Source organism: Flavimobilis sp. BM9, assembly GCF_058313055.1.
In genome coordinates this window covers 338,775-395,446 of record NZ_JBZEMO010000002.1, presented here as the reverse complement: position 1 = coordinate 395,446, position 56,672 = coordinate 338,775, and the positions used below count along the sequence as shown (strand labels likewise).

Here is a 56,672-nt window from a genome sequence, read left to right as displayed (position 1 = left end):
TCCTCGAGCGACGCGATCTCACGGGCCTTGCGGGCCTTGCGGATCGCGTTGACCTCGGACTCGGCACCCTTGGACCAGGCCGTGGCCAGGCCGCGGGGGACCAGGTAGTTGCGCGCGTAACCGTCCTTGACGGTGACGACGTCGCCAGGCTCACCGAGACCGGTGACCTCGTGGGTGAGGATCAGCTTTGCCATGTTCTTCTGCCTTTCTGTCTCAGCGCGCTCAGCGAGCCGAGGAGGAGTAGGGCAGCAGGGCCATCTCGCGCGCGTTCTTGACGGCACGGGCGATCTGACGCTGCTCCTGGACGGAGACGCCGGTGACGCGACGCGCACGGATCTTTCCGCGGTCGGAGATGAACTTGCGCAGCAGCGCGGTGTCCTTGTAGTCGACGACCTCGATCTTCGCGGTCTTCAGCGGGTTGGACTTCTTCTTGGGCTTGCGAACAACGGCCTTGGCCATCGTGTGCTCCTTGTCAGGTGCTCTGCCCCGCTCGCCTCCCGCGGGGGAGGACGGGGCTCGTCTTGTCTAGTTTCCGGTGCGGATCAGAACGGGGGCTCGTCGGCAAAGCCGCCGGAGCCGGCCGCCGGGCCGGACGAGGCCCAGGGGTCGTTCTGCTGGTATCCGCCACCGGAGGGGGCACCGCCGCCGCTGAAGCCGCCGCCACCGCCACCCGAGCGCTGGGCTCGGGTGACCTTGGCGGAGGCGTAGCGCAGGGAAGGACCGATCTCGTCCACCTGCAGCTCGACGACGGTGCGCTTCTCACCCTCGCGGGTCTCGTACGAACGCTGCACGAGGCGGCCCTGGACGATCACGCGGGTGCCCTTGGTGAGGGACTCGGCGACGTTCTCGGCGGCCTCTCGCCAGATCGAGCAGCGCATGAACAGCGTGTCGCCGTCCACGAACTCGTTCTTCTGGCGGTCGAAGGTGCGGGGGGTCGACGCGACCGTGAAGTTGGCCACCGCCGCTCCGGAGGGCGTGAAACGCAGCTCCGGGTCAGCCGTGAGGTTGCCGATCACGGTGATGATGGTCTCGCCAGCCATGCCTGCTCCTTCAAGTTTCGTATCTGTCCGTCAAGCGATCGCCCGACGGCGCGGGGTGAGGTGTCGACGTCAGGAAGCGTCGGCAGCAACCTCGGCCGGAGCCTCGTCGGCAGCGGCGACAGCCGCGACCTTGGACTCCTCGCGGCGCATGACCTTCGTGCGCAGGACGACCTCGTTGAGGCCGAGCTGGCGGTCAAGCTCCTTGGCGGTGGCCGGGGTAGCGGTGAAGTCGATCACCGCGTAGATGCCCTCGGACTTCTTGTTGATGTCGTAGGCAAGACGACGGCGGCCCCAGATGTCGACCTTGTCGACGGACCCACCCTCGGTCGTGACGACCTTCAGGTACTTGTCGAGCGACGGGGCGACGGTGCGCTCCTCGATCTCGGGGTCAAGGATGATCATCAGCTCGTACAGACGCATGCTCATACCCACCTCCTATGGACTCAGTGCGGCCACGGGACTTCCGTGACAGGAGGGTTGTGCGTCGCTGCGTTGGTCCCGGGTCTCGTCTCGATGGCGAGCGTCGCCAGGGCACAGCAAGATGCCAGCGTACCGGCTCGGGGGGCCGGGGACCAAGCCTGTGGACGGAGGTCACAACCGGCGCACGACGACGGCGGCGCACCTGCGTCCTGCAGGTGCGCCGCCGTCGTGGTCTCAGTCCTCGCGAGCGGTCTCCTGGGCCGGCGAGGCCGGGGGCGTCGCGGGCGGTTCGGGTTCGCTCGGGGGCGGGGTCGTCGGGTCGGGTGCCGGCGGGGGGCCGCTCGAGACGACCAGCACGATGCTCGACTTCGTCGGCACCTGGGTGCCTTCGCCCGGTTGGACCGCGATGACGGACCCCTTGGGCTTGTCGCTCTCCTGGTAGCTGACGACGGGCTCGAGCCCGGCGGCGCGCAGGGCGTCGCGCGCGGACTTCTCGTCGGTGCCGATGAGCCCGCCGGGCACGGTCGCGCTGTCCGGCTCCTGCGTGGGCTCCTCGGTCGGCTTCTCCGTCGGCTCCTCGGTCGGCTTCTCCGACTTGGTCTCGGTGGGCGTCGGCGGGGTCTTGACGACCGGCTTGGTCCGCTCCGGGAACTCGAGCACCGGCTCGCCCTCGAGCGCGGCAGTCATGTAGCTGGTCCACACGTCGAGCGGGGCGGAGCCACCGGTGATCTCGTCGTAGCCGCGGAACGGCGAGATCGGGTCTGCCTTGATGCCGTCCTTGCCGATCTGGTACATCGAGACCGCGGTGACGAGCTGCGGCGTGTAGCCGACGAACCACGCGGACTTGTTGGAGTTCGACGTCCCGGTCTTGCCTGCGACGGGTCGGTTGAGCGCCTTAGCCGTCTGGCCGGAGCCCTTCTCGACGACCTGCGTGAGCGCGTACGTCGTGTCCGCCATGATCTCCGCCTCGAAGGCCCGCTTCGGGACGCTGCCGCCCTCGTAGACAGCGTTGCCGTTCAGCTCGGCGATCGACTGGACCAGGTACGGCTCGGTGCGCATGCCCTCGTTGGCGAAGGTCGAGTAGGCGGCGGCCATGTCGAGCGCCCGCACGGACGAGACGCCGAGGACGTTGGCGGCGACGTCGAGGCTGTCGGTGTCCTCGGGGATGCCTGCGCGGACAGCGACGTCGCGGGTCGCTGCGGGCGTGACCTCGAGGTTGAGGTCGACGAACGCGGTGTTGACCGACTGCTCGGTCGCCTTGAGGAGCGAGACCCAGCCCCAGTTGCCGTTCGCGAAGTTGCGGACCGGGTCCTTGATGCCGTCGAACTTGCGGAGGTTCGAGCCGTTGAGGCGGTCGTCGAGCGTCTTGCCGGCCTCGAGGGCGGCGACGAGCGTGAAGGGCTTGAAGGTCGAGCCTGCCTGCGCCTTGTCCTGCGTGACGCGGTTGCGCTGGATCTTGACGTAGTCCTTGCCGCCGTACATCGCGCGGATCGCGCCCGTCGACGGATCGATCGAGACGACGGCGGTCTGCATGTTCTTCGAGGAACCCTCGAAGAGCGCCTTGTCCTTCATCGTCGCCTGGACGGCCTTCTGGTCGTCGACGTCGATCGTCGTGACGACCTTGAACCCGGCGGTGTCGAGTTCCTCCGTGGTGAAGGGGGTCTTCTTGACGATCTCCTTGCGGACCTCGTCGAGGATGTAGCCCTTAGGCCCCGACAGCGTGTTGCTCTGCTTGAACTCCTTGGTCTCGGGGAACTCGAGCGTCGTGCGCTCGGTCGGGTCGAGGGTCCCGAGGAGGACCATCCCGTCGAGGACGTAGTTCCAGCGCTCCTTCGCCTTGTCAGGGTCGAAGCGCGGGTCCCACTTGGTGGGGCTCGGGATGATGCCGGCGATGAGCGCGGCCTGCGAGAGCGTCAGGTCCTTCGCGTCGACGCCGAAGTAGGCGCGTGCGGCGGTCTGGATGCCGTTCGTGCCTCGGCCGAAGTAGATGGTGTTGATGTAGTTCGCGAGGATCTCGTCCTTGTCCTCCTCCTGCGCGAGCTTGACGGCGAGCAGCGCCTCCTTGAACTTGCCCACGTAGTCGGAGGTCGTCCCGGACGTGTAGTAGCGCTCGGCGTACTGCTGGGTGATCGTGGAGCCACCCTGGCGCGTGCCGTGCCGCAGGTTGGTCCAGAATGCGCGGGCCATGCCGGGCACGGAGATACCGGCGTTCTCGTAGAAGGAGCGGTCCTCGGCGGCGACGATCGCGTCGCGCACGACCTGCGGGATCTCCTCGGCCGGGATGAGCTCACGGTTCGCCTCGTCGACGAAGCGGCCCATGACGGTCTTGCCGTCGGAGTAGTAGACGGTCGTCGTCTGGCTGATCGCGATGCTCGCGGGCTCCGGGATGGTCGTCGTCGCGTAGGCGGTCACGACGACCCCGACGACGACGGCGACGGCGAAGAGGAAGCCGCCGAGGAGGAAGCGCCAGGACGGCAGCCAGCGGCGCACGGGCCCCTTGCCCGCACGCGGATAGTTGACGAACTTGCGCTTGCCCGGACGGGCCGTGGTGCGGCCCTTCGCGGTGCTGCGCTTCGTGGCTGAACCCACGACACACCCTTCTGCTGACTGAACGACGACTTGAACCCTATGCCGCTCATCGGCGTCATCCGAGGACCCAGCATGGTTCAGCCCAGTGTTTTCGCTCCCCGGACCCGAGGCCTGTGCGGAAACTTCACAGTTGCCCGGTGTGGTCGGCGTGCGTGGTGCTTGCATGTCTGGGTCTACGGACCTAGCCTGTCGATGTATCGATCCGATACATCGACATCAGACATGAGCGGGATGGGGGCAGGTCGTGCGCGCACGTTCCGAGGTCCTCGAGACCGCCATCCTCGGCATCCTCAACGAGGCACCGATGCACGGGTACGAGCTGCGCAAGCGGCTCAACGTCCTGCTCGGCTCCTTCCGGGCGCTGTCGTACGGGTCCCTGTACCCGTGCCTGAAGTCGATGCAGGCACGTGGTCTGATCGCAGGCACGGAGGGTTCGGGCGCACCGCCGCACGCACTCTCCGGCAAGCGGGCACGTATCGCGTACGAGCTCACGGCGGAGGGCAAGGAACGCCTCCAGACCGTCCTCTCGTCGTCCGGGCCCTCGGCCTGGGAGGACGAGAGCTTCGACGTGCGGTTCGCCTTCTTCGGGCAGACCGACGCCGAGACTCGCCTGCGCATCCTCGAGGGGCGGCGTACCCGCCTCGCCGAGAGGCTCGAGAACGTCCGGGAGGGTGCGGCTCGCACCCGCGAGAGGCTCGACGAGTACACGCTCGAGCTTCAGCGGCACGGTCTCGAGCAGGTCGAGCACGAGGTTCGCTGGCTCGACGAGCTCATCGACACCGAGCGTGGCCGTGGCCGCGCCCGTGCCGGTTCGACGGCCCCGGGGCGCGCACCGCGCACCGTCGCCGCCACCAACGAAACAACCGCCGAGGACGAGAAGCGTCCCGGCACTGACTACAAGGAGCGAGGATGACCTCCATCCGCGTCGGGATCGTCGGCGTCGGCAACTGTGCCGCGTCGCTGGTCCAGGGTGTGCACTACTACCGCAACACCCCCGCTGACTCGACCGTGCCCGGCCTCATGCACGTTCAGCTGGGTGACTACCACATCTCGGACATCGAGTTCGTGGCGGCGTTCGACGTCGACGCGAAGAAGGTTGGCTTCGACCTGTCCGAGGCGATCCTCGCGTCCGAGAACAACACCATCAAGATCGCTGACGTCCCGCCGCTCGGCGTGACCGTCCAGCGTGGTGTCACGAACGACGGCCTCGGCAAGTACTACTCCGAGACGATCGAGGAGTCGACGGCCGAGCCCGTCGACGTCGTCCAGGCGCTCAAGGACGCGAAGGTCGACGTCCTCATCTGCTACCTGCCCGTCGGCTCTGAGGTCGCGGCCAAGTACTACGCGCAGTGCGCGATCGACGCGAACGTCGCGTTCGTCAACGCTCTCCCCGTCTTCATCGCGTCCGACCCCGAGTGGGCGAAGAAGTTCGAGGACGCTGGCGTCCCGATCGTCGGCGACGACATCAAGTCGCAGGTCGGCGCGACGATCACGCACCGCGTGCTCGCCCGTCTCTTCGAGGACCGCGGCGTCATCCTGGACCGCACGTACCAGCTGAACGTCGGCGGCAACATGGACTTCAAGAACATGCTCGAGCGTGAGCGCCTGGAGTCCAAGAAGCTGTCGAAGACGCAGGCCGTGACGTCGAACCTCCACGACGGCCCCCTCGCGGGCAAGAAGGAGGACCGCAACGTCCACATCGGTCCGTCGGACTACGTCGCCTGGCTCGACGACCGCAAGTGGGCCTATGTCCGCCTCGAGGGTCGCGCGTTCGGTGAGGTTCCCCTGAACCTCGAGTACAAGCTCGAGGTCTGGGACTCGCCCAACTCGGCCGGCATCATCATCGACGCGCTCCGCGCGGCGAAGATCGCCAAGGACCGTGGCGTCGGTGGCCCGATCCTCTCGGCCGCGACCTACTTCATGAAGTCGCCGCCCGTGCAGATGGAGGACCAGGAGGGCCGCGCGGCTCTCGAGGCCTTCATCGCGGGCACCAACGAGCGCTGATCCCCGCCCATACCTGACGAGAAAGTGCGCTATCTGTTGCTCGAAGCGACAGATAGCGCACTTTCTTGTCTTCGTGGTGGCCAGAGGACCGGGAGAGGGGTGGCGTGGTGAGCGTCTCGGCTGAGCTCCGTGTCCTCCTGCGGCGCCCGGGGTTCCGGCGGCTGTTCACGGTGCGCCTGCTAAGCCAGTGCGCGGACGGCATGTTCCAGATCGGCCTGGCCACTCTCTTCTTCTTCTCCCCCGAACGGGCGAGCTCTGCCGGTCAGGTCGCGGTCGCGTTCGCTGTCCTCCTGGCGCCGTTCACGATCGTCGGCCCGTGGGCGGGCGTGTTCCTGGACCGGTGGCGGCGGCGCCAGGTGCTGCTCGTGGGCAACGTCCTGCGGGCAGCGGTCGCACTCGTCATCGTCGCGCTCATGGTCACGACCCCGCCCGATGACGACCTCGGCGTCGCGATCTACCTCCTCGCACTGGTCAACCTGTCGATCAACCGGTTCCTCCTCGCAGCACTGTCGGCGGGACTGCCGCACGTCGTCGACGGGCCGCTGCTGCTCACGGCCAACTCCCTGCTCCCCACGCTCGGTGCGCTCTCTGCCGGGGTGGGGGCCGGTGTCGGGCTGGGGCTGGGGCTCGTGGTCCCGACGGGCCGTACGCAGGACGCGGCCGCGGTGGTCGTGTCCGCAGCGCTCATGACCAGCGCGGCCTGGGCTGCGTCGCGCCTCGGCCGAGGGCAGCTCGGGCCCGACGACGCGGCGTCTGCTCCCCCGCTGCGTCGGGCCGTGGCCCGGCTCGCCTGGGCGCTGGCCGACGGCGCACGCTACCTCGTCGCACGCGGGACCCCCGGTCAGGCGCTCGCCGTCATGGCGGTGCACCGGTTCCTGTTCGGCACGACGCTCGTCGCAGCGATCCTGATCAGCCGGAACCTGCTCGCCGACCCGGCCGACGCCGAAGCAGGCCTTGCCGCGTTCGCGGCGGCCTCGGCCGCGACGGCCGCAGGGTTCGGCCTCGCTGTCGTGCTCACGCCCGTGCTGTCGCCCCGTTCCGGGACCCACTCGTGGATCACGGGCTGTCTCGTGCTCGGCGCCGCCGCGCAAGGTCTGCTCGTGCTCGAGGTGACCACCTGGACGATGCTCGTGGCGGGCGCAGCACTGGGACTGTCGTCGCAGGGCGCCAAGATCGCGGTCGACACGGTCGTGCAGCGGGACACCGCGGACGCGTTCCTGGGCCGGGCTTTCGCGCTCTACGACGTGCTGTACAACTCGGCGCTCCTCGGCGCCGCAGCCCTGGCTGCCGTCGCACTGCCTGACTCGGGCGCGTCCCGAGCGCTCTTCGTCGTCCTCACGGGCGGGTACGTAGGCGCCGCCGTCGTGTTCCACGCCTGGGGTGCACGCGCCCCGCGCGCGGCTGCGACTGCATCCCACCGGTAGACCGCGCGCAGCTCACTCCTGCGCGGCCCACCAGGCGAGGAGGTCCGCCTTCGCCGTCTCCTCGTCGACAGGGCCGCGCTCCATGCGCAGCTCGAGCAGGTGCTTGTACGCGCGCCCGACGACCGGGCCCGGCGAGATACCGAGGATCGCCATGATCTGCTGACCGTCGAGGTCCGGGCGGATCGACGCGATCTCCTCCCGCTCGGCCAGATCGGCGATGCGCGCCTCGAGCGAGTCGTACGTGTCCGAGAGGCGCTGCGCACGACGGCGGTTGCGGGTCGTGCAGTCCGCGCGCGTGAGCCGGTGCAGGCGCTCGAGCAGCGGTCCGGCGTCCGTCACGTAACGGCGCACCGCCGAGTCCGTCCAGCCACCGTCGCCGTACCCGTGGAACCGCAGGTGCAGCTCGACGAGGCGAGCGACGTCCTTGATCGTGTCCTTGTCGTAGCGCAGCTCCTTGAGGCGCTTGCGCGCGAGCTTCGCGCCCACGAGCTCGTGGTGGTGGAAGCTCACGCCCCCACCGGGCTCGAAGCGGCGCGTGGCGGGCTTCCCGCAGTCGTGGAGCACCGCCGCGAGACGCAGCACGAGGTCAGGTCCAGGGACCGGGCCGTCCGGACCCGTCTCGAGGTCGATCGCCTGCTCCAGCACGGTCAGGGTGTGCTGGTAGACGTCCTTGTGACGCCCGTGCTCGTCGACCGTCTCCTTCATGAGGAGCAGCTCGGGGAGCACGTACGTCGCGAGGCGCGTGTCGGTCAGCACCTCGAGGCCCGCCCGCGGGCTCGCCGACAGCAGGAGCTTGTCGAGCTCGGCGCGCACGCGCTCGGCGGAGACGATCGTCATCCGCTCCGCCATGTCGACGATCGCCTGACGCGTCGCCGGCTCGATGCCGAAGCCGAGCTGTGCCGCGAAGCGGGCGGCGCGCATCATGCGCAGGGGGTCGTCGTCGAACGACATCTCCGGCGCGATCGGCGTGCGCAGCACACCGGCGGCGAGGTCCACGAGGCCGTCGTGCGGATCCACGAACTCGAGCTGCGGCAGGCGCAGCGCCATCGCGTTGACCGTGAAGTCGCGGCGGGACAGGTCGCCCTCGAGCGTGTCGCCGAACGTCACGACGGGCTTGCGCGACGTCGGGTCGTACTCGTCGGCACGGTACGTCGTCACCTCGACGACGATCTCCGCCCCGCTCCCCCGGCCCGCACGTGCGAACCGCTTGGCGCCGATCGTGCCGAACTCCTTGCCGATGTCCCAGTGCGCGTCGCCCCACGCGCTCAAGAGCGCGATCGTCTCGTCAGGACGCGCCGACGTCGTGAAGTCGAGGTCCGCGCTCGCACGGCCGAGGAAGGCGTCGCGGACCGGTCCGCCCACGAGCGCGAGCTCGTGACCCGCGGAGGAGAACACGTCGCCGAGCTCGAGCACCTCGGGCGCGAGCCCGGTGATGATGTCGAGAGCGCGCATGCGCAGCTCGGTCAGCGCGGCGTCGTCGGGCTGACCCGCGGCAGGGGTCGGGTTTTCAGGGCTCACGGCGTCCAAGCCTGCCAGACCGCCGGGCCGCCTGGGCGGTTCGGGCCGCCTGGGAGCGGTGCGCTTCGTTACAGTGGTGTGATGAAACCCGCAGCCGCTCCGCAGGGACGCCACCGCGTCCCCGCGCCGCCGGGCGGGCACGCACTGCGCATCGACCCTGACGAACGTGCACGTCAGAGCGTCCCTACGACGCAGTCACAGCTCCCTGTCGTCGAGGAGACCTCGGCTGGCGGCCTCGTCGTGTCGATGATCGACGGCGTCGCGCACGCCGCCGTCATCGCCCGACGCAACCGCGCTGGCCGTCTTGAGTGGTGCCTCCCCAAGGGGCACCTCGAGGGCGACGAGACCCCCGAAGAGGCGGCCGTCCGCGAGATCGCGGAGGAGACCGGCATCACGGGTGCGGTCCGCACGCGGCTCGGCGTCATCGACTACTGGTTCTCAGGCGACGGCCGTCGCGTCCACAAGGCCGTGCACCATTTTCTGCTCGAGGCGGTGTCCGGCGACCTCACCGTCGAGGACGACCCCGACGGCGAGGCGGAAGACGTCGCCTGGATCGCGCTCGAGGACCTCGGCGCGAGGCTCTCGTACCCCAACGAGCGTCGGCTCGCGTCCGACGTCCTCGCGACGTTCGGCCCGCACGGCCCCTTCGTCCCGTCCGCGGACCCGCGACCGCGGTGAACGCTCGCGACGCCATGGTCGGTCGCGGTCCGGTCCTCAGGGGCCGGGCCGCGCTCGCGCGCAGCCTCGCAGCGGTCGGCGCGGTCGCCCTCTCGCTCGCGACGTCGCTCACGGCCCTCCCGCTCGCCTCGGCGACGACCGACCCGGAGCCGTCGACGGTGTCGCCGGTCGTCGTCGAACCGAGCGCCGTCACGATCGAGGACATCACCCCCCTGACGGTCACGCCCGCGGACACGGTCACCGTCCGCGTGACCGTGCGCAACACGGGCACCGAGCCGATAGCGGAACCGACCGCGTCGCTCTCCGTCGTGCGCTACCGCCTGCAGTCCCGCACCCAGCTGCGGGAGTGGTTCGCGGACGAGCTCGCGCTGCCCGCGGCGACGAGCCTGACGACGACCTACCTCGAGGAGCCTCTCGCGCCCGGCGAGTCGCGCAGCGTCACCCTCTCCGTCCCGGCGGAGGAGCTCCGGCTCCTGCCCTACCCCGAGGCGTCGGGGCCTCGCGGGATCGTCGCCGAGCTCGGTGACCGCAGCACGGGCACGATCGCGTCGGCCCGCAGCTTCCTCCTGTGGTTCCCGGAGGGGGCGGTCCAGGCGGCCCGGCTGAGCATCCTCGTCCCTGTCACCGGGCCGGCCGCGACGCCGACGGACCCCGAGGCGTGGACAGCGAGCATGAGCGCAGCGGTAGCGCCGTCGTCGGGCCGTCTCGCTCGCGTGCTCGACGCGACGGCCGAAGCTCGCGAGGTCTCGTGGGTCGTCGACCCCGCACTCGTGGACGCGGCCGCCGCCGACGTCGGCGGGGCCGGCGTCTGGGCGTCCACGCTCCTCACGGGCGCCTCGGGACGCGAGGTCTTCGCGCTCGACCCGTTCGATCCCGACGTCGCCGCGCTCGCCGCCGCCGACGTCCTCCCGTTCCAGCGTGGCGCGTCCGCGACGAGCGACGCGAAGGTCCGCGGGTGGCGTGACGACCTGGCCCTCCCCGTCCCGGGCTCCGCCAACCAGCAGACGCTCGCAGGCGCCGCAGCAGCGGGGGACAGCCTCGTCGTCGTCGACGGCGGGCTCGAGCCCGTCGGCCCCACGACGGCGAGCGGCGTCGTCTCCGTGCCCACCGGGTCCGGGACCGTCCGCGCTCTCGTCCCCGACGACGAGCTCAACCGGCTCTTCGCCACCGCCACCCCGACGAACCGGCATCTCCTCCTCGCCGAGCTCGCCGTGATCGCGCAGGAGCAGCCGGGACGCTCTGCGCACGTGCTCATCACCGCCGGCCGCGACTGGGACCCAGACGTCGCAGGGACCTCAGCCCTCCTCTCCTCCCTCGCTGCAGCGCCGTTCGTCACCATGCAGCCCGTCGCCACGCTCGCGGGCGCGCAGGCGGACGAGGTGGTGCGCCAGGACCTGCCCGACGGCGTCGCGCGCGCAAGCCTGTCCCCGCGCCTCCTGCGCACCGCCGCCGACCAGCTCGACGCCGTGACGGCACTCGCCGGTGTCGTGCCCGACCCGGACGCGCTCACCGCGACGTACACGCGTGACCTGGCGGCCGCGACGTCTGTCGCCGCGGCACAGACCAGCGGCCTCGCGCGGCGCCTCCTCGAGGACGCGATCGCGCAGGGGGACGCCCTCCTCGGCGGCATCTCCGTCCTGCCCGGCAGCACCGTCAACCTCATCAACGACTCGGGCGCGATCCCGATCACCGTCCGCAACGATCTCCCGCAGGCTGCGACCGTCACGGTCGCGCTCGTGTCCCGCGAGAGCCGCCTCAGCGTCGAGGACGTGCGCGAGACGACCATCGAGCCGGGCGCGACGGCCGACGTCCAGGTCCCCGTCCGCGCGATCGGGTCGGGCGACGTGCGCGTCGCCGTGCAGATCCGCTCCGCCGACGGCACGGTCGTCGCGGCCCCGTCAGAGATGAACGTGCGTGTGCGCGCCGGCTGGGAGACCGTCGGCACGGCGATCATCGGCGGGCTCCTCGTCCTCCTGCTCGTCGGCGGTATCGTGCGCACGGTCCGTCGCGGACGCTCCGCGCACCGCATGGAGCCGATCCGACCCGCGGACCCGGACGACGAGAAGCAGGACGAGGCGGAGGACCGATGAGCGACGACGCGGCGTCCAGCGGCAAGAGCCTCGGACGCAGCTCGGCGGTCATGGCGGCCGGAACCGCCGTCTCGCGACTCCTCGGGTTCGTGCGGAACTGGCTCCTCGTCGGCGCGGTCGGGGCGACCGGCATGGCAGCCAACACCTTCGATCTCGCCAACAAGCTTCCGAACATGGCGTTCGCGATCATCGCGGGCGGAGCGCTCAACGTCGTCCTCGTGCCGCTCATCGTCAAGGCCTACCGGCACTCCGACGCGGAGGACCGTGTCAACCGGCTCCTGACCTTGTCGGGTGTCCTCCTGCTCGGGATCACGCTGGTGCTCACTGCTGGCTCGTCGGTCATCGTGGCGCTCGCCTCAGGGTCGGCGTGGAGCCCGGCGCAGCGAGCGCTCGGCGTGACGTTCACGCTCTGGTGCATGCCCCAGCTGTTCTTCTACGGGGTGTACACGCTCCTCGGGCAGGTGCTCAACGCCCGTGAGAAGTTCGGCCCGTACATGTGGGCGCCCGTCCTCAACAACGTCGTGTCGATCGTCGGCTTCGGCGCGTTCATCGCACTGTGGGGCTGGCACACGCCGACGAGCACGTTGTCAGACCCGTCGTCGTGGACGGTCCCCCAGATCGGGTTGCTCGCCGGGACGGCGACGATCGGTGTCGCCGCGCAGGCGCTCGTGCTGCTGTGGCCGCTTGCCCGGATGGGCTTCCGGTTCCGCCTCGCGTGGGGGCCGCGCGGCCTCGGCCTGCGGACGTCGGGGAAGGTCGCGCTGTGGACGCTCGCGGGCCTGTGCCTCGACCAGCTCGGCGTGTTCCTCACGACGCGTGTCGCGGCGTCGGCCGACGACGCTGCCCGGACGGTCGCCGACGTCGCCGGCAACAGCGCCTACTCGCAGGCGCTCATGATCTACCTCTTGCCGCACTCTCTCGTGACGGTCTCGATCCTCACCGCGATGTTCACGTCCATCAGCGCGTCGGCGCAGGCTGGCCGGCGTGACCTGGTGCGCCGCGATCTCTCGCACGGCGTCCGCACGGTCGGCACGTTCACCGTGATCGCGTCGGCCCTGCTCATCGTGCTCGCGGAACCGCTCGTGCGCGCTCTCGTGCCGTCGATGACGCCCGGTGCGGTGAGCGCGGTCGGGCGCGTCCTCGTCGCGATGGCGCTGGGACTCGTGCCGTTCGGCGCGATGGTCCTGATGAAGTGGGTGTTCTACGCCTACGAGCAGGGTCGTACGGTCTTCATGCTCCAGGTGCCGGTCGTGCTGGTGCTCGTGGGTGGCTCGTTCGCCTCGATGTGGCTCCTGCCCGGGCAGTGGTGGGTCGTCGGCATCGGCGTGTCGATGTCGCTGTCGAACGTCGCGGGCGTGCTCGCCCGCTCGCGCTCGCTGCGACGTCTGCTCGGGGGGGTCGACGGCGCACGCATCGTGCGCATGCACGTGCGAGCGGTCGTCGCCGCGGCGGTCGCCGCCGTCGTCGGCATCCTGGTGCGCGACGCCGTCGGCGGAGGTGCCGCGAGCGGGTGGCTCCAGGCGGTGCTCACCTGCTGCGTCGTGGGTGTGGCCATGGGGGTCGTGTACTACGTGGGCCTGCGGCTCATGCGGGTCTCGGAGGTCGACGCGCTCGCCAAGATCGTGCGCCGGGTCCTGCGGCGGCGCTGAGCGCCCCGACGCGGCGGGCCTGCCCCTGCGGTTGCCGACCTGAGCATGGGGACGTGCACAGGTCCTCCCCAACGTGACCCGTCGTCGTCCCCGGACGAACCGTGCATCCCGCATAGCATGGAGCAGGCGTTCTGCGCCGTCGTGCTTCGTCGACCGTGCCGACCGGAGGGAGCCTGGTGACCGACCTGACCCGCGGGGATGTCCTCGCTGAGCGTTACGTGCTCCAGGACCCCGTGCCGTCCGACATCGCCGAGCTCGCGTGCTGGACCGCAGAAGACCAGATCCTGGGCAGGCTCGTGCACGTGTCGCTCGTGTCGGGCCCGCGTCGCACCGCAGCCCTCGACGAGGCTCGCCGCGCCTCCCTCGTCGCTGACCCGCGCCTCACCCGCGTCCTCGACGTGGGGGACGTGGGCGAGCTCGGCTACGTCGTCACAGAGACGCACGTCGGGCAGCCTCTCACCGCCATCCTCGCCGCAGGGCCCCTCACACCCGAGCAGGGCCGCTCGATCATCGGTGAGCTCGCGTCTGCTCTCGCGGTCGCCGAGCATCGCGGCGTCCACCACGGGCATCTCCGCCCCGAGGCTGTCCGCGTCAAGGACAACCGGGTCCACCTCACGGGGCTCGGGCTCGACGGGGCTCTCGTGCCGCACGTGGGCGAGCTGACCCGTCCGCGCGCCGACGCGGTCGGGCTCGCCCGTCTGCTCGCGTACATGCTCACCGGCCGGTGGACGACGCCGCCACCCGTCCCCGAGGCAGAGCTCGCCGACCTCGACTCGCTCGACGGTGCCGACCCCCACCTCGTCCTCCTGGTCCGTGACACGCTCACGACCCGCACGGGCGGCATCCGCGACCCCGAGCAGGCTGCACGCGACCTCGCCCCCTGGGACGCGATCGACGTCCCCGAACCTCAGCTGTTCGCCCCGACCGGCCTCACGTACGCCGCCGAAGGCGACCCGACCGACACGAAGGTCTCGACCGACATGACGCCTGACACCCCCCCGAAGCCCCCGGTGCGGCAGTCCGTGCGCGCAGTACCTGGCTCGACCGGCGGCCGGCCTCCGGGCACTCCGCCGCCCGCCGCACCGCCTGCACCTCCGCGGATCCCCGTGCGGCGCACGAGCGTCCGTGGTGCCGCGGCCGCGGGCGCTGCCGCGGCTGGACCGGCCGGTGGAGCCGCGGCTGCCGGTGCTGCCAGCGCGGCCGGTGCTGCCGGGGCGATGCCGGGCGCCGTAGCGGCGTCCGCGCAGTCGGACGCTCCCGCGGCTGGCGGTGCTGCGGCGCCCGTCCCCTCCTTCACGCCGACCGGCGCGGCAGCGGGAGCCGCTCCTGTGCGGGTCTCGTCTCGCCCGGGGCAGGGCGGGGGTGCACAGCCCGTCAGCGCTGCGGCGCCAACCCGCACGGCGGCTCCCCGCACGTCCGCGCCGTCTGCGCACGACACCACGCCCGTCTCGTTCGAGGACGTCCGGCGGAACCCGCAGGAGCTCAAGCGCTTCCGGTTCAACCCGACAGCACTGAGCCTGTCCGTCGTCTTCGTGCTCGTGGTCATCGGGCTGACGTCTGCTGTCACCCAGCTGCGCGGGGGCTTCCCCAACCCGTTCGGCCAGTCCGACGGCGAACGCCCGCTGCCGACCGCCGCGGTCCCCTCCCCCGGCGCAGCGGGTGGTCCCACCGACACGCCCAGCACGGTCGCCCCTATCATCGACTCCGCCCGCCAGCTCGACCCGGACGGGGACGACAACGAGCACCCGGAGGCCGTCGACCGCGCGATCGACCTCGACCCGACCACGTTCTGGTTCACGCGGACCTACAAGTCCAACGTCTTCGCCGGGATGAACAAGCGTGGCGTCGGCTACGCCGTCAAGCTCGAGCAGGCCTCCGTCGTGTCCTCGGTCTACCTGAGCACCAACAACACGGGCGGCAAGGTCGAGATCCGTGCAGTCGATCCTGACACCCCCGACAAGGGTGCGCCGCTCTACAGCGGCCCTCTCCAGGAGGAGCTCGAGATCACCCTGAGCGCGCCGGTCGAGACCGAGTGGATCGTGCTCTGGTTCACCGAGCTGCCAGCAACCGCCTCGGGCGAGAACCGCGTCGAGCTGCGCGAGATCTCGCTGACCTGACCCTTCCCGGACCGGGAACAGACCCGCGCGCGGGGGCGTTCACCGTGCAGCACCATCACACCGACACCACCTGGAGAACTGCGTGAGCCTCGAGTCGACCGGAGACGTCCTGGACGTCGTCATCATCGGATCCGGCCCTGCCGGCTACACGGCTGCCGTGTACGCCGCCCGTGCTGGCCTGGCCCCGCTCGTGCTCGCCGGTTCCGTGACTGCGGGCGGCGCGCTCATGAACACCACCGAGGTCGAGAACTTCCCAGGGTTCCCCGGTGGGGTCATGGGCCCTGAGCTCATGTCCAACATGCAGGAGCAGGCGGAGAAGTTCGGCGCCAAGGTCGAGTGGGACGACGCGACGTCGGTCGACCTGACCGGTCCGGTCAAGGTCATCGAGACGGGCAACGGCGACACGTACCGCGCTCGCGCGGTGATCCTCGCGACAGGTTCGGCCTACCGGCGGCTCGGCCTTCCGGACGAGGACCGCCTCTCGGGCAGGGGTGTGTCTTGGTGTGCGACGTGCGACGGGTTTTTCTTCAAGGACCAGCACATCGCGGTCGTCGGTGGCGGCGACTCGGCGGTCGAGGAGGCGACGTTCCTCACGCGCTTCGGCTCGAAGGTGACGATGGTCCACCGCCGCGAGGAGCTGCGCGCTTCGAAGATCATGGCTGACCGGGCGCTGAACGATCCGAAGATCTCGTTCGCCTGGAACTCTGAGGTGGTCGGCATCGTGGGCGAGAACCGCGTGGAGTCCGTCGTCCTCCGGGACACCGTGACGGGCGAGGAGTCGACTCTGGACGCGACAGCGCTCTTCGTCGCGATCGGTCACGAGCCGCGCACCGAGCTGCTCGTCGGCCAGGTCGACCTGGACGACGCCGGCTACATCAAGGTGGAGGGTCGTAGCACCCGCACCAACCTGCCTGGTGTCTTCGCGTGCGGCGACGCCGTGGACCACACGTACCGTCAGGCGATCACCGCCGCGGGCACGGGTTGTTCTGCCGCTCTCGACGCGCAGCACTACCTCGCTGCTCTCGACGACGCCGCCCTCACCATCGCTCAGGAGGTCTGATGCCTACCGCTCCCGTCACCGACGCGACGTTCGACGCCGAGGTCCTGAGCTCCGACGTGCCCGTGCTGGTGGACTTCTGGGCGGAGTGGTGCGGTCCGTGCAGGCAGGTCGGTCCCATCCTCGAAGAGCTCTCGGACGTCTATGAGGGACGTATCCGGGTCGTGAAGCTCGACACGGACTCCAACCCGCAGATCACGGCCCGCTACGGCATCGTGTCGATCCCGACGATGAACTTCTACCAGGGCGGCGAGCTCGTGAAGTCCGTCGTCGGCGGGCGCCCGAAGCCCGCTCTCGTACAGGAGATCGAGTCGATCCTCGCCTGATCCCCCGAGACGAAGGAGGCCCGGACACCGCATGGTGTCCGGGCCTCCTTGCTGTCTGGGGTCATCTCTTGCGCAGCAGACCGGGGTCGTCGGGGGCCAGCACGTCGAGAATGCGGTTGAGGTCCTCGACGGAGGCGAACTCGATCGTCATCTTGCCCTTGGACCGGCCGAGGTCGACCTTGACGCGAGTCTCGAACCTGTCGGAGAGGCGCGACGCGAGCTCGTCGATCGCGGCCGATCGCGTTCCCGGGCGGGGCTTGCGGGGCTTACGCTCCTCGCCGTCGAGGCCACCCAGTGCGACGACCTCCTCGGTCGCGCGAACCGAGAGACCCTCGGCGACGATGCGCTGAGCGAGGCGCTCGATCGCGGCAGCGTCCTGAAGCCCCAGGAGAGCGCGCGCGTGTCCTGCGGACAGCACGCCGGCCGCCACACGTCGCTGCACAAGAGCCGGGAGCTTGAGCAGACGCAGGGTGTTGGATATCTGCGGGCGCGATCGCGAGATGCGGGTCGCAAGCTCCTCGTGGGTACAGCCGAAGTCGTCGAGGAGCTGCTGGTAGGCAGCAGCCTCTTCGAGGGGGTTGAGCGCGGCGCGGTGGAGATTCTCGAGGAGGGCGTCACGAAGGAGGTCGGTGTCCTCGGTCTCACGGACGATCGCCGGGATCGTTGTGAGGCCGGCTTCACGAGAGGCACGCCATCGCCGCTCGCCCATGATGAGCTCGTACTCGTTCGTACCGGACGGGTCAGGACGAACGACGATGGGCTGGAGGACGCCGATCTCGGTGATCGATCCGACGAGCTCGTTGAGCTCTTCTTCCGCGAACACCGTGCGCGGCTGGCGGGAGTTCGGGCGGATGGAGTCGAGAGGGATCTCGGCGAAGGTCGCGCCGGGGACGGGAACGAGCTCCTCCCCGGTCCCACGCTGGCGCGTACGTCCACGATCCGGCCGTGACGGTGTGCCGCTCCCCCGCGTGTCGTCCGCGGCGCCCTGAGGCCCGCCAAGGGCCTCGGGAGCAGCCGCGTGTGAAACTGGGTCTTCCGAGGTGTCGACAGCCGACCGTGGGCTGAGCACGTCGCTCGCCACCCCAGTTCCTGCACCGCCCGCGAAGAAGACGTCGACAGGGCGCTCGGCGTCCGACGTCGTGGGGATCAGGGCACCCAGGCCTCGTCCGAGACCTCGCCGCTTCTCGCTCATGCGTTCTCCTGGTGGTGGTGCTCGGCAGCGCGGTCAGCAGCCGCGACGCGCTCGGTGATCTCTCGGGCTGCCTCGAGGTAGGCGAGGGCGCCTGTCGAGTTGGGGTCGTAGGTCATCACGGTCTGCCCGTAGCTCGGGGCCTCGGAGACACGGACCGACCGTGGGATGCTGGTCCGCAACGTCTGGGCCGGGAAGTGCTCGCGAACCTCGGCGGCAACCTGCTGGGCGAGGTTCGTCCGTCCGTCGTACATCGTCAGCAGGATCGTCGAGACGTGCAGCCCTCGGTTCAGGTGCGACTGGATCATCTCGATCGTCTTGAGGAGCTGGCTCAGTCCTTCGAGCGCGTAGTACTCGCACTGGATCGGGATGAGCACCTCGCGCCCCGTCACGAAAGCGTTGACCGTGAGCAGCCCGAGGCTCGGGGGGCAGTCGACCAGCACATAGTCGAGGCGCGGCTCCCCTGTCGCGTCGCGGTGAGCGAGATAGTCATCGAGGGCGCGGTGGAGCCGGGTTTCACGTGAAACAAGAGAGACGAGCTCGATCTCTGCGCCTGAGAGGTCGAGAGTTGCGGGGACACACCACAGCGTCGGTATCTCCGGGCTGACCTGCACGACCTGCGCCATCGGCATCTCGTCGACGAGCACCTCGTAGACGGAGGGAGTGCCTGAACGGTGATCGATTCCCAGTGCGGTGGACGCGTTGCCCTGCGGATCGTTGTCGATGACCAGGACGTTGAGCCCTGACTGTGCGAGGCTCGCGGCCAGGTTGACGGTCGTCGTCGTCTTGCCGACGCCACCCTTCTGGTTCGCGATGGTGATGATCTTCGTGGATGCAGGCTTGGCGAACTTGCGGCCGCGCAGCTCGATCCGCCGGCGTGAGTCAAGTGCGAGCTGAGCAGCGAGGGGCGTGTCCTCTGAGAAGTCCGGGACGACGTCGAGCAGGGCTGCGCGTCGGACGTCGTCGTGCGTGGTTTCACGTGAAACCGCTTCGATCTCGCCGTCCCCAGGAGCTGGTGCACCGAGCGTCACGGATGTGTCCTCTCTTCGCAGCGTCGTGCTGCCCTAGTCGTACGTCGTCTTGCGGACGGGCCGCTCGCGCGTGGAGCTCGCTTCACCGGGTACGGGTAGCGCGCACGACTGTCGTCGTGGCTACCCCCGGCAGCGTACCGGCCGCCAGCACCTCGGCGTCAGTAGCGCCATAGCGCCTGAGCACCTTGGTCGCGGCGGCGATCTCCTCGGTTGCCGACCGCCCCTTGAGAGCCACCAGGACGCCGTCACGGCGCAGCAGCGGGAAAGCCCAACGACCGAGCCTGTCGAGCGCGGCAACAGCACGGGCCGTGACTGCGTCCGCCTCGAAAGCCCCGTGGAACTCCTCGGCCCGACCACGCCGGACCTCGGCATTGGCGAGCCCGAGCTTCGCGATCACCTCGGCCAGCCAGATGCACCGCCGCTCCATCGGCTCGACCAAGACGACCTGAGCCTCTGGCAGCATCGACGCGACCACGATGCCCGGCAGACCCGCGCCTGAGCCGAGGTCCACGATCATTCCCGACAGCGGGAGGAAGGGCACCACCGCAGCGGAGTTGAGAAGGTGACGGGTCCACAGCCGATCGAGCTCACGAGGCCCGATGAGGCCTCTCTCCTCACCGTGTGCGGCGAGCATCTCGTGGAAGGCCTCGACGGGCTCATAGGCACTGCCGAAGTACTCGCGCACCATGGCGAGGTCGAGGTCTGCGTCCACGACGTCCGTCGCCGGAGCCGTCGCGTCGGACTCCTCCGTTTCACGTGAAACGGAAACGCCCTCCGGGCCTCGATCTTCGGTCACAGTGCATTCCTCCATCGCTAGCCCAACAACCGTCCAAGGCTATCGCGAATCCGCCACCGCCCTCTGCGCTCACACCTGCTGGGCCCGGGGGCGGCGCTCGCGATCCCTGTGGGTGCACCGCGCTCTCGACCGGGACGCAGTGGGAGGTCGGCACACGCAAACCGCCCAGCAGAATCCGAGACCAGCCAGACGGCAATCCTTGACCCCACGCTCCGCCGAGCACTCTCCCCTAGGCCGATCGCTCCCACCGACAACTAGAGCGACTCGGAGACAGCGACTGTGGCATCAAGGACACACGTCGTGGACGACCCAGCCACACCGGACCGAGTAGCGAGGCCGAGCCACCCACGGGCTCAGATCCCCGGGGCACAGACCACAGACATGTGCGGGCAACCGGCGCCGGCTGCGGCTGCGGGACTCCCGCCCGGTGGGTCAGAGTCGGACAAGGTCGCTGCCCAACTCAGTTTCACGTGAAACCACGTCGGCGGCCGCGGGGCGCCAGTGATGACATCGGCCACCTACAAGCTGCACTCGGCCACACCAACGGCCGATCGCACTCGGAGAGTGGGGCTCACATCCACAGCTGCGGGCGCCGGCCTCTGGCCACGAAGCGGCCTTCCCCGCCGAACCGCCGTCGGTTCCCGTCCAGCGGTTCCAGTCCCGCAGACCGACACCACCTGCCGCACCCGCCACCTCGACTGGCGACGTCGAACCCGCAGGCTCATCGCCTTCAGGGGCGCCGCCCTGCACGGAGTGCGAGCAGAGGGCGACGCGAGTGTTTCACGTGAAACCTCTCTGCACGCGTCGACCGCCCGCAAGGAACGCTCCGGAACGCCAAGAGCCGCCGACACCCTTGGTGTGCGGCGGCTCCTGTCCGTGTGTGCGGTGACTCAGCCCGCAGGCTGGATCTCGATATAGCGCTCCGGGTCCACCCCGTACGAAACGCTCGTGAGACCGGCAGCGGTCACGACGTCGTGCACGACCTTGCGCTCGAACGCGTTGAGCGGGTCGAGCGCGAGGGCCTCCCCCGTCGAGCGGACCGTCTCGATCGCCTTCTCCGCGACGACCGTCAGCTCAGCACGGCGCTTCGCGCGGTACCCGCCGATGTCGAGCATCAGACGCGACCTCTCTCCGGTGCGGGCCTGCACCGCGAGCCGGGTCAGCTCCTGCAGTGCGTCCAGCACCTCACCGTCCTTTCCGGCGAGGTGCGAGAGCGAACCGTCGTTCTCTGTGACGATGTCCACGGTCGCGCGACCGTGATCGATGTCCATGTCGATCTCGCCGTCGAGGTCGGCGATGTCGAGAAGCTCTTCGAGGTAGTCCGCGGCGATCTCGCCCTCGTCCTCGAGCCGCTGGGTCGCCGAGCGAGGCTCCTCGTTACGCGTCGTGGTCACGTCATGCTCCTGTGGGTGTGTGGGCCGAGGCCGAGGTCACGATCACTTCTTCTTCTTGCGCTTCTTAGACACGGGCTGCTGCCGCTGTCCAGCAGGCTTCTCGTCCACGGCAGTGGTCGTGCTGGTCGCGTCGGCTGCCGCAGGCAGCGTGCCCTTCGCCTTCTTGCGTGCCTCGAGGCGCTTGGCGGCCTCGGAACCCGGCGTCGGCATCTTGCGGATCGTGTAGAACTGCTGGCCCATCGACCACAGGTTCGAGACCGTCCAGTAGACGAGCACACCGATCGGGAAGTTCACGCCCGAGATCGCGAAGATCACCGGCAGGAAGTACATCATGTTCTTCTGCATCGCCGCGGTCGGGCCCTCGAGGGCCGACGGCGGCATGTTCTTCATCGTCAGCTGGCGCTGGGTGAAGAACTGCGTGATGCACATGACCACGATGAGGATCGCCGTAACGATCTTGACCTCGTTGACGTCCGTGTTGAGGAACGTCTCAGAGAGAGGCGCGCCGAAGAAGCGCGACGACTCGATCTGCGCCGCGACCTGCTGATCGATCGGGCCGATACCACCGGTCTTGCCGCGGGCGATCGCCGGCAGCCCGTTGAGGACACGGAAGAGCGCGAAGAAGATCGGAGTCTGCAGAAGGATCGGCATGCAGGACGAGAACGGCGTCGTCTTGTGCTGCTTGTAGAGCTCCTGCATCTCGCGGGCCATCGCCTCGCGCGACGCGGGGTCCTTACGGTTCGCGTACTTGTCCTGGAGCTTCTTCATGTCCGGGGCGAGCAGCTGCATCCCTCGGGAGGCGTGGATCTGCTTGAAGAACAGGGGGATCAGTGCCGTGCGGATGACGAGGGTGAGCCCGACGATCGACAGGACCCAGGTCACGCCGCCCGTGGCGGACATCCCCAGAGTCTCCAGGAGCCAGTGGCACCCGTACATGATCCAGGCGACAACCCATTGGATCGGCAGTAGCAGGTCGTACAGGGAATCCATCGAGACGGCTCCAGAGCGTGCGGTGAAGGGGCGAGGTGCTGGGAAGGTCGAGAGTCAGTGAGCGTGCTGGTGATGCCGCTTGCCCCGTGAACCCGACACGGGAGGAACGTCGTCGACACCGCCGTAGTTCCAAGGGTTGCACCTGAGCACCCGCCAGATCGCGAGCCCTCCGCCCCGGAAGACGCCGTGGCGCCGCACCGCCGTGATCGCGTAGGACGAGCACGACGGGTAGAACCGGCAGGTCGGCCCCGTCATCGGCGACAGGACGATCTGGTACAGCCGCAGCAGCCCGATCAACGCCGCTGAGGGGAGCCCGATGAGGACCGCCCGCAGCGAGCGCCGCTCGCGCTGGATGTTGGCTGCCCCGACCGACGTCATCGTGGGGCCCGCCCGGTCCGAGCACGCGTGACGCACGCGGCAAGATCCTTCGTCAGCTGTGCGTAGCTGCAGTCCGCTGCGGCGGGGAGCGCCCGCACAACGACGGTCGTGCCCTGGGGCAGCGAGTCCACGAGGTGGCTGGAAGCATGCCTCAGCCGTCGCTTGACGCGGTTACGCACCACGGCGTTCCCGACAGCCTTGGAGACGACAAAACCGACCATGGCGGATTCGTCGCTCTCCTGGGAGAGCAGATGAACCACCATGGTCGATCGTCCGGCGCGCGCGCCCTTCCTTACCGTCCGCCCGAAGTCGGCCGAACGGCGAAGGCGCTGCGCCGCAGGCAGCACCTCAGGCGGAGAGCTCGGCGCGGCCCTTGCGGCGGCGGGCGGCGAGGATCGCGCGACCCGCGCGCGTGCTCATGCGAAGCCGGAAGCCGTGGGTCTTGGCACGACGCCGGTTGTTCGGCTGGAAAGTCCGCTTGCTCACGAGTAACTCCAAGGAGGTTGGGGAGTACTACCTCCCACAGGCAGGAGACAGTCACGAGGTTGTGCCTAGGCACTGATTCAGCGCGCCGCCCGTGCCCTCATCGAGGGCATGGCGAAGGTGCCGAATGGCTTGACAACGCTACGTCGCGACCAGGCCTCTGGTCAAACCAGCACTACCACGCCGCGGCGGGAGTCCGACGCATCGCGACACGAACTCTCCCTCGTGCCGGCCTCCACCGTGCACCCACATCCTGTGAAGGGCCGGTCCCCACGTTGTGGAAATCAGCACACCACGACAAGCCTGCCGGGTGCTGTCGGCGGAGCCCGCAGAACCGGAGGGAACATCGGGAGCCTCGAGATCGTGCGGCTCGAGCGGCCCCGCAACGTGACAGGGCGAGGCACCTGATCTGAACGCACAGGCTGTGGACAACTATGTGGATCGTCGCCCGCCGTGACAGACTCACCACGCACCTACCGTCTACGAAGGATCCGGGATGTCCAGCCCTGACGACTCCGTCACAGCCGTATGGAGCTCCGCCCTCGCAGAGCTCGAGGCAAGCCCGGACATGACTCCGCGCCAGCTCGCGTTCATCAAGCTCGCCCACCCGCTCGCGCTGGTCGAGGGCAACATGATCCTCGCCGTGGCCAACGAGTGGACGCGCGACTACCTCGAGAGCCGGGTGCGCCTCGAGCTCACCCAGGCCCTCGTCAACGCGACGGAGCGCGACGACGCACGCTTCGCCATCACGGTCGACACGACTCTCGACGACGGTACCGAGGCCGCGCACCTGCGCCAGGCCAAGCCATCGACCGGCCAGGTTCCCGTGGTCACGCCCGCCGGGGCTCCGCCACAGGCGGCGCCGACCCAGCTCATCTCTGAGAGCGACGTCTTCAACCCCAACCGCAGGCCGTCGTCGAACCCTTCCTCGTTCGAGCCTACGAGTCTCAACGCGCACTACATCTTCGAGACCTTCGTCATCGGCGCGTCCAACCGTTTCGCCCACGCAGCTGCCGTCGCGGTCGCCGAGGCGCCGGCCAAGGCCTACAACCCTCTGTTCATCTACGGCGACTCGGGACTCGGGAAGACGCACCTGCTCCACGCGATCGGTCACTACGCGCAGAGCCTGTATCCGGGAGTGCGCGTCCGCTACGTCAACTCCGAGGAGTTCACGAACGACTTCATCAACTCGATCGGTGAGGGCAAGGCGGGCGCCTTCCAGCGCCGGTACCGCGAGGTCGACGTTCTCCTCATCGACGACATCCAGTTCCTGCAGGGCAAGGAACAGACGATGGAGGAGTTCTTCCACACCTTCAACACGCTGCACAACGCCAACAAGCAGGTCGTGATCACGTCCGACCTGCCGCCCAAACAGCTCAACGGCTTCGAAGACCGCCTGCGCTCGCGCTTCGAGTGGGGCCTCATCACCGACGTGCAGCCGCCCGACCTCGAGACGAGGATTGCGATCCTCCGCAAGAAGGCCTCGGGTGAGCGGCTCGCTGCTCCTGACGACGTGCTCGAGTACATCGCTTCGAAGATCACGACGAACATCCGTGAGCTCGAGGGTGCACTGATCCGCGTGACGGCGTTCGCGAACCTCAATCGTCAGCAGGTCGACCTCGGCCTCGCGGAGATCGTGCTGAAGGACCTCATCACCGACAACGACACGTCGCAGATCACTGCGGCGAGCGTGATCGCGCAGACGGCGACGTACTTCGGTCTGACGATCGAGGACCTGTGCGGCAGCTCGCGTTCCCGTGTGCTCGTCACCGCGCGCCAGATCGCGATGTACCTCTGCCGCGAGCTCACGGACCTCTCCCTCCCGAAGATCGGTCAGCAGTTCGGTGGCCGCGACCACACGACCGTCATGCACGCCAACCGGAAGATCGGTGCACAGATGGCGGAGCGGCGCTCGATCTACAACCAGGTGACCGAGCTCACGAGCCGCATCAAGCACGAGCACCGCAGCTGACTACCCCGTGACGGGTCGGCTCGTGCCGTGGACACGCCGTGACCTCGACGTGACCTTCAAGAATGCATGGGACGACTGTCCACACCTGTGGGCAAGGCTGTGGATAGACGTGGACGACACCCCCAAAACTGTGGACGGCGCGGTGGACTCTCGTGGACGCCGCGGGGGGCCGATCGTGCCGTCCACACCCGACCGCCGCAGTCCACAGGTTCTTGCATCTCTCGGCACACACGCAAAAACCGTGCGTGACCTGCTGAGACAGCCCTGATCCACGGAATCCACAGCACCGATGACGACGACGAACCCTTCACCTCAGAGAAATCCACACACCTTCATCCAGTGACTCTGGCGGCCAACACCCTCGTCCCCAGATCGGCTCCGACCTGTTCCTTGACTCCACAGGCAGGCCCTGGACGACGACACGACGGCTACCGCGCAGACCCATCGGTGTGCCAAGAGACACCGAGGTGACTCTCAAGCCTCGGCTCGCGTAGTGTGGGGCAGATCCGTGACCGCTCGTGCGTCCCCGCACGCTGGCTCCGGACTGTTCTCACGAGCTCGACGTCCTGGAGGGTGGCCGATGAAGTTCCGCGTCGAACGCGATGTCCTCGCCGAGGCGGTCACCTGGACCGCTCGCACGCTGCCGGCACGGCCGCCGGCCCCCGTCCTCTCCGGTATCCGGATCGAGGCGGACGAGGTGGGCATGCTCAAGCTCTCGACGTTCGACTACGAGGTCTCCGCCCGCTCGGAGATCCCGGCTGAGGTGTCACAGACTGGCGAGGTGCTCGTCTCGGGCCGGCTCCTCGCGGAGATCTCTCGCGCGCTGCCCAACAAGCCTGTGGACGTCACGCTCGACGGCAGCAAGGTCACCGTGACGTGCGGTGCGAGCCGGTTCACCCTGCTCACCATGCCGGTCGAGGACTACCCGGCGCTGCCCGCGATGCCTGCGACGGTCGGTACCGTCTCCGGCGACGAGCTCACCTCCGCCGTCGCGCAGGTCTCCGTCGCCGCGAGCAAGGACGACACGCTCCCGCTCCTCACGGGAGTTCGCCTCGAGATCGAGGGCGAGCAGATCACCCTCCTCGCCACGGACCGTTACCGTCTCGCACTGCGCGAGCTCACGTGGAAGCCCTCCCGCCCGGACATGTCGGACGTCGCGCTCGTGCGCGCCCGCACCCTGTCTGACGTCGCGAAGTCGCTCGGCTCGTCCGGCGAGGTCACCGTGGCGCTCTCGACGGGCGCCGGCGTCGACCTCATCGGATTCGAGGCTGGCGGGCGGCACACGACGTCTCTCCTGGTCGACGGCGACTACCCGCCCGTGCGGCGTCTCTTCCCTGACGAGACGCCGATCCACGCCGTCGTCCCGACGCAGCCGCTCATCGAGGCGACCAAGCGTGTCGCCCTCGTCGCTGAGCGCAACACCCCGATCCGTCTGACGTTCGGCGACGGCTCCGTCGTGCTCAACGCCGGCCAGGGGGACGACGCACAGGCGTCGGAAGCGCTCGAGGCGCTGATCGTCGGTGAGGACATCTCGGTCGCGTTCAACCCGACGTTCCTCCTCGACGGCCTGGGCGCGCTCGGCACGGACTTCGTCCGGATGAGCTTCACGCACCCGAACAAGCCGGTCGAGTTCACCGGGCAGGAGTCGCTCGATGGCGAGGACCTGACCCACTACCGCTACCTGCTGGTCCCGATCCGCTTCGCCAGCTGACGAGGGTTTGCGCGTCGCATGTACGTCTCGCACCTCTCGCTGCACGACTTCCGGTCGTACGCCGAGGTGGACCTCGAACTCGAACCTGGGGTCAACGCGCTCGTCGGGCCGAACGGCCAGGGCAAGACGAATCTCGTCGAGGCGATCGGCTATGTCGCGACTCTCGGTTCCCACCGCGTCGCGACGGACTCCGCGCTGATACGCGCTGGTCAGGACCGCGCGCTCGTGCGGTCGCGCGTGGTGCGTGGGGACCGGGCGAGCACGATCGAGATCGAGATCAACCAGGGGCGAGCGAACCGTGCGCGCATCAATCGCGCGGTCACGACCAAGGTGCGCGACGTCGTCGGGATACTGCGGACGGTGCTGTTCGCCCCCGAGGACCTCGTCCTTGTCAAGGGAGACCCCGACGCGCGGCGGCGCTTCCTCGACGACCTCACGGTCCTCGTGACGCCGCGGATGTCGAGCGTGCTGAGCGACTACGACCGGGTGCTGCGTCAGCGTTCGGCGCTCCTCAAGTCGGCAGGATTCGCACGTCGTACGCGCGGTGCCGCGCCGGACCTGTCGACGCTCGACGTGTGGGACGCGCGGCTTGCTGAGCTCGGCGCGGAGATCATCGCTGTCCGGCAGCGGCTGGTGCACGCGATCGCACCGCACGTCCAGGAGGCGTACGAGCAGGTGAGCGCGGGCCAGGGGGAGGCGGTGGCGACGTACCGCTCGTCGCTCGCGGTCACGCTCGACGTCGACCCTGAGGTCGCGTCGACCGGTCTGCCGAGCCGTGCTGAGCTGGAGACCCAGATGCTCGAGGCGCTCGGGCGCGTGCGCGCGAAGGAGCTCGAGAGGGGTGTGTGCCTCGTCGGTCCGCACCGTGACGATGTCAGTCTCGTCCTCGGTGGGCTGCCTGCGAAGGGGTATGCGAGCCACGGTGAGTCGTGGTCGTTCGCGCTCGCGCTGAGGCTCGCGGCGTACCGGTTCCTGGCGTCCGGCAGCGCCGGTGGTCTTGGCGCGGTGGACGACGACGACCTGTGGGTCGCCGACTCGCGCGAGGATGGTGAGCCCGTGCTCATCCTCGACGACGTGTTCGCGGAGCTCGACGTGCGGCGCCGCGAGCGTCTCGCGGAGCTCGTGGGGGGTGCGCGGCAGGTGATCATCACGGCTGCGGTGCCTGAGGACGTCCCTTCGAGCCTGCGCGGCACACGGCACGACGTCCTGGAGGGACGTGTGAGCCGTGTCGTCTGACGACGTCGTCCCCGAACGTCCGGAACCGGCTGCTGCTGCGGCGGAGGCTGTGGCGAAGGCCCGGGCTGCGGCGCGACGCGCGAGCGCCCGCGCGGAAGCGGAGCGCGCCCAGCACGAGGCGAGCGCTCCGCGCGACGATGCTGAGATCGCGCACGCTCAGACGGCCACGTGGGACGGGTCGGCTGTCGTCGTGCGCGACGACGACGCGCTCGAGCCGCCGGGAACGGTTCGCGACGTCGTGGAGCTGCCCTCGCCGGCGCAGGTCGCGCGCGAGGCCCTCAACCGTGCGAAGGCGGCGGCGCGGGAGCGCGGCCTGCGGCCGGGGATGCCACGGAAGCGGGCAGACTTCACCGTCCGCTCCGGGCCTGGGCGCGACGGCCGTGACCCCCAGCTCTTCGGCTCGACCATGTCTTCGCTGCTGCGGGAGCGTGGCTGGGAGGAGGAGGTGTCGGTCGGCGGTGCGATCGGCAGGTGGCGCGAGGTCGTGGGCGACGAGATCGCTGACCACAGCACGCCGGAGCACTTCGAGGACCATGTGCTGCACGTGCGGGCGAGCTCGACGGCGTGGGCGACCCAGCTCAAGCTGCTGACCCCGCAACTGCTGACGCGGCTCGCTGCGGAGCTGGGTGAGGGGGTCGTCTCCGAGGTGCGTGTCCAGGGCCCCGTGGGTCGGTCGTTCAGCCGTGGTCAGCGTTCGGTCAAGGGGCGCGGGCCGCGGGACACGTGGGGCTGACAGGGATGGGGCACGAGCCGCGGTGAGGTGCTGTGGGAAAGGCTGTGGAAAAGTCGTGTCAGGCCGACGATTCTGCCGTTTCCAGGTAGACTAGGGAAGTTGGCTGGTAAGACGTCGACGAGGGGCACGGGACGGCACGCGAGGTGCAGCGTCCCAGGTCCCTCCGTTCGCGTCAGGACGCCGACGCCGCATCGTGAGAGGCGCAGCCCAGGACTTCCCTCAGGCTTCCCTCCCGCGTCTTGCCGCTCGCGCGGCGAGTGGTCGATCTCTGCAGTCCGACATGTCGGACGTGACGTTGACCTGCGGGAACATGGAGCACAACGTCGAGGAGCACTTCTTCAGTGACTGAGCAGCCGACCAACGCCGGACCTACAGGACCGGTCGACCCGGACAACTCCTACGACGCAAGCGCGATCACGGTCCTCGAGGGCCTCGAGGCCGTCCGGAAGCGCCCCGGCATGTACATCGGTTCGACCGGTGAGCGTGGTCTGCACCACCTGGTGTACGAGGTTGTGGACAACTCTGTGGACGAGGCGCTCGCGGGGCACTGCGACCACATCGAGGTGACCCTCCTCGACGATGGTGGCGTGCGTGTCGTCGACAACGGTCGAGGCATCCCCGTGGCGATCCACCCGACCGAAGGTCGACCCACCGTCGAGGTCGTGATGACGATCCTCCACGCCGGTGGAAAGTTCGGCGGATCCGGTTATGCCGTGTCCGGCGGTCTGCACGGCGTCGGCATCTCGGTGGTCAACGCTCTCTCGGAGCGCGTCGAGACCGAGGTGAAGCGTGACGGTTTCACGTGGAACCAGAGCTTCGCCGACGGCGGCAAGCCGGTCGGGGAGCTCCGCAAGGGCGCGGCGACCGACGAGACCGGAACGACCCAGACGTTCTGGCCGGACGGCTCGATCTTCGAGACGACGCACTTCGACTTCGAGACCCTTCGGGCGCGGTTCCAGCAGATGGCATTCCTCAACAAGGGACTCGCGATCACGCTGACGGACGAGCGCCAGCACGTCGACTCCGAGGACGACCTCGAGAGCGCGGCGGAAGAGTCCGAGAACCTCCAGCGCCGCGTCACGTACAAGTACGACAACGGCCTGATCGACTACGTGCGTCACCTCAACTCCGCGAAGAAGCGCGAGCTGATCCACCCCGAGATCATCGACGTCGAGGCGGAGGACGCGGAGAAGCGCATCTCCGTCGAGATCGCGATGCAGTGGACCGACGCGTACTCGGAGTCCGTGCACACGTACGCGAACACCATCTCGACGACCGAGGGCGGCACGCACGAGGAGGGTTTCCGTGCAGCCATGACGTCCCTGATCAACCGGTACGCGCGTGCCAAGGGCATCCTCAAGGAGAAGGAGGAGAACCTCACGGGTGACGACATCCGCGAGGGACTCACCGCCGTCATCTCCGTCAAGCTCGGCGAGCCCCAGTTCGAGGGCCAGACGAAGACGAAGCTCGGCAACACCGAGGCCCGCACGTTCGTCCAGTCCGTCGTCAACGAGAGGCTCGGCGACTGGCTCGACTCGCACCCGAACGAGGCCAAGGACGTCATCCGCAAGGCGATCCAGGCGGCACAGGCGCGGCTCGCAGCTCGCAAGGCGCGCGAGGCCACCCGCCGCAAGGGGTTGCTCGACTCGTTCTCGATGCCCGGCAAGCTCAAGGACTGCCAGTCCAACAAGGCTGAAGAGTGCGAGATCTTCATCGTCGAGGGTGACTCGGCAGGAGGCTCCGCCGTCCGCGGACGCAACCCGTACAACCAGGCGATCCTCCCCTTGCGCGGGAAGATCCTGAACGTCGAGCGTGCCCGCCTCGACCGGGCGCTCGGCAACGCCGAGATCCAGGCGCTCATCACCGCGTTCGGCACGGGCATCGGTGAGGACTTCGACCCGGAGAAGATCCGCTACCACAAGATCGTCCTCATGGCAGACGCCGACGTCGACGGCAAGCACATCTGCACCCTGCTGCTCACGCTGCTCTTCCGCTACATGCGACCGCTCATCGAGGCCGGATACGTCTACCTCGCTCAGCCACCGCTGTACCGGATCAAGTGGTCGAACGCGCCGCACGACTACGTCTACTCGGACCGTGAGCGTGATGCTTTCCTCGAGGCCGGCCAGGCCGCCGGGAAGCGCGTTCCCAAGGAGAACGGCATCCAGCGCTACAAGGGTCTCGGTGAGATGGACTACACCGAGCTGTGGGACACGACGATGGACCCAGAGCACCGCACGCTGCTCCAGGTGTCCCTCGACGACGCCGCAGCCGCCGACGAGATCTTCTCGGTGCTCATGGGTGAGGACGTCGAGCAGCGACGTTCATTCATCCAGCGCAACGCCAAGGACGTGAGGTTCCTGGACATCTGAGCCGACCGGGCGACCGCCCGGCCAGCACCAGCAGGAACCACGACAAGAACCGGCGTCCGCGCCGAGCGAAGGAACCAGGACCGTGAGCGACGAGACTCCCGACACCACCACGCCGAAGGCGCTCGAGGCGAGCGCCGTCAACGGCGTCAACCACGGGCGCATCGACGAGATCGACCTCAACCAGGAGATGCAGAGGTCGTTCCTCGACTACGCGATGAGCGTCATCGTGTCGCGTGCCCTCCCCGACGTGCGCGACGGCCTCAAGCCCGTGCACCGGCGCGTGCTCTATGCGATGTTCGACGGCGGATATCGCCCGGACCGGGCGTTCTCCAAGTGCACCCGCGTCGTCGGCGACGTCATGGGCAAGTTCCACCCGCACGGCGACACCGCCATCTACGACGCCATGGTGCGCCTCGTCCAGGACTGGTCGCTCCGGTATCCGCTCGTCTCCGGTCAGGGCAACTTCGGCTCGCCCGGAAACGACCCGGCCGCAGCGCCGCGGTACACCGAGTGCCGCATGGCGCCCCTCGCGATGGAGATGGTCCGCGAGATCGACAAGGACACCGTCGACTTCCAGGACAACTACGACGGCCGTACCCAGGAGCCGACGGTCCTGCCGTCGCGCTTCCCGAACCTCCTCGTCAACGGGTCCGCCGGCATCGCCGTGGGCATGGCGACGAACATCCCGCCGCACAACCTCCGCGAGGTGGCCGAGGGTGTCCGTTGGCACCTCGCCCACCCCGACGTGCCCCGCGAGGAGCTGCTCGAGGCGCTCCTGGGCATCATCAAGGGTCCGGACTTCCCGACCGGCGCGACCATCCTCGGTCGCAAGGGCATCGAAGACGCCTACCGCACGGGCCGCGGCTCGATCACGATGCGTGCGGTCGTCAACGTCGAGGAGATCCAGGGCCGCATTTGCCTGGTCGTCACCGAGCTGCCCTACCAGGTCAACCCGGACAACCTCGCCGCCAAGATCGGTGACCTCGTCAAGGACGGCAAGATCCAGGGGATCGCCGACCTGCGCGACGAGACGTCGGGCCGCACCGGCCAGCGTCTTGTCATCGTGCTCAAGCGCGACGCCGTCGCCAAGGTCGTGCTCAACAACCTCTACAAGCACACGCAGCTCCAAGACACCTTCGGCGCGAACATGATCGCGCTCGTCGACTCCGTCCCGCGCACGCTCTCGATCGACGCGTTCATCCGCCACTGGACCACGCACCAGATCGAGGTCATCGTCCGCCGAACGCGCTACATGCTGCGCGAGGCCCAGGAGCGGGCGCACATCGTCGTCGGCTACCTCAAGGCTCTCGACGTCCTCGACGAGGTCATCGCGCTCATCCGCGCGTCCGCGACCGTCGAGGACGCACGCACCGGCCTGATGGAGTTCCTCGACGTCGACGAGCTCCAGGCCCGCGCGATCCTCGCCCTCCAGCTGCGCGCGCTGGCTGCCATGGAGCGCCAGCGTCTCGCGGACGAGTATGCCGAGCTCGAGCGCAAGATCGCGGACTTCAACGAGATCCTCGTGACGCCGCAGCGTCAGCGCGACATCGTCGGCGAAGAGCTCGAGGAGCTCGTCGCAAGCTATGGCGACGAGCGTCGGACACACATCCTCCCGTTCGACGGCGACGTGTCCATGGAGGACCTCATCGCCGAGGAGGAGATGGTCGTCACGATCACGCGCGGCGGCTACGTCAAGCGCACGCGGACGGACAACTACCGGGCGCAGAAGCGTGGCGGCAAGGGCGTCCGCGGTGCGCAGCTGCGCGAGGACGACATCGTCGACCACTTCTTCGTGACGTCGACCCACAACTGGTTGCTGTTCTTCACCAACTTCGGGCGGGTGTACCGGGCGAAGGCTTACGAGCTGCCTGAGGGCGGCCGCGACGCCAAGGGCCAGCACGTCGCGAACCTCCTCGCGTTCCAGCCGGACGAGAAGATCGCCCAGGTGCTCGCGCTGCGCCACTATGACGACGCCGAGTACCTCGTCCTCGCGACGCGACGCGGCCTCATCAAGAAGACGCGCCTGTCCGAGTACGACACGAACCGTTCCGCAGGCCTCATCGCGATCAACCTCCGCGAGGACGAGGAGGGCCGCTCGGACGAGCTCGTGTCCGCGCGCATCGTCGAGTCGACCGACGACATCATCCTGGTCTCGCGCAAGGGCCAGTCGATCCGGTTCACGGCGAACGACGAGCAGGTCCGTCCCATGGGCCGTTCTACGTCGGGCGTCACCGGCATGAAGTTCCGCGACGACGACGACCTTCTCGCTATGGACGTCGTCCGCGACGACGCCTATCTCTTCACGGTCACGGAGGGCGGCATCGCCAAGCGCACGCAGCTCACGACCGACAACTACCGCGTCCAGGGACGTGGCGGGCTCGGCATCCGTGTCGCCAACCTGCCGGAGCGCAACGGCGACCTCGTCGGTGCGCTCGTCGTCGACGAGGGTGACGAGGTGCTCGTCATCATGGAGCGCGGCAAGATCGTGCGCTCAGCGGTCGCCGGGGTGCACCCGACCGGACGCACGTCGCAGGGCGTGATCTTCGCCAAGCCTGACAAGAACGACCGCATCATCGGGGTCGCTCGCAACGAGGAGGCCAGCGAGGACCAGGACGCCCTCGCCGGTGCCGAGGACGTCGAGGCCGGTGAAGACTCTGTGGACACCTCCTCCGCGAGCCCGACGGAGCGTGACGACGTGAGCGACGACGGACAGACTGTTCCTACCGCCGCGCCCGACGACGAGGCCGGCAACGAGGAGGACGCGCAGTGACCGAGAAGGACAAGAAGGGCGCGGCCGCGCCCCCGGCCATCGCACCGCGCAAGCCAGTCCCCCGTCCTGCGACGGACAAGGCCAAGGCGACCAACCCGGTCCCGGCCCCGCCCGCCGAGGAGGCAGCCGCCACGAGCAGCCCCGTCGAGACGGCCGCCGTGCCGTCGGGTCCATCGGCACAGGCCGCGAGCTCCGCCCCCGAGACGGCGTCCGCCGGGCCGGCGAAGACGACGTCGTCAGGTCCGGACGTGTCCTCCCCTGCGCCCGACGCGAGCCAGCCGGCCTGGCGGCCTGCGGCGTCGCCCGCCGAGGACGACCTGGATGTGGAGCCCAGCGCCCCCGTGGCCGGACCGCGCAAGGTGCGGCTCACCCTGTCGCGCGTCGACCCGTGGTCCGTCATGAAGCTGTCGTTCCTGCTGTCTGTCGCCGCGGGAGTCATGCTCATCGTCGCGGCCTGGGTGTTCTGGTACGCGGTCAACAGCATGGGTGTCTTCACGCAGATCGACGAGATGGTCCGCGACATCGTCGGCTCGGAGTCGACGCTCGACATCCTGCAGTACGTCGAGCGTGACAAGGTCCTCTCGCTCGCGACACTCATCGCGGTCGTCGACGTCGTCCTGCTCACTGCGCTCGGCACGATCGGCGCGTTCCTCTACAACGTCACGGCCGCGCTCGTCGGCGGCCTGCACGTCACGCTGACCGACGAGTGAGCTGCTGAGCTCACCTCGGCGATCGACGACGCTCCTCGGTTTTGGATGATCGGCGCCGCTGAGGTAGTCTCATCAGCGCTGCTGGTCGCGGCCCCCTGATCCAGGTGGGACGCGCAGCGCGGTACGGGCCCATAGCTCAGGCGGTTAGAGCGCTTCCCTGATAAGGAAGAGGTCGGAGGTTCAAGTCCTCCTGGGCCCACGACACACCTCACCGATGGAGGATGCGATGAAGAAGGTCTTGATCCTGGCGCTCGTCGCAACCGCCGGCTATGCCGCCTGGCGCAAGTACTCCGAGGAGACCGCACGCCGCGACGTGTGGTCCGAGGTCACGGATACCTTCGAGTAAGACCCGCGGGCTGACGCCCGCCACGGGGCCATGGCGCAATTGGTAGCGCACCTGCTTTGCAAGCAGGGGGTTGGGGGTTCGAGTCCCCCTGGCTCCACCAGCACTTCCCCGCACTGGCCGGCCGATCACCGCTGACCGACGATCGGGACGGTATCCCGACCACGTTGGAGCCTTCCTGTGACCACGCCGCGCCTCGTCGCTTTCGACCTGGACGACACCCTCGCGCCGTCGAAGTCCCCCCTCGACCCGCGCATGAGCGACCTCGTCACGAAGCTCCTCGAGAAGGTCGAGGTGTGCATCATCTCCGGCGGTCAGATCGCTCAGTTCCGCAGCCAGGTGATCGAGCGTCTCGACGGCGCGGAGGACGCAGCGCTCCGGCGCCTCCACCTGATGCCCACCTGTGGCACGCAGTACTTCCGTCACCTGGACGGGCAGTGGCAGCAGGTGTACGCCGAGACGCTGAGCGACGACGAGAAGTCGCGTGCGCTCGCCGCCGTCGAGCAGGAGGCTCGCCGGCTCGGGCTGTGGGAGACCGACACGTGGGGGCCGATCCTCGAGGACCGCGGCTCGCAGATCACGTTCTCTGCTCTCGGTCAGGCTGCCCCCGTCGCGGCGAAGTCTGCCTGGGACCCGATCGGCGAGAAGAAGTCCATGCTGCGCTCGGCCGTCGCCGAGCTGCTCCCGGACCTCGAGGTCCGGTCGGGCGGCTCGACGTCCGTCGACATCACGCGCAAGGGCATCGACAAGGCGTACGGGATGGACAAGCTCGCGGATGCGACCGGGATCCCGCTCGACGACATGCTGTTCGTGGGGGACCGTCTGGACGAGGCGGGCAACGACTACCCGGTCCTGGCGATGGGCGTCACCTGCCACGCGGTCGAGGGCTGGGAAGACACGGCGGACTACCTCGAGGCACTCATCCCCACCCTGTGATGTGGTGCCGTGCTCGCACTCGAGCGCCTCGCTAGGGTGGACAGATGCCGACTCCTGTCTCCGCGCCCATGATCCTCAACGACTCACGGAGCGTGCCGCACCTGCTCGTGTCGAGCGCGGCGACGTACGCGATCGCTCTCGTCGATCCGCGGAGTCTGGATCGTGCGGGTCTGCGCGCCTATCGCGCGGCGAACAGTGCGTTCACCGCGTGGATGGCCTGGGCGGTCCTCAGCACAGAGACGCCTGACCTGTCGCGGCGCGCTCGGGCTGGCGCGGCGGTCGGCGGTGCGGCGCTCGGCCTGGCGAGCGCACGGTGGAGCGAACGGCTCGACGGCCGCATGCACGAGAGGCTCTCACGGTGGGGCGTGCGACGGCCACGCGTCGTGCTCGCGGCTGGCAGCACGGCGCTCGGCGTGCTGGGATGGTGGCGCGGGCGGCAGGACGCGGCTGAGGGCCTGGATTCCGAGAGCTGACCAGACCCCCGTGTCACTACCGGGCGGCAACCAGCTCCGCGAGATGTGCGGCGCTAGTCAGCCCGGTCGAGGCGCCCGAGGCACCCACCTTCCACCCCGCGAACGTCGTCGCGACGACGAGCGCGTCACGAGGTGACGCGCCGCCGAGGACGGCATGCACGTACCCGCTCAGGAGGGCGTCACCCGCGCCGACGGTGTTGACCACGCCACGGGGCGCGACGGCTGCGACGTCGTGGATCTCGACGTCGTTCCCGTGGCGGTGACGCACGGTCGCGCCGTCCGGCCCCCGGCCGAGTATCACGGTCGCCGCGGGGTACAGCTCCTGGATCGCGCGGAGGTAGTCGTGCGGGTCACGGCCGTCGAGACCTTCGTCGCTCACGACGAGTGTGTCGGCGCCCGTGAGGAACTCGCGGTCGTACGCGTCGTGCAGGTCGTGGAGGACGTGCACGTCGATCGCCATCGGGATGCCTTCCCCGCGCACGCGCCGCAGGATGTAGCGGCACATGTTCATGTTGCCGACGACGGCGACGTCACAGCCGTCCATCGCCTCCGCGAGGGTGTCGGCCGGGTAGACCGTCGTCGGCTCCTGGAGGTCCTTGAGGTCGGTATGCACCTGGCGGCGCCCGTCAGGGTCGACGAGGATCACCGACTGGCACGTCGCACCCGGGACGGTGAGGACGAACCTGTCGTCGACGCCGGCCTCTCGGACGTCACGGCGGGCGAGCTCGCCGAGCGGGTCGTCCCCGACGAGGCTGACGAAGCGGACGTCGTGCCCGAGACCCGCGAGGGCCTTCCCGACGTTCCAGGCCGCGCCCGAGACGTTCGTCGTCACGCCGTGGAACGGGTAGGTGACGGGGTGGTAGCCGAGCGGGAAGCCGTCGATCCGCAGGTTCGTCTCGACGTTGATCATGCCCGCCACGAGCACCCGTGCCATGTCCCGCTCCTCTTCTGCGGCCCGCCCGGGCCTCAGACGAGACTAGCGCGCAACCTTGCAGCAAAATTGCTCGCGGTCTGTCAGACGGAGGCGCTACGTTTCTCCGGACCGCACGGCACCCCGGTGCAGGGCCGTGATCAGCAGCTACGAGAGGTTCACCATGATCGTCGTCGAGGATCTCGTCCGGGAGTTCGAGATCACCGTCCGTGAGCCAGGCCTCAAGGCTGCACTGCGCTCGATCGTGAAGCGCGAGCACCGCACCGTGACCGCCGTCGAGAACGTCTCCTTCACGGCTGGCGGCGGACAGGTGCTCGGCTTCCTCGGACCGAACGGCTCCGGAAAGACGACGACGCTCAAGTGCCTCGCGGGTCTCCTCACCCCCACGTCGGGTCGGGTCGAGGTCCTCGGGCACACGCCCTCCCGACGGGACCCGGAGTTCTTGCGGCAGCTCGGCTTCGTCATGGGGCAGCGCTGGCAGCTGCACATCGACCTGCCCGTCATGGAGTCCTTCGAGCTGCACCGTGTGACGTACGGGCTCGGGCGCCGCGAGTACGAGGACAGCCGGGACGAGCTCATCGAGATGCTCGGGCTCGGACCGTTCGTCATGCAGCAGGCGCGCAAGCTCAGCCTGGGGCAGCGCATGCGCTGCGAGTTCGCAGCGTCGCTCATGCACCGGCCCCAGGTCGTCCTCCTCGACGAGCCGACCCTGGGCCTCGACTTCGAGGCGCAGGTGCAGATCCGGGAGTTCGTCGCCGAGTACGTCGCGCGCACCGGAGCGTGCGTGCTGCTCACCTCGCACTACCTCGCGGACATCGAGGCCCTGTGCCAGGAGGTCATGACGATCTCGGGCGGTCACCTCACCTATCGCGGGCCGCTGCGCGACGTCCAGGCGATGGCGAGCGACACGAAGCGGGTCCGCGCACAGCTCGTCCGGCCGATGCCCGAGTCAGAGCTCTCCGAGCTCGACCTGGACGGCGACGTCGACGTCGTCGACCACTCGGCGACCGAGCTCGTGCTCGAGGTGCCGCGCGGGCGGACAGGGCACGTGGTCGGACGCCTTGAGCAGTCTGATGCCGTGTCTGACCTGACCATGGTCGACCCGCCGCTCGAGGAGACGCTGCACCAGCTCTACCAGCGCACCGGGGCGGAGGCATGACCGCGCCGGTCGCGGTCACCGTGCCGCAGGCACGAGAGCTGCAGAGGACACCGGTACGTGGCGCGCGCTACGTCGCGCGCGTGACGGGAGCCGTGCTGCGAAGCGAGCTCCAGGCCAGGGCCGCCTACCGGGCACAGCTCGCGATCGGGGCGCTCGGCTGGGTTGTCCCGCTCGCCTTCATGGCACTGTGGCGCGGTGCGTCCGACGACGGCGCCGTCAGCGGTGTCACGCAGGCCCAGTTCACGACGTACTTCGCGATCGTCCTCGTCACGACGAGCCTCTCCCTCGGCGGAGGGATCATCTTCGGCCTCTCCGACCGGCTGCACGACGGCCGGTTGTCGGCGATGCTCCTGCGGCCGTACCACCCGGTCATCGTCCCGGCCGCGGAGGAGCTCGCGAGCAATGTGTACCGCCTGCCGATGCTCGTCGTGGTCGTCCCGACGATCATCATCGCCGCCGGCGGTCAGACGACGGGGACTCCCAGCGACGTCGCGCTCGCCGTCGTCGTTACCGTCCTCGGCGTCGCGGCGTCGTCCTACCTGAGCGCGATGGTCGCGACGATCGCCTTCTGGATGACGAAGGCGCACGGCGTCCAAGGCCTGCTCTTCGGGGCAGAGTGGGTCCTCGGCGGGATGATCTCGCCGATCGCGCTGCTTCCCGGGGCGCTGCCGTCGATCCTCGCGCACCAGCCGCTCTGGTACGCGTGCGGTGCGCCCGCGGAGATCGTCGCAGGCATGGGAGACCACTCGTGGTGGCTCGTCGCCGAGTGCGCGGCATGGATCCTCGTCCTGCACCTGATCTTCCGGCAGGTGTGGAGACGCGCGCTGCGCAAGCACGAGGCGGTCGGTACATGAGCGCGCAGACCGACGCCGTCACGCGCGAGCAGGAGCGGACCCAGGTCGGCAGCCTGCGCCACACCCTCGCCGTCGTGTGGTGCGGATGGCGAGCGGCGCTGTCCGGTGCCGCCGAGTACCGCGGCGACCTCGTCGTCGGCACCCTCGTGTCGCTCGTCTGGCTCGGGGTCTCCGCCGTGCCGTCGATCGTCGTCACGCTGCACACCGACGGTGCTGGGGGCTGGACGCTCCCGCGCCTGATGTACCTCCTGGCCATCTGGTACCTCATGGACGCGGTGATGTGGATCATCATCATGCCGAACATCGGTCAGTGGGGCAGACAGGTACAGACCGGGGCGCTCGACGCCGTGCTGCTAAGACCCGTGCGGTCGCTCGTCATGTGCTCGTTCGGCACGCTCGGCGTCCAGGACCTGCCGAAGATCCTGCTGGCCGCAGCACTCGGGGCCGGTGCCGTGGTGCGCGGAGGGGGCCCGGCGTCGGTCGGCGCGCTCGTCGCGAGCCTCGTGTGCCTCCTCTGCGGCCTCGTGCTCATGTGGGCGTTCGGCGTCCTCACGAGCTACAAGGTGCTCACTCAGGTGCAGTTCGATGCGAGCTTCCTGCTGCACGCGGGTCACAACCTCGCGCGCGTCCCCACCCCGCTGTACGGCCGCGCCATCCAGGTTCTCCTGACGTGGGTCGTCCCGGTCTCGTTCGTCGCGACCGTCCCTGCGCAGATGATGTTCTCGATGGCGTCGGCGTGGATGGTCGTCGCGGCCGTGCTCGTCACGGCCGCAGTCGTCCTGCTCGTCGTCGTGCTCTGGAACAGGGAGGTGCGGCGGTACTCCGGTGCTATGAGCTGACTGGCAACGCAACGCAGACGACGACGGCGCCGCACCCGGACGGGTGCGGCGCCGTCGTGGCGTCAGGTGGCGAGAGTCAGGCCTCGCCGTCCGCCTTCTCGACCGTGTCGGTGCCCGCTGCGGGCTTGGGAACGTCATCGGTCGCGGCCGGCTTCGGCTTCGCCGGAGCCTTGGGCTTCGGTGCTGCGGAGCGCACCTTCTCGGCCGCCTTCTTCGCCGACGCCTTGACCTCGTCGACCTTCTCAGCGAGATCCTCGCGAGCCTCGGCCGCCTTCTCCGCGAGCTCCTCGGCAGTCTCCTTCGTCTTGGCCACCGTCACGCCGGCCGCCTCGCCCACGACCTCAGCCGCGTGGCCGACGGCGTCCTTCGTCTCCTCGACGAAGTCGTCGAACGTGCTGCCCTCGACCTTCTCCCAGGGCTCGGCCCACGGGTCGACCTCAGGCTGGGACTTCTTCCAGACGACGTACGCGCCTCCCGCAGCGGCCGCCGTCCCTGCGACCCACCAGAACGCCTTGCCCTTGCCGCCCTTGTTCTGCGCCTTCTCGGCGCTCTTCGCTGCCTTCTCCGCGACGACGGCGAGCTTGTCGGCGCTCTTGGCCACGCGCTCGCCCGCAGCAGAGGCGACCTTGCTGGTGCTGCTCCCCGCCTTGTCCGCGACGTCGTCGGCCACGCGCGCGAGCACGTCCGCGGCGCTCTCCGCCGCGTGACCCGACTTCTCCGCTGCGGTCGCCGCCGCCGCGTTGAACGCTGCCACCAGGCGCGGCAGATAGTCCTCGACCAGCTTGTCGTGTGCCGTGTCGATCACCGGTGCCGCCTTGAGAGCCGCCTTCTCGACCTGGGGCGCGGCCGCCTGCACACCGTCGTCCCAGGCCTTCTCGATGCGCGGCTGCAGCCACTCGCGGAACGCCTCGAGCCGGGGCTGGCTCCAGTCGAGCGCCGCCGCAGCGGCATCCTTCGCCTGGTTCGCGAGGTGCGCAGCGACCTGCGAGGCCTGCGCACCCGCCTCGCTGACAGCCGCAGCAGCGGCTGCCGCCTGGTCCTTGACCTTCTCGGAGTCGATCGTCTCGAGGGCTTCCCGGGCCGAGCTGCGAATGCCGTGCGACATGTGTCCTCCTGAGCGGTGACGTGCCTGTGCGTGGTTGTCCTCACTACTCTGCCACCAGAGCGACCCTCCCGCACCGGTCCCACGGCGTCTTTGGGGCGTCCTCGTGGGAGAATGGCGCTCATGTTCGCAACCCTGCACACCACTTCTGGTGACATCCGCATCGAGCTGTTCCCGAACCACGCACCCAAGACGGTCGAGAACTTCACGGGTCTCGCGACCGGGTCCAAGTCCTGGACGGACCCCAAGACCGGCGAGGCCTCGAACGCGCCGTTCTACGACGGTCTGGTGTTCCACCGCGTCATCGACGGCTTCATGATCCAGGGCGGCTGCCCGCTCGGCACGGGCACCGGTGACCCGGGCTACAAGTTCAACGACGAGATCCACCCGGAGCTGCAGTTCTCCGAGCCCTACCTGCTGGCCATGGCCAACGCAGGGACGCGCCGCAACCCGATCACGGGTGAGGCCGAGGGCACCAACGGTTCGCAGTTCTTCATCTCCGTCGCGCCGACCCCGTGGCTCAACGGCAAGCACACGATCTTCGGCAAGGTCGCCGACGACGCCTCGCGCGCCGTCGTCGACGCGATCGCCAGCACGCGCGTGCGCCCGGGCGACCGCCCCGTCGAGGACATCGTGATCAGCTCGGTGACCATCGAGAACTGATCGTTGACAGCAGCGACCCCGAGGGCCGCCGCAACCCCAGGAGCGAGAGCATGACGAGTGCACACGACGGGGCTGCGGCGGCCCCTGTCTGTCCCCGCCACCCGGACCGGGTGTCCTTCGTGAGCTGCCAGCGGTGCGAGCGACCTGCCTGCCCCGAGTGCCAGCGGCCCGCCGCGGTCGGGGTGCAGTGCGTCGACTGCGTGAGGCAGCAGCAGAAGGCCGCGCGCCCGGAGCGGTCCGCGCTCGGTGCGCGGGTACGGACCCACCGTCCGGTCGCGACCGTCACGATCATCGCGCTGTGCGTGCTCAGCTTCGTGCTGCAGAACGCGCTGCCCTTCGACGCGTGGACCGGGCGGTGGGTGTTCACGCCGTGGATCGCCGACGTGCAGCCCTACCGCTTCCTGACGACGGCGTTCCTGCACTCGGACTCGATCTTCCACATCGCGTTCAACATGTACGCGCTCTGGATGGTGGGACCGGTCCTCGAACGCCTGCTCGGGATCGGGCGCTTTGTGTCGCTGTACGTGCTGACCGCGATCGCCGGGTCCGTCGGCTACCTGCTCCTCGCGTCGCCGACGAGCGCCTCGTGGGTGACGATCGTCCCCGGTGCGTCCGGCGCGATCTTCGGTCTGTTCGGGGCCTTCATGGTGGTGCTCCGGCGCTTCGACTCGAGCAGCACGCAGCTCTATGCGGTGATCGGGATCAACTTCGCGCTCGGGTTCTTCCTCCCGGGCATCGCGTGGCAGGCGCACCTGGGCGGGTTCGTCGTCGGCGTCATCATGGGCGCCGGCTACGCATATGCGCCTCGGGAGCGACGGACGCCGTGGGCGTTCGCGATCCCCGTGCTCACGGCCGCTGTGCTCGCGGCAGCCACGATCGTCAAGTACGCCGCCGTCTAGCTGGCTGTGGACAACTTCGGTTTTCCACAGTTCTCCACAGGCTTGCTCACAGGTGTGGAATTACATCGGTGTACTTATCCACACCCTTGTCCACCGCTGGGGACAGGCCACTGGGGAAGGGCCTGATCTGTGCACGGGCCTGGGGACGCCAGCCGCGCTGCGCTGACCAGACCCGGAACGACGGACGGCGTCACCCTCGAGAGGATGACGCCGTCCGACAAGGCGCGGCTACTTCCAGCGAGTCGTCAGACCGAAGCCCGCGATCATCAGGGCGAAGCCCACCACGAGGTTGTAGTTGCCGATCGGCAGCGGGTACTGCATCTGCGCCAGGTAGGCCACGACCACGTACACCAGACCGGCGATCATGAGGCCCAGCATCGTCGGGACGAGCCAGCGCGGGTTGCCCGTCGTCGCAACCTTCACCGGCTTGCTGCCCGACTTCGCCTTCTTCGCCTGCTCCTTCTTCACGGAAGGTGGCAGGACGACCTTCTCGCCCGCGTTGTCGTTCTCGGACGACTTGGATTCGGTCACGGAGACGGCTCCTGTCCTGCTGCTGTGTCGGGTCAGGCGGACCATGACGATCCGCAGTTCACCCCATAGCCTAGTGGTCCTGCCGTAACATGCCCCGCAGGTCGAAGCCGTGGAAGGGAGTGCCGCCATGCGTGACGCCGTCGCGGGCGGCCAGCGACCGGTGCGAGCCACCGTCGCGGTCACCCTCGTGCTCGCGCTCGCAGGCCTCCTGTTCACCGCCAACGCGCGGCTCTCCCGCAGCGGCGGAGAGCGCCACGCGACCAACCTCGCCGAGCTCGTCGAGGTCGAGAACGACCGCGTCCGCCAGCTCGGGGAGCAGGTCGACCAGATCACCGCCGAGATCGACAGCATCCTCGCCAACCCCACCGTCGTCGACACACCCGAGGACGAGAACATCGCCCAGAGCGACGCGATCATGGCAGGGACGGTCGCCGTCACGGGCCCGGGCCTGAGCGTCACGCTCGACGACGCGCCCCCATCCACGCCCTTGAGCGCCACGGTGCGCCCGGACTCCCTCGTCGTCCACCAGCAGGACCTCGAGGCGGTCATCAACGCCCTCTGGGCCGGCGGTGCCCAGGCGATGACGCTCCAAGGGCAGCGCGTCACCGTGTCGACGGCGTTCCGCTGCGTCGGAAACGTCCTCTCGCTCGGAGGCCGGGTCTACTCTCCGCCCTACCGCGTCGAGGCGATCGGGGAGCCCACCGCTCTCGAGGCCGCGCTCGGCGCGTCGCGCGAGATCCAGATCTACCGCCAGTGGGTCGACCGGGTCGGTCTCGGGTGGAGCGTCGACGTGGCTGACAGCCTCGAGATCCCTGCCGGAAGCCTGCCCGCCGAGCTCGCTCAGGCGCAGGTCCCCGCGGGCGTCGACGTGCTGCCGTGACGGACGCTGCACAGGACGGGCAGCCAGCCCCGAAGCGACGCGGTGCGAGCGACGTCATGTTCGGCGTCGTCGGCGTCGTGGGTGAGCTGCTCATCACCCTCGGCGTCGTCCTCGGTCTCTTCGTCGTCTGGCAGCTGTGGTGGACCGACGTCCAGGCTGCCCGAGCGCAGGAGCAGATCGTCGCCGGGCTCGACTGGCCCCGACCCTCGAGCGCCGAGGCACCCGTCGCAGGGCTGCGGACAGACCCACCCCCCACGCTCGACGAGCCCACGCAGGACGGCGACACGATCGCGCTCCTGAGCGTCCCGCGCTGGGACGGGCAGGACGACGCCGTGACCGTCCGGCAGGGTGTCGACCGTCCCACTATCCTCGACACCGGCTCGGGTGGGCACTACCCCGGGACCGCCATGCCCGGCGGGGTCGGCAACTTCGCCGTCGCAGGGCACCGCACCACGTACGGCAAGCCGTTCAACAGGATCGCGGAGCTCGAACCCGGAGACGCTCTCGTCGTGCGCACTGCGGACCTGTGGTTCGTCTACCGCGTGACCGAGCACCGCATCGTCCTGCCCGAGCAGGTCGACGTCGTCGCGCCCGTGCCCGGCAAGCCCGGCGCCACGCCCGAGCGCGCGACCATCACGCTCACCGCCTGCCACCCCATGTTCTCGGCGCGCGAGCGCTACATCGTGCACGGCGAGCTCGAGGGGTGGATGCCTGTCGCGGACGGCGTCCCCGCCGCCCTCACGGAAGGAGCATGATGTACGGAGCGTTGTGGCGGGCACTCCCCGGGCCAGCATGGGCGAAGATCCTCGTCCTGACGATCCTCGCGGTCGTGCTCGTCGCGATCGCCTTCGAATGGCTGTTCCCGCTCGTGGCGGAGCACATACCCTTCAACGAGCAGACCGTCGAGCAGGGCTCCGCAGTCCTGCCCGCGCTGCCCCAGTCCTGAGCCCGACCCCGTTACGAAGCACGAGGCCACCCATGACGCGCATCCTTGTCGTCGACAACTACGACTCTTTCGTCTACACGATCGTCGGCTACCTCGGCCAGCTCGGCGCCGAGACGGTCGTGGTCCGCAACGACGACGTGCCTGCGCCCGAGGAGTGGCAGGGGATCGATGGTGTGCTCGTGTCCCCTGGCCCCGGGACGCCTGCCGAGGCCGGTCAGAGCCTCGACGTGATCCGCCACTGCGCCGACGCCCGCGTCCCGATGCTGGGCGTCTGCCTCGGGCACCAGGCTCTCGGTGAGGCGTTCGGGGCGACGGTCACGCACGCGCCCGAGCTGATGCACGGCAAGACGAGCGAGATCGAGCACGACGGCACCGGCGTGCTCGCGGGCCTTCCCGTGCCGTTCACCGCGACGCGCTACCACTCGCTCGCCGTGGTGGACGCGACGGTCCCGGCGGAGCTCGAGGTCACCGCGACGACGAGCTCGGGGATCATCATGGGCCTCCAGCACCGCGAGCTGCCGCTGCACGGCGTGCAGTTCCACCCGGAGTCCGTGCTGACGCAGGGTGGGCACCGCCTCTTTGCCAACTGGCTCGAGCTGGCAGGCCTCGAGGGAGCGGTCGAGCGTTCGGACGGGATGGCGCCGCTCGTGCGCATGTGACGCTGACATACGTCGGGAGCCCCGGACCACCACATGGTGGTGGTCCGGGGCTCCCGTGCGTCACAGCGAGACGCTCAGGTCACTGCTGAGGATCGCCCTCGCCGGTCGGCTCGCCAGCGGGCGGCGGCGAGTCGGTGTTCGTCGGCGCGGGGCCGGGACCCTTGGACACGAACAGGGTGATGACCGTGCCCTCGTCGACGGTCGTACCGCCACGCGGCGACACGCCCATGACGAGGCCCGCGACGAACTCGCTCGAGCTCTCCGCCTCGATCGTGACGTCCGGGAAGCCGGCGGCGCGCAGCGCCGAACGTGCCTCGGCCTCGGTCATACCGACGAGGTTCGACGGGATCGTGAGCTGTGCCGGGGGGATCTCCTCGGCGATCGTCAGCGTGATCGTCTGCCCGTGCTGCACCGGTCCGGCCGACGGCGACTGGTCGATGACCGTACCGGGGTCGGCGGTGTCGGGCTGCGTGCGGGTGTCGACGGAGATCTTCGTGCCGGCGACCTCCTTGATCTTCGCCTTCGCCTCGTCGACGGTCATGCCGACCAGCTTGGGGATCTCGACGGTGCCGTCCGACAGGTAGATCTTGACGACCGTGTCCTTGGGCAGAGTCTCCCCGGCTGCGGGGTCAGTGCGCGTGACGCGGTCCTTGTCGATCTGACCGCCGGACTCCGACTCCGTCGACGTGGCGATCTGGAAGCCCGCCGCGGTGAGCTTCGCCCTCGCGGAGTCCTGGTCGAGCCCTGACACGTCCGGGATCTGGGCCGCGTCAGGACCGCTCGAGAACCAGACGGAGACGGTCGATCCGGGAGCGACCTGTGCGCCCGCGTCCGGGTCGGACCGGGTGAAGATGCCCTCCTCGACGGACGACGCCTCGGTGCCCTTCTTGATCTTGAGGTCGACCGCCGTGAGCGCGGCTGTCGCCTCCTCGGCGTTCATGCCGGTCAGGGTCGGCACCGCGACCGTCTTCACGTCGTCGTCCTGCGGGAGGAAGAGGATCGCGAGGATCGCGACGACAGCCACGACGGCGACCGTGATGAGCGTCCACAGGAGCGTCTTGCGCTTGCGCGAGTCCTTGTCCGCGACGGCGCCGTTGCCGGGCCTGGGCTCGGCCGGGGCAGTGAGGCCGGTCGGCTCCCAGCCGGACGTGGTCGCGGCCACGGGGACGGCCGCACCGACGGGCGCGAACGCTTGCGTGGCGGCGTCCGTGCCGCCCATGACCTGCGTCGTCGGCTCGCCCAGCGACGGGAGCGCCGACGCGGCCGCAGCGGCCATGACGGTGCCGAGCGGGCCAGCCTGGACCCGGCCGCCGTGCTGCGCCGACTCGAGGTCGGAGCGGAACTCTGCCGCGGTCGAGTAGCGGGCCTCGCGCTCCTTGGCGAGCGCCTTGAGCGCGATGCGGTCGAGCACCTCGGGGACGTCGCCGGCGATCGCGGAGGGACGCTGCGGCGCCTCACGGACGTGCTGGTAGGCCACGGCGACGGGCGAGTCACCCGTGAACGGCGGACGCCCGGTGAGGAGCTCGAAGAGCAGGCAGCCGGTCGAGTACAGGTCCGAGCGTGCGTCGACGGACTCGCCGCGCGCCTGCTCGGGGGAGAGGTACTGCGCGGTCCCGATCACGGCCTGCGTCTGCGTCATGGTCGCAGCGGAGTCGGCGACCGCGCGGGCGATGCCGAAGTCCATGACCTTGACCGCGCCCGTGGGCGTCAGCATGACGTTCGCGGGCTTGATGTCGCGGTGGACGATCCCGGCCTGGTGCGAGTACTCGAGCGCGGACAGCACGCCTGAGACGATCTCGACGGCCTCGTCGATCGGGACCGCGTGACCGTCGCGCAGGATGTCGCGCACGGTGTGGCCCTCGACGTACTCCATGACGATGAACGGGACGTGCGAGACGGCGCCCGAAGGCTCGGTGTACGTCTCCTCGCCCGTGTCGTAGACCGCGACGATCGCCGGGTGGTTCAGCGCGGCCGCGGACTGGGCCTCACGGCGGAAGCGAGCCTGGAAGCTGGGGTCCCGCGCGAGGTCCGACCGCAAGATCTTGATCGCGACCGTGCGGCCGAGCCGGGCATCGTGGCCGATGTGAACCTCGGCCATGCCACCACGGCCGATGAGCTCACCGACCTCGTAGCGGCCGGCGAGGATTCGGGGTGCGTCGTGCGCCACTACTCGTCCTTAGGAGTTGTCGGGATGAGGAGCTCGTCGTCTGACGACGGCCCCGCGTAGGCAATCTTGTCATCTTCGAGCGTCGCGGTGCTCACGAGTACCGTTCCGAGCCCGATGCTGGCCGCCGCCGCGTCGGCGTCGCCACCGCCCGTCGCCGCCTTGACGATCAGAGCGATCACGATGATCACCCCGACTGCGACGAGCCCCAGGAGGGGCCACGACAGGTTTCCGAGCCGCAGCCCGGTGCTCGTCGAGAACCTCCGCACCTCGTGCGCGCTGCGCCCGGTGGGCGGCGGAGGGACGGGCGACTGCGGTCGGTGGACCGACACCGGGGGGAGCGACGGCGGAGGCGGCACCGGCGGCAGGGTCGGGTCGAACGACGCAGGAGCGTCCGCCGACGGCGTCCGCGGTCGCCACGCCTCCGCGGCACGCAACGGTGCTGCGGTGTCGTGAGCAGACCGTGCTGACTGGACGCCCGGGGACGACGAGACCGAGGGCGCTGCGGGAGACGGCACCGCCCGTGCTGGTGCCGGCGGCGGCGGGACGGCTCGGCTCGGCCGAGCCGGGAGCGTCGCGTCGCGGCTCACGGCGGCCGACGGTCCAGGCACGCGGGGCGCCGGACCGCCCGTCGCCGCCGGTGCTGCAGCCGAAGGTGCGGACGGCGCTGCGGCCGAGGGAGCCGACGGCGCTGGCGCTGCTGCCGATCGCGCGGACGGGGCTGACGGCCCCGTCTCGGACACCCCGCGGCCGTGCAGCTCGCGGCGCGTCATCGGACGCTGTGGCGGGAAGGACGGCGGAAGGTCTGCGCGTGCGCGCCGGGCAGAGCGTGACGCGAGCACGGGAGCCGGCTCCTCGGCCGAGAGCGCCGTGCGCGTGGAGTAGGTCGTGTGGACCGTCGCCGCGATGCGGGACGGCTCGGGTGTCGCCGGGCTCGTCGTGCGCTGGCTGTGGCGGCTGCGGCTCGCCGACAGGTGGCCGTACGGGTCCTCGTCGATGCTCTCGGCGAGCTCGTCTAGCAGCCGTGCGAGCGTCGCTGCCGAACGTGGACGCTTGACCGGGTCCTTCTCGAGCATCTGCATGACGAGAGCGGCGAGGTCGACGTGCACCGTCGCCGGGAGGGGCGGGACCGCTTCGTTGACGTGCGCGACCGCGATGTCGACCGCCGTCGCGCCCGTGAACGGACGGTGCCCGACGATCGCCTCGTAGGCGACGATGCCGAGCGCGTAGATGTCCGAGGCGCCGGTCGCGGGCTTGCCGATCGCCTGCTCGGGTGACAGGTACTGGGCGGTGCCCATGACCATGCCCGCTGCGGTCATCGGCACCTGGTTGGCCCCGAGCGAGACCCCGAAGTCCGTGATCTTCACGGTCGAGCCGTGCTCGAGCAGGATGTTGCCCGGCTTGACGTCGCGGTGGACGACGCCGCCGACGTGCGCGGCGTGCAGGCCCCGCGCCGTCTGGGACAGGATCGGCAGGAGCCTGCGCAGCGGGAGGATCGGCTCCCGTTCGAGGAGGTCGCTCATCGGCTCGCCGACGATGAGCTCGAGGATCAGGTAGCCAGAGCCGCCCTGCTCGCCGTAGTCGAACAGCTGGGCGATGTTCGTGTGGGAGAGACCGGCGGCGTTGCGCGCCTCCGTGCGCAGGCGCTCGAGGAAGTCCTCGTTGCCCGCGTACTCCTCCTTGAGGACCTTCGCGGCGACGTCGCGGGCGAGCGCGAGGTCGTGGGCGACCCACACCTCGCCCATGCCGCCGACGGCGATGAGGCGCACGAGACGGTAGCGACTGCCGAGGACGAGTCCTGCGACGGGCTTCACTTGATCACCGCCTGCATGATCGCGCGGCCGATCGGCGCTGCGACGGCACCGCCGGTGCCCTCGCTGCCGAGGTCACCGCCGTTCTCGACGATGACGGCGACGGCGATCTGCGGGTCGTCCGCAGGCGCGAAGCCGACGAACCAGGCGTGCGGCGCTGCCTCCGAGGTGGTCTGCGCGGTGCCGGTCTTGCCGGCGACCTTGACGCCGGAGATCTTCGCGCCGGTGCCCGAGCCGCGCTCGACGACGCCCTGCATCATCTGGTTGAGGGTGGCCGCGGTGCCCGTGCTGACCGCGCGGTCGAGCGCCTTGGGCTCGGTCTCGGAGACGACGTCCAGGTCGGCGTCCCGCACACGCTCGACGCTGTACGGCTGCATGGGCACGCCGTCGTTCGCGATCGTCGCGGCGAGCATCGCCATCTGCATCGGCGTCGAGCGGACGTCCTTCTGCCCGATCGAGCTGAGGGCGACACCGGGGGAGTCGATGTCCGTGGGGAAGACGGACGCCGCGACGCGGTGCGGGACGGCCTGCTGCTCGTTGAAGCCGAACTTCTCGGCGGTCTCACGGATCGCGTCCTGGCCGATGTCCATGCCGAGCTGTGCGAAGGCGGTGTTGCAGGAGATCCGCAGGGCGTCGGCGAGCGTCATCTCGCCCGACGGCGAGCACGCGACGCCACCGAAGTTGCCGAGCGTCGTGCTCGTCTGGGGGAGTGGCAGGTCCTTCGGTGCGGCGATCATCGTCTCGGCGTCGACGGTGCCAGCCTCGAGGGCGGCCGCCGCGACGACCAGCTTGAACGTCGACCCGGGGGGATACGTCATGGACGTCGCCCGGTTGACGAGCGGGTTGTCCGGGTCGGCGAGCAGCGCCTGGTACGCCTCGTTGACGCCCCTCGACGAGTGTGCAGCGAGGTCGTTGGGGTCGAAGCTCGGCTTCGAGACCATCGCGAGGATCGCGCCCGTGCGCGGGTCGATCGCGACGGCGGCGCCCTTCTGCTTGCCGAGCGCGTCCCACGCGGCCTTCTGGGCCGCAGCGGACAGGGTGAGCTCGACCGACGAGCCCTTCGGCTGGCGGCCCGTGATGAGGTCCTGGACCCGCCGGATGAACAGGGAGTCCGCGGTGCCGTTGAGGACGTCGCTCTCGTACTTCTCGATCCCGGAGGTGCCGAACACGATGGAGAAGTAGCCCGTCATGGGGGCGTACAGGGGGCCCTCGCTGTAGGAGCGCTGGTTGCCGAACGCGTCGTCGGACGGCTTGGAGGAGGCGATCGCGGAACCGTCGACGACGATCGGGCCGCGAGGCAGCCCGAACTCGCGGTAGATCGTGCGGATGTTGCGGCTGTCCGCGTTGAGCGCGGGCGCCTGCAGCACCTGGATGTTGGTCGCGGCGATCATGACGGCCATGAGCAGCACGAACGCGACGACGGACAGACGGCGGATGGCGGCGTTCATCGGTCCTCCTCCGTCCGCTCGACGTCCTCGGCGGTGCGCGCCACCGGCACCACCTCGGTGACGTCGGTCGCAGGGTGCTCTGCTGCCGGGGGTGCGGGCACAGGGAGGGGGATGGCGTCGTCGGGCTCGTCGTCCTCCAGGTCGTCCTCGTGCATGGAGACGGGGCTCGCGCCGCGGACGGGCAGCGGCGTCGGGCGGCGAGCGTTGTCCGAGATGCGCAGGAGGAGCGCGACGATCAGCCAGTTCGCAAGGAGCGAGGATCCGCCGTACGCGAGGAACGGCATCGTCAGGCCGGTCAGGGGGATGACGCGGGTGACCCCACCGACGACGACGAAGACCTGCCACACGAGCACGAACGCGAGACCGGACGCGAGGAGCTTGCCGAAGCCGTCGCGCACGCCCACCGCGATGCGGAAGCCGCGCTGGACGACCACGCCGTACATCACGAGGATCGCGAGCAGGCCCGTCAGTCCGAGCTCTTCGCCGAGCGACGTCGTGATGAAGTCCGACTCGGAGAAGACGACGAGAGTCGGGTGGCCGTGGCCGAGACCCGTGCCGAGGAGGCCGCCGGACGCGAGCCCGAACAGGCCCTTGACGAGCTGCTCAGAGCCCGGGAGGGCGGAGTAGACCTCGGGGTCCATCGCGTCGAGCCAGATCGTGAACCGGGCTGCGACGTGCGCGAACGACTTCGCGGCGAGGACGGCGCCCCCCGCGAACATCATCAGGCCGATGATGATCCACGAGACGCGTTCGGTCGCGACGTAGAGCACCGCGACGAACAGGCCGAAGAACAGGAGCGACGTGCCCAGGTCGCGCTCGAGGACGAGGACCGCGATCGACACGGCCCACACGACGAGGATCGGCCCGAAGTCGCGCAGCCGCGGCAGCTGGAGCCCGGCGACGCGCGGGCCGGCGAGAGCCAGCGTGTCCCGGTTCGTCACGAGGTAGCCGGCGAAGAAGATCGCGAGCGCGATCTTCGCGAGCTCGGCCGGCTGGAACGAGGAACCGCCGATGTTGATCCAGATGCGGGCACCGTAGACCGAGGTGCCGAGGCCCGGGACGAGCGGCAGGAGGATGAGCACGAGCGCGGCGATCATCGCCGTGTAGGTGAAGCGCCGCAACAGGCGGTGGTCACGCAGCAGGATCAGGAGCGCCGCAGCGGCGACGACACCGAGCGCGGTCAGGCCCAGCTGCTTCGTCGCGAGCGACGAGTCGCCCTTCGCGAGGTCGATCCGGTAGATCATCGCGAGACCGATGCCGTTGAGCGCGACGACGACCGGCAGCAGGACCGGGTCGGCGTAGGGCGCGACGAACCGCACGATGAGGTGCAGCACCGCAGCGAGCAGGACGAGAGCCCCGCAGTGCAGGTAGAAGTCCGCGGGCAGCTCGTCCGTCACGGCGAGGCTCACCTGCGCGTAGGCCCCCATGCCGACGGCGATCGCGAAGACCAGCAGAAGCAGCTCGCGACCTCGACCCGGAGCGGTCTGGCTCGGTTCGACGGTCGCCATCACGTCAGCCTCACCGTCACGGGGCCACCGTCGTGGTCTCGGGGGCGGGCGGCGTCGTCGCAGGCGGGAGCGTGGGTGTCGTCGTCGGCTGGTCCGTGGGGGCCGGGCTCAGCGACGCGTCCGCGGCTGCTGCGGCGAGCGAGAGGGCGCGGCTGCGCGCCTCGGTGAGCGAGCTCTCGGGGATCGTCTGCTCCAGACGCTCGACCATGAACGCGTCGAGGGACGTGACCGCGATGTTCGTGCGCTCGACCTCGGACGACAGCTTGATCGGGCCGGCGGTCTGCGGGATGCCGCGGAAGATCGCGACGACGCCGTCAGCCACGCCGACGTAGTACTGGGTCTGCGTCCAGCGGTACCCGCCCCACGCGCCTCCGCCGAGGAGGACGAGCACGACGAGGAGACCGAGGACCCGACCGGCACGGCGCTTCTTCCGACGGGCGGGCAACGCAGAGAGGTTCGCCTCTTCGCCGGGGGCGTCCTCGTCCTCGGTCGTCTCGGGCTCGTCGTCCTCCGCGGTCTCCTCGGCGCTCGCGACGAGCGCGGCGGCACGGGCGGCCGGCCCGTCGGCGGCGGCCGACGGGATGTTGCGCTCGATCGCGGCGGCCCCCGCGACCTGCACCGACGACGTCGGCTCGATGCCCTCGGGGAGCTCGTCCGGGTCGAGCACGTCCGCCACGATGCACGTGATGTTGTCAGGGCCGCCCGCGCGCAGCGCGAGCTGTACGAGCCGCTCCGTGCACAGGTCCGGGTCCTCGACGTCGACGAGCGTCTGCTGCATCGTCTGCTTCGAGACGTACCCGCTCAGGCCGTCCGAGCAGAGGAGCCAGCGGTCGCCCGGGCGCCCTTCGCGGACCGAGACGTCAGGGCGCAGGTCCAGGCCGAAGTCGCACAGCACGCGCATGACGACGGAGCGCTGCGGGTGGACCTCGGCCTCTTCAGCCGTGATCTTGCCCGTGTCCACGAGGTGCTGCACGAACGTGTGGTCGGTCGTGACCTGCGTCAGCTCGCCGTCGCGCAGCAGGTAGGCGCGCGAGTCGCCCATGTGGGCCATCGCGAGCTTCGTACCCGTGCGCAGGATCGCCGTGACGGTCGTGCCCATGCCGGAGAGGTCGGGCTCCTCGGCGGTTCGCGCGACGAGCGCCTCGCGGGCGACGACGAGCGCACGCTCGAGCTCCTCGACGGCGTCGTCCGAGCCGAACGAGTCGTCGTTGAGCGGCGCCAGGGTAGCGACCGCGATCGACGACGCGACGTCGCCGCCCGCGTGGCCGCCCATGCCGTCCGCGACGACGAGGAGGTTGGGGCCGGCGAAGCCGGAGTCCTGGTTGTTGGACCGGACGAGCCCCACGTCGGAACGGAGGGCGTAACGAAGGGCGATCGACACGGGCCGGTTACCTCTGCAGTTCCAGGACGCTCTGGCCGATCCGCACGGGGGTGTCGATCGGAAGGATGGTGGGTTCGTTCAGACGGTGCCCGTCGACGAACGTGCCGTTCGTCGACCCCAGGTCCTCGACGACCCAGTGATCCCCCTGGGGGAAGATCCGGGCGTGACGCGACGACGAGTAGTCGTCGTCGAGCACGAGCGTGCACGCAGGCGCGCGGCCGATGAGGACGGCAGACGTCGACAGGGGGATCGTCGTGCCCGACAGGCGGCCCTCGGTGACCACGAGCCTGGTCGCCTGCGGGGCGACGGGCTGGCTCGGCCGGACCGGGTTGCGTCGCGGGGCCGGGCGGTCGGTCGGTCGTGCGGTGATCCGCGTGCCGTAGATGTCCTTGCGCAGGACGCCGATCGCGGCGAAGACGAAGAGCCAGAGCACCGCCAGGTAACCCAGCCGCAGCAGGGTGATCGTCAGCTCGCTCATGGTTCTCGTGTCACCGGCCCGTGGCGTCGTCGTCGGTCGTGCCTGTCCAGAACATGATGCGGGTACGACCGATCGTCAACGAGTTGCCGTCCAGGAGTGTCGCGGCCGGCACCTGGTGACCCTCGACGAACAGGCCGTTCGTCGAGCCGAGGTCGGACGCGATGACGCCGTCGGGCGTGATGCGGATCTCGAGGTGCTTGCGGCTGACGCCCGGGTCGTCCACGACGATGTCGGCCTCCGAGCCGCGGCCGATCACCGTGACCGGGCCAGTGAGGAGGTAGCGCTGGCCGTCTATGTCCACGAGGGGATGGCGGGCGCTCGGGCTCGCCGAGGCCGGGGCGACCGATCCGCGAGTCGTGCGCGAGCGAAGCTCGAAGCGTCCCGGCTGCAGGTCGTCGTAGCGCTCGAAGGTGACCGTGACCGGGCCGGCGAAGGCGTAGTGCTGCGACGCGGCGTAGTCGGTGACGTTGGCGGCGAGCTCGTCCGCCATCGTCTCGGCGCCCCACGAGTCGACCTGCTCGAAGTCCTGCGGGGACAGCTGGATCGTGAACTCGTTCGGCACGATGGTGCGCTCGCGGTCGACGACCGCCGCACGGTCGTCCACCTCGCGCCGCAGGGCGCTGGCGAGGTCGACCGGCTTGAGCTCGCTGCGGAAGACCTTGGCGAACGCCGTGCTCACCGCGCGCTCCACGCCCTTCTCGAATCTGTCGAGGACGCCCATGCCCACCTCCTTCGTGCTGTCGTCGGATCGAGGTCCGTGCAGGGTGCTGCGCCGTCCTTCCGGCTGATCCGGAGGGTCGACGGGCGCAACGATCCCTTGTGATCGTATCGGTCAACCTCCTCGTCAGTGGTGCGCACGTGTGTGAACACGGTGGGGATAGCGCGATTGGTGGAGCAGATCAGGCGCGTGTTAGTCTTCGATGCGCTCTTCGGAGCGTATGCGTGAGTGGCGGAATGGCAGACGCGCTGGCTTCAGGTGCCAGTGCCCGCAAGGGCGTGGGGGTTCAAGTCCCCCCTCACGCACGCAGACTAGGCCTCGAACCTCTGGTTCGAGGCCTTCGTCTTTTCCCAGAACCCTGACGGAGCCCCTGCAGCCTGACGGGAGTCCCGACGACGACGTCGGGCCTGCGGCTGCGACGCCCGTACACGATGTCGGGATCGTCCGACATAGGTCCTGTTTTCCCCGGCCGACCGGGGGGCAACCGGGGGCCGGAAGTCCCAACGGAGTGTGATCCGCGACACCTACCGTGGAGGCAACTTCAAGGGAGAGACCAGTGGACGACGCGCACCCTCAGACGACCGCTCCGGCTGACGTACCACGCCAGCCCCGGACCCTTCCTGGCGCCGAGGCATCGGCCCTCGCGCTCGGGCGCGTCACCGACCAGCGGATCCGCAAGGCACCCAAGGTTCCCTCGTGGGCCCTCAAGGTGACGATGGCCATCACCGGCACGATCTTCGTGGCGTTCGTGTTCGTGCACATGGTCGGCAACCTCAAGGCGTTCATCGGCCCCGAGGACTACAACCACTACGCGCTGTTCTTCCACACGGCCCTCTACCCGCTCCTGCCGGTCGACGCGATGCTCTGGATCCTGCGCATCGTCCTCTCCGTCAGCCTCGTCCTCCACGTCGGAGCAGCGGTCACCATCGCCCGGCGCGCCAGAGCCTCCCGAGGCAGCTTCCGTCGTAAGAAGCTCAACCTCCGCTCGTTCGGCGCCCGCAACATGCTCGTCAGCGGGTTCGTGATCCTCGGCTTCCTCGTGTTCCACCTGCTCGACCTGACGGCCGGCAAGGTCGTCGCGACCGACGACTACCGCCACGTCACCCCGGAGACGTCCTACGCCTACGAGAACCTCGTCGCGAGCATGCAGCGGCCCTGGTCCGCAGCGATCTACGCGATCACCCTCCTGATCCTCACGGTCCACCTCGCGCACGGGATCTGGACGGTCGTCTCCGACCTCGGTGGGACGGGACAGCGGCTGCGCAAGATCGG

53 protein-coding genes and 3 tRNA genes (2 of these 56 cut by a window edge) are annotated in these 56,672 nt (G+C 69.4%); 32 read left to right on the top strand and 24 right to left on the bottom strand.

Going from position 1 to position 56,672, the window contains the following annotated elements:
* The 5 genes from rplI to AC4F3Q_RS05875 form a co-directional block, all read right to left on the bottom strand.
* Positions 1-194, bottom strand: the 5' portion of a protein-coding gene (gene rplI / locus AC4F3Q_RS05895) for a 50S ribosomal protein L9 (protein ID WP_168446795.1). Its footprint begins 256 nt before the window's first position; 194 of the gene's 450 nt are visible here — the first part of the coding sequence; it begins with the start codon at positions 192-194; its stop codon lies off the left edge, out of view.
* 28 nt (positions 195-222) lie between these two features.
* The gene (gene rpsR, locus AC4F3Q_RS05890) at positions 223-459 is read right to left on the bottom strand and encodes a 30S ribosomal protein S18 (RefSeq protein WP_098458044.1); all 237 of its coding nucleotides are present in this window, start codon (positions 457-459) and stop codon (positions 223-225) included.
* A gap of 83 nt (positions 460-542) precedes the next feature.
* Positions 543-1,040: a single-stranded DNA-binding protein gene (locus AC4F3Q_RS05885; RefSeq protein ID WP_168446794.1), complete on the bottom strand. Its 498-nt coding sequence runs from the start codon at positions 1,038-1,040 to the stop codon at positions 543-545.
* A gap of 69 nt (positions 1,041-1,109) precedes the next feature.
* On the bottom strand, positions 1,110-1,466 hold the full coding sequence (gene rpsF / locus AC4F3Q_RS05880; protein WP_491039141.1) for a 30S ribosomal protein S6: 357 nt from the start codon (positions 1,464-1,466) through the stop codon (positions 1,110-1,112).
* A 228-nt stretch (positions 1,467-1,694) separates the two neighbouring features.
* A complete protein-coding gene (locus AC4F3Q_RS05875) occupies positions 1,695-4,049 on the bottom strand; it encodes a transglycosylase domain-containing protein (RefSeq protein ID WP_491039140.1) in 2,355 nt (784 codons plus the stop codon).
* 244 nt (positions 4,050-4,293) lie between these two features.
* Here AC4F3Q_RS05875 and AC4F3Q_RS05870 point away from each other — a divergent pair, with 244 nt between their 5' ends.
* From AC4F3Q_RS05870 to AC4F3Q_RS05860, 3 genes are all read left to right on the top strand, one after another.
* Positions 4,294-4,962, top strand: a complete 669-nt coding sequence (locus AC4F3Q_RS05870) for a PadR family transcriptional regulator (RefSeq protein ID WP_168446791.1) — start codon at positions 4,294-4,296, stop codon at positions 4,960-4,962.
* Entirely contained in the window at positions 4,959-6,053 is a 1,095-nt protein-coding gene (locus AC4F3Q_RS05865; protein ID WP_168446790.1) for an inositol-3-phosphate synthase, read from the top strand. Before AC4F3Q_RS05870 ends, AC4F3Q_RS05865 begins: the two co-directional genes overlap by 4 nt.
* A gap of 107 nt (positions 6,054-6,160) precedes the next feature.
* Complete coding sequence (locus AC4F3Q_RS05860; protein ID WP_491039139.1) at positions 6,161-7,477, top strand: MFS transporter; 1,317 nt, start codon at positions 6,161-6,163, stop codon at positions 7,475-7,477.
* Positions 7,478-7,489: 12 nt separating this feature from the next.
* Here AC4F3Q_RS05860 and AC4F3Q_RS05855 read toward each other — a convergent pair whose 3' ends face one another.
* Positions 7,490-8,929 (bottom strand): CCA tRNA nucleotidyltransferase, encoded by a 1,440-nt coding sequence (locus AC4F3Q_RS05855; protein ID WP_491039192.1) that lies wholly within the window; start codon positions 8,927-8,929, stop codon positions 7,490-7,492.
* 147 nt (positions 8,930-9,076) lie between these two features.
* On the opposite strand from AC4F3Q_RS05855, the gene AC4F3Q_RS05850 reads away from it, so the two are divergent.
* The 6 genes from AC4F3Q_RS05850 (at position 9,077) to trxA (ending at position 16,912) form a co-directional block, all read left to right on the top strand.
* Positions 9,077-9,673: an NUDIX hydrolase gene (locus AC4F3Q_RS05850; RefSeq protein WP_491039138.1), complete on the top strand. Its 597-nt coding sequence runs from the start codon at positions 9,077-9,079 to the stop codon at positions 9,671-9,673.
* Entirely contained in the window at positions 9,670-11,763 is a 2,094-nt protein-coding gene (locus AC4F3Q_RS05845) for a DUF6049 family protein (protein ID WP_491039137.1), read from the top strand. The genes AC4F3Q_RS05850 and AC4F3Q_RS05845 overlap by 4 nt, the downstream gene beginning before the upstream one ends.
* The gene (murJ, locus tag AC4F3Q_RS05840) at positions 11,760-13,412 is read left to right on the top strand and encodes a murein biosynthesis integral membrane protein MurJ (protein WP_491039136.1); all 1,653 of its coding nucleotides are present in this window, start codon (positions 11,760-11,762) and stop codon (positions 13,410-13,412) included. Before AC4F3Q_RS05845 ends, murJ begins: the two co-directional genes overlap by 4 nt.
* 176 nt (positions 13,413-13,588) lie before the next feature.
* Positions 13,589-15,529, top strand: a complete 1,941-nt coding sequence (locus AC4F3Q_RS05835) for a protein kinase family protein (RefSeq protein ID WP_491039135.1) — start codon at positions 13,589-13,591, stop codon at positions 15,527-15,529.
* A gap of 82 nt (positions 15,530-15,611) precedes the next feature.
* The gene (gene trxB / locus AC4F3Q_RS05830; protein WP_491039134.1) at positions 15,612-16,589 is read left to right on the top strand and encodes a thioredoxin-disulfide reductase; all 978 of its coding nucleotides are present in this window, start codon (positions 15,612-15,614) and stop codon (positions 16,587-16,589) included.
* Positions 16,589-16,912: a thioredoxin gene (gene trxA, locus AC4F3Q_RS05825; protein WP_491039133.1), complete on the top strand. Its 324-nt coding sequence runs from the start codon at positions 16,589-16,591 to the stop codon at positions 16,910-16,912. The genes trxB and trxA overlap by 1 nt, the downstream gene beginning before the upstream one ends.
* A gap of 61 nt (positions 16,913-16,973) precedes the next feature.
* On the opposite strand, the gene AC4F3Q_RS05820 is transcribed toward trxA, so the two are convergent.
* The 8 genes from AC4F3Q_RS05820 to rpmH all read right to left on the bottom strand — a co-directional run bounded on the left by AC4F3Q_RS05820 (position 16,974) and on the right by rpmH (position 23,176).
* On the bottom strand, positions 16,974-18,104 hold the full coding sequence (locus AC4F3Q_RS05820) for a ParB/RepB/Spo0J family partition protein (RefSeq protein WP_491039132.1): 1,131 nt from the start codon (positions 18,102-18,104) through the stop codon (positions 16,974-16,976).
* Positions 18,101-19,132: a ParA family protein gene (locus AC4F3Q_RS05815; RefSeq protein WP_491039131.1), complete on the bottom strand. Its 1,032-nt coding sequence runs from the start codon at positions 19,130-19,132 to the stop codon at positions 18,101-18,103. Before AC4F3Q_RS05815 ends, AC4F3Q_RS05820 begins: the two co-directional genes overlap by 4 nt.
* Positions 19,133-19,214: 82 nt before the next feature.
* Complete coding sequence (gene rsmG, locus AC4F3Q_RS05810) at positions 19,215-19,928, bottom strand: 16S rRNA (guanine(527)-N(7))-methyltransferase RsmG (RefSeq protein ID WP_491039130.1); 714 nt, start codon at positions 19,926-19,928, stop codon at positions 19,215-19,217.
* 890 nt (positions 19,929-20,818) lie between these two features.
* Positions 20,819-21,322 (bottom strand): Jag family protein, encoded by a 504-nt coding sequence (locus AC4F3Q_RS05805; protein WP_168446781.1) that lies wholly within the window; start codon positions 21,320-21,322, stop codon positions 20,819-20,821.
* Positions 21,323-21,364: 42 nt separating this feature from the next.
* Entirely contained in the window at positions 21,365-22,312 is a 948-nt protein-coding gene (gene yidC, locus AC4F3Q_RS05800) for a membrane protein insertase YidC (protein ID WP_491039129.1), read from the bottom strand.
* 54 nt (positions 22,313-22,366) lie between these two features.
* Positions 22,367-22,690 (bottom strand): membrane protein insertion efficiency factor YidD, encoded by a 324-nt coding sequence (gene yidD, locus AC4F3Q_RS05795; RefSeq protein WP_491039191.1) that lies wholly within the window; start codon positions 22,688-22,690, stop codon positions 22,367-22,369.
* Positions 22,687-23,037, bottom strand: coding sequence for a ribonuclease P protein component (gene rnpA / locus AC4F3Q_RS05790; protein ID WP_491039128.1), 351 nt, complete (start codon positions 23,035-23,037; stop codon positions 22,687-22,689). Before rnpA ends, yidD begins: the two co-directional genes overlap by 4 nt.
* 1 nt (position 23,038) lies before the next feature.
* Positions 23,039-23,176 carry a 50S ribosomal protein L34 gene (gene rpmH, locus AC4F3Q_RS05785; RefSeq protein ID WP_050347370.1) on the bottom strand — a complete coding sequence of 46 codons (138 nt, stop codon included), beginning with the start codon at positions 23,174-23,176 and terminating at the stop codon, positions 23,039-23,041.
* Positions 23,177-23,669: 493 nt separating this feature from the next.
* Between rpmH and dnaA the strand changes: the two genes are divergently transcribed.
* The 12 genes from dnaA (at position 23,670) to AC4F3Q_RS05725 (ending at position 36,429) form a co-directional block, all read left to right on the top strand.
* Positions 23,670-25,145, top strand: a complete 1,476-nt coding sequence (gene dnaA, locus AC4F3Q_RS05780) for a chromosomal replication initiator protein DnaA (protein WP_168446777.1) — start codon at positions 23,670-23,672, stop codon at positions 25,143-25,145.
* A gap of 580 nt (positions 25,146-25,725) precedes the next feature.
* Entirely contained in the window at positions 25,726-26,856 is a 1,131-nt protein-coding gene (gene dnaN / locus AC4F3Q_RS05775; protein WP_491039127.1) for a DNA polymerase III subunit beta, read from the top strand.
* Positions 26,857-26,874: 18 nt separating this feature from the next.
* Positions 26,875-28,092, top strand: coding sequence for a DNA replication/repair protein RecF (gene recF, locus AC4F3Q_RS05770; RefSeq protein WP_491039126.1), 1,218 nt, complete (start codon positions 26,875-26,877; stop codon positions 28,090-28,092).
* Entirely contained in the window at positions 28,082-28,825 is a 744-nt protein-coding gene (locus AC4F3Q_RS05765) for a DciA family protein (protein ID WP_491039125.1), read from the top strand. The genes recF and AC4F3Q_RS05765 overlap by 11 nt, the downstream gene beginning before the upstream one ends.
* 341 nt (positions 28,826-29,166) lie before the next feature.
* Entirely contained in the window at positions 29,167-31,197 is a 2,031-nt protein-coding gene (gene gyrB, locus AC4F3Q_RS05760; RefSeq protein ID WP_491039124.1) for a DNA topoisomerase (ATP-hydrolyzing) subunit B, read from the top strand.
* 160 nt (positions 31,198-31,357) lie between these two features.
* Positions 31,358-33,967, top strand: coding sequence for a DNA gyrase subunit A (gyrA, locus tag AC4F3Q_RS05755; protein ID WP_491039190.1), 2,610 nt, complete (start codon positions 31,358-31,360; stop codon positions 33,965-33,967).
* Complete coding sequence (locus AC4F3Q_RS05750; protein WP_491039123.1) at positions 33,964-34,677, top strand: DUF3566 domain-containing protein; 714 nt, start codon at positions 33,964-33,966, stop codon at positions 34,675-34,677. Before gyrA ends, AC4F3Q_RS05750 begins: the two co-directional genes overlap by 4 nt.
* 125 nt (positions 34,678-34,802) lie before the next feature.
* Positions 34,803-34,876: transfer RNA gene (locus AC4F3Q_RS05745), tRNA-Ile, on the top strand.
* 27 nt (positions 34,877-34,903) lie between these two features.
* Positions 34,904-35,023, top strand: a complete 120-nt coding sequence (locus AC4F3Q_RS05740; RefSeq protein WP_210727078.1) for a DLW-39 family protein — start codon at positions 34,904-34,906, stop codon at positions 35,021-35,023.
* A 24-nt stretch (positions 35,024-35,047) separates the two neighbouring features.
* A tRNA-Ala gene (locus AC4F3Q_RS05735) sits at positions 35,048-35,123 on the top strand.
* Positions 35,124-35,200: 77 nt separating this feature from the next.
* Entirely contained in the window at positions 35,201-35,956 is a 756-nt protein-coding gene (locus tag AC4F3Q_RS05730; protein WP_491039122.1) for an HAD-IIB family hydrolase, read from the top strand.
* Positions 35,957-36,000: 44 nt separating this feature from the next.
* Entirely contained in the window at positions 36,001-36,429 is a 429-nt protein-coding gene (locus AC4F3Q_RS05725; protein ID WP_491039121.1) for a hypothetical protein, read from the top strand.
* Between the two features lie 16 nt (positions 36,430-36,445).
* Here AC4F3Q_RS05725 and AC4F3Q_RS05720 read toward each other — a convergent pair whose 3' ends face one another.
* A complete protein-coding gene (locus AC4F3Q_RS05720) occupies positions 36,446-37,363 on the bottom strand; it encodes a carbohydrate kinase family protein (RefSeq protein ID WP_491039120.1) in 918 nt (305 codons plus the stop codon).
* Positions 37,364-37,496: 133 nt separating this feature from the next.
* Here AC4F3Q_RS05720 and AC4F3Q_RS05715 point away from each other — a divergent pair, with 133 nt between their 5' ends.
* Genes AC4F3Q_RS05715 through AC4F3Q_RS05705 form a run of 3 tightly spaced genes read left to right on the top strand, consistent with a single transcriptional unit; the run spans position 37,497 to position 40,212 of the window.
* On the top strand, positions 37,497-38,519 hold the full coding sequence (locus AC4F3Q_RS05715; RefSeq protein ID WP_491039119.1) for an ABC transporter ATP-binding protein: 1,023 nt from the start codon (positions 37,497-37,499) through the stop codon (positions 38,517-38,519).
* Entirely contained in the window at positions 38,516-39,373 is an 858-nt protein-coding gene (locus AC4F3Q_RS05710; RefSeq protein ID WP_491039118.1) for an ABC transporter permease, read from the top strand. Before AC4F3Q_RS05715 ends, AC4F3Q_RS05710 begins: the two co-directional genes overlap by 4 nt.
* Positions 39,370-40,212: an ABC-2 family transporter protein gene (locus tag AC4F3Q_RS05705; protein ID WP_491039117.1), complete on the top strand. Its 843-nt coding sequence runs from the start codon at positions 39,370-39,372 to the stop codon at positions 40,210-40,212. Before AC4F3Q_RS05710 ends, AC4F3Q_RS05705 begins: the two co-directional genes overlap by 4 nt.
* 76 nt (positions 40,213-40,288) lie before the next feature.
* Here AC4F3Q_RS05705 and AC4F3Q_RS05700 read toward each other — a convergent pair whose 3' ends face one another.
* Positions 40,289-41,317 (bottom strand): hypothetical protein, encoded by a 1,029-nt coding sequence (locus tag AC4F3Q_RS05700; RefSeq protein ID WP_491039116.1) that lies wholly within the window; start codon positions 41,315-41,317, stop codon positions 40,289-40,291.
* 120 nt (positions 41,318-41,437) lie between these two features.
* On the opposite strand from AC4F3Q_RS05700, the gene AC4F3Q_RS05695 reads away from it, so the two are divergent.
* Both AC4F3Q_RS05695 and AC4F3Q_RS05690 read left to right on the top strand, forming a co-directional pair.
* Entirely contained in the window at positions 41,438-41,977 is a 540-nt protein-coding gene (locus AC4F3Q_RS05695) for a peptidylprolyl isomerase (RefSeq protein ID WP_491039115.1), read from the top strand.
* A 200-nt stretch (positions 41,978-42,177) separates the two neighbouring features.
* Positions 42,178-42,876 (top strand): rhomboid family intramembrane serine protease, encoded by a 699-nt coding sequence (locus AC4F3Q_RS05690; RefSeq protein ID WP_491039114.1) that lies wholly within the window; start codon positions 42,178-42,180, stop codon positions 42,874-42,876.
* A gap of 228 nt (positions 42,877-43,104) precedes the next feature.
* On the opposite strand, the gene AC4F3Q_RS05685 is transcribed toward AC4F3Q_RS05690, so the two are convergent.
* Positions 43,105-43,407, bottom strand: a complete 303-nt coding sequence (locus AC4F3Q_RS05685; RefSeq protein ID WP_350308746.1) for a cell division protein CrgA — start codon at positions 43,405-43,407, stop codon at positions 43,105-43,107.
* Positions 43,408-43,534: 127 nt separating this feature from the next.
* Here AC4F3Q_RS05685 and AC4F3Q_RS05680 point away from each other — a divergent pair, with 127 nt between their 5' ends.
* From AC4F3Q_RS05680 to AC4F3Q_RS05665, 4 genes are read left to right on the top strand one after another with little or no spacing between them, the layout of a single operon-like run.
* Positions 43,535-44,287: a DUF881 domain-containing protein gene (locus tag AC4F3Q_RS05680; RefSeq protein WP_491039113.1), complete on the top strand. Its 753-nt coding sequence runs from the start codon at positions 43,535-43,537 to the stop codon at positions 44,285-44,287.
* On the top strand, positions 44,284-45,042 hold the full coding sequence (locus AC4F3Q_RS05675) for a class E sortase (RefSeq protein WP_491039112.1): 759 nt from the start codon (positions 44,284-44,286) through the stop codon (positions 45,040-45,042). The genes AC4F3Q_RS05680 and AC4F3Q_RS05675 overlap by 4 nt, the downstream gene beginning before the upstream one ends.
* Complete coding sequence (locus AC4F3Q_RS05670; protein ID WP_491039111.1) at positions 45,042-45,233, top strand: hypothetical protein; 192 nt, start codon at positions 45,042-45,044, stop codon at positions 45,231-45,233. Before AC4F3Q_RS05675 ends, AC4F3Q_RS05670 begins: the two co-directional genes overlap by 1 nt.
* Before the next feature lie 32 nt (positions 45,234-45,265).
* Complete coding sequence (locus AC4F3Q_RS05665) at positions 45,266-45,892, top strand: aminodeoxychorismate/anthranilate synthase component II (RefSeq protein ID WP_491039110.1); 627 nt, start codon at positions 45,266-45,268, stop codon at positions 45,890-45,892.
* A gap of 79 nt (positions 45,893-45,971) precedes the next feature.
* On the opposite strand, the gene pknB is transcribed toward AC4F3Q_RS05665, so the two are convergent.
* Genes pknB through AC4F3Q_RS05630 form a run of 7 tightly spaced genes read right to left on the bottom strand, consistent with a single transcriptional unit; the run spans position 45,972 to position 55,403 of the window.
* Positions 45,972-48,059, bottom strand: a complete 2,088-nt coding sequence (gene pknB, locus AC4F3Q_RS05660; RefSeq protein ID WP_491039109.1) for a Stk1 family PASTA domain-containing Ser/Thr kinase — start codon at positions 48,057-48,059, stop codon at positions 45,972-45,974.
* Positions 48,059-49,870 carry a serine/threonine-protein kinase gene (locus AC4F3Q_RS05655; protein ID WP_491039108.1) on the bottom strand — a complete coding sequence of 604 codons (1,812 nt, stop codon included), beginning with the start codon at positions 49,868-49,870 and terminating at the stop codon, positions 48,059-48,061. The genes pknB and AC4F3Q_RS05655 overlap by 1 nt, the downstream gene beginning before the upstream one ends.
* A complete protein-coding gene (locus tag AC4F3Q_RS05650; protein WP_168446759.1) occupies positions 49,867-51,315 on the bottom strand; it encodes a peptidoglycan D,D-transpeptidase FtsI family protein in 1,449 nt (482 codons plus the stop codon). The genes AC4F3Q_RS05655 and AC4F3Q_RS05650 overlap by 4 nt, the downstream gene beginning before the upstream one ends.
* On the bottom strand, positions 51,312-52,823 hold the full coding sequence (locus tag AC4F3Q_RS05645; protein WP_168446758.1) for an FtsW/RodA/SpoVE family cell cycle protein: 1,512 nt from the start codon (positions 52,821-52,823) through the stop codon (positions 51,312-51,314). The genes AC4F3Q_RS05650 and AC4F3Q_RS05645 overlap by 4 nt, the downstream gene beginning before the upstream one ends.
* Before the next feature lie 16 nt (positions 52,824-52,839).
* On the bottom strand, positions 52,840-54,204 hold the full coding sequence (locus AC4F3Q_RS05640; protein WP_491039107.1) for a PP2C family protein-serine/threonine phosphatase: 1,365 nt from the start codon (positions 54,202-54,204) through the stop codon (positions 52,840-52,842).
* 7 nt (positions 54,205-54,211) lie between these two features.
* Positions 54,212-54,682, bottom strand: coding sequence for an FHA domain-containing protein FhaB/FipA (locus AC4F3Q_RS05635; protein ID WP_168446756.1), 471 nt, complete (start codon positions 54,680-54,682; stop codon positions 54,212-54,214).
* Positions 54,683-54,692: 10 nt separating this feature from the next.
* Positions 54,693-55,403 (bottom strand): FHA domain-containing protein, encoded by a 711-nt coding sequence (locus tag AC4F3Q_RS05630; protein WP_168446755.1) that lies wholly within the window; start codon positions 55,401-55,403, stop codon positions 54,693-54,695.
* 219 nt (positions 55,404-55,622) lie between these two features.
* On the opposite strand from AC4F3Q_RS05630, the gene AC4F3Q_RS05625 reads away from it, so the two are divergent.
* A tRNA-Leu gene (locus AC4F3Q_RS05625) sits at positions 55,623-55,705 on the top strand.
* 251 nt (positions 55,706-55,956) lie between these two features.
* Positions 55,957-56,672, top strand: partial view of a succinate dehydrogenase cytochrome b subunit gene (locus tag AC4F3Q_RS05620; RefSeq protein WP_491039106.1) — the 5' portion only. It continues 88 nt past the right edge of the window; 716 of the gene's 804 nt are visible here — the first part of the coding sequence; its start codon is at positions 55,957-55,959; its stop codon lies beyond the right edge, outside the window.

What these genes read in the sequence shown, in the direction of transcription:
- AC4F3Q_RS05670 (WP_491039111.1), top strand. Translation starts at nt 45,042, where the DNA reads ATGTACGGAGCGTTGTGGCGGGCACTCCCCGGGCCAGCATGGGCGAAG.
- AC4F3Q_RS05725 (WP_491039121.1), top strand. Translation starts at nt 36,001, where the DNA reads ATGCCGACTCCTGTCTCCGCGCCCATGATCCTCAACGACTCACGGAGC.
- AC4F3Q_RS05650 (WP_168446759.1), bottom strand. Translation starts at nt 51,315, where the DNA reads ATGAACGCCGCCATCCGCCGTCTGTCCGTCGTCGCGTTCGTGCTGCTC.
- rpsF (WP_491039141.1), bottom strand. Translation starts at nt 1,466, where the DNA reads ATGAGCATGCGTCTGTACGAGCTGATGATCATCCTTGACCCCGAGATC.
- AC4F3Q_RS05740 (WP_210727078.1), top strand. Translation starts at nt 34,904, where the DNA reads ATGAAGAAGGTCTTGATCCTGGCGCTCGTCGCAACCGCCGGCTATGCC.
- AC4F3Q_RS05865 (WP_168446790.1), top strand. Translation starts at nt 4,959, where the DNA reads ATGACCTCCATCCGCGTCGGGATCGTCGGCGTCGGCAACTGTGCCGCG.
- AC4F3Q_RS05630 (WP_168446755.1), bottom strand. Translation starts at nt 55,403, where the DNA reads ATGGGCGTCCTCGACAGATTCGAGAAGGGCGTGGAGCGCGCGGTGAGC.
- AC4F3Q_RS05885 (WP_168446794.1), bottom strand. Translation starts at nt 1,040, where the DNA reads ATGGCTGGCGAGACCATCATCACCGTGATCGGCAACCTCACGGCTGAC.
- AC4F3Q_RS05855 (WP_491039192.1), bottom strand. Translation starts at nt 8,929, where the DNA reads ATGCGCGCTCTCGACATCATCACCGGGCTCGCGCCCGAGGTGCTCGAG.
- rpsR (WP_098458044.1), bottom strand. Translation starts at nt 459, where the DNA reads ATGGCCAAGGCCGTTGTTCGCAAGCCCAAGAAGAAGTCCAACCCGCTG.
- AC4F3Q_RS05645 (WP_168446758.1), bottom strand. Translation starts at nt 52,823, where the DNA reads ATGGCGACCGTCGAACCGAGCCAGACCGCTCCGGGTCGAGGTCGCGAG.
- AC4F3Q_RS05680 (WP_491039113.1), top strand. Translation starts at nt 43,535, where the DNA reads ATGCGTGACGCCGTCGCGGGCGGCCAGCGACCGGTGCGAGCCACCGTC.
- dnaN (WP_491039127.1), top strand. Translation starts at nt 25,726, where the DNA reads ATGAAGTTCCGCGTCGAACGCGATGTCCTCGCCGAGGCGGTCACCTGG.
- yidC (WP_491039129.1), bottom strand. Translation starts at nt 22,312, where the DNA reads ATGGATTCCCTGTACGACCTGCTACTGCCGATCCAATGGGTTGTCGCC.
- murJ (WP_491039136.1), top strand. Translation starts at nt 11,760, where the DNA reads ATGAGCGACGACGCGGCGTCCAGCGGCAAGAGCCTCGGACGCAGCTCG.
- AC4F3Q_RS05710 (WP_491039118.1), top strand. Translation starts at nt 38,516, where the DNA reads ATGACCGCGCCGGTCGCGGTCACCGTGCCGCAGGCACGAGAGCTGCAG.
- AC4F3Q_RS05720 (WP_491039120.1), bottom strand. Translation starts at nt 37,363, where the DNA reads ATGGCACGGGTGCTCGTGGCGGGCATGATCAACGTCGAGACGAACCTG.
- trxA (WP_491039133.1), top strand. Translation starts at nt 16,589, where the DNA reads ATGCCTACCGCTCCCGTCACCGACGCGACGTTCGACGCCGAGGTCCTG.
- AC4F3Q_RS05700 (WP_491039116.1), bottom strand. Translation starts at nt 41,317, where the DNA reads ATGTCGCACGGCATTCGCAGCTCGGCCCGGGAAGCCCTCGAGACGATC.
- AC4F3Q_RS05635 (WP_168446756.1), bottom strand. Translation starts at nt 54,682, where the DNA reads ATGAGCGAGCTGACGATCACCCTGCTGCGGCTGGGTTACCTGGCGGTG.
- dnaA (WP_168446777.1), top strand. Translation starts at nt 23,670, where the DNA reads ATGTCCAGCCCTGACGACTCCGTCACAGCCGTATGGAGCTCCGCCCTC.
- AC4F3Q_RS05665 (WP_491039110.1), top strand. Translation starts at nt 45,266, where the DNA reads ATGACGCGCATCCTTGTCGTCGACAACTACGACTCTTTCGTCTACACG.
- recF (WP_491039126.1), top strand. Translation starts at nt 26,875, where the DNA reads ATGTACGTCTCGCACCTCTCGCTGCACGACTTCCGGTCGTACGCCGAG.
- AC4F3Q_RS05705 (WP_491039117.1), top strand. Translation starts at nt 39,370, where the DNA reads ATGAGCGCGCAGACCGACGCCGTCACGCGCGAGCAGGAGCGGACCCAG.
- AC4F3Q_RS05695 (WP_491039115.1), top strand. Translation starts at nt 41,438, where the DNA reads ATGTTCGCAACCCTGCACACCACTTCTGGTGACATCCGCATCGAGCTG.
- AC4F3Q_RS05850 (WP_491039138.1), top strand. Translation starts at nt 9,077, where the DNA reads ATGAAACCCGCAGCCGCTCCGCAGGGACGCCACCGCGTCCCCGCGCCG.
- yidD (WP_491039191.1), bottom strand. Translation starts at nt 22,690, where the DNA reads ATGACGTCGGTCGGGGCAGCCAACATCCAGCGCGAGCGGCGCTCGCTG.
- AC4F3Q_RS05820 (WP_491039132.1), bottom strand. Translation starts at nt 18,104, where the DNA reads ATGAGCGAGAAGCGGCGAGGTCTCGGACGAGGCCTGGGTGCCCTGATC.